Source organism: Roseibium sp. (assembly GCF_051016195.1).
GTDB lineage: Bacteria > Pseudomonadota > Alphaproteobacteria > Rhizobiales > Stappiaceae > Roseibium.
Genome location: NZ_CP134616.1, coordinates 1,978,569 through 2,036,239, shown reverse-complemented (window position 1 = coordinate 2,036,239; position 57,671 = coordinate 1,978,569). Strand labels below are relative to the sequence as shown.

Sequence of the window (57,671 nt, the reverse complement as noted above, 5' to 3'; positions counted from 1 at the left end):
GTTGTCGACTTCCAGGCCCGCTTCTCCCGCGAGATGATCGTTAGGCTCGGCCCCAACAGCAATCAGAACGAGTTCGGCCGGAACGAGTTCTCCGTCCTTGAGCCTTACACCGGTGACAGTGTCCCCGCCTTCGAGACCCTCAACACCGGTCTCCAGCCGAAGGTCGATGCCGTTGTCGCGATGCAGTTTGGCGAAATAATCCGAAACAGCCTCGCTGACCACACGCTTCATCGGCCGGTCCTGCGCCTCGATCACGCTCACGGACTTGCCCAGCGCCTTGGCGACCGCGGCGACCTCCAGGCCGATATAGCCTGCTCCGATGATCGCGATGTTGCTGCTCGTCTTCATGCCCTCGCGGATCACGTCGACATCGGCAATCGAACGAAGGGTTGCGACGCCCTTCTTGTCGGCACCCGCAAGCGGCAGCGACCGCGCATTCGTGCCTGTCGCAAGAACCAGCTTCGCATAGGAAAGCGTGTCACCGTTCGCCAGATCAAGCCGCTTGGCCGCGCGATCGATGGCCACCACTTTCGTATTCGGAATGTGGTCGATCTTGTTCGTCTCGAAGAACGCCGGCGGACGAAGCCAAAGTCCCTCTGCACCAACGTCTCCTGACAGGTATTTCTTGGAGAGCGGCGGACGCTGATAGGGTGGATGCGGTTCGTCACCGATCAGCCGCAAGGGGCCTTCGAAACCGCCCTGCCGAAGGGAATGAGCAAGCTGTGAACCGGCCTGACCGGCACCGATGATGACGATTTCTTCCTGCATTCCGTTGCGCCTTCTCAATGCAAATTTTGCCGCCACTGGAGCGACCGGTGTTCACTTGCAATCGCTTGAACATCCAAATCTGATCGTTTCCAGAGTGATCAAGCATCCCCGTGCGTTCGATTGAACGCAGGATGCTCTAGCACGAAGATTATCGCTCCGCCAGAAGGGCGAAATGACGCGATGAATTTGCAGCCCGAAAGCGGCGTTGTACAAGTGTCTCTGCGTCCTCGGACCGGCCCGCATCAGACCGTTGCGGCGCCCGTTTCCAAATCTTCGTTGCACGCCGCGCAAAGGCGGCATATGTCACTGATCTGCCGCGCACTCTTTCGATCCTGCGGAAAACGGGACAACCTGTCGGCACTGATGGACATCCAATGGGCGCGCGTCGGCGTCGATCCCCGATTTTGAGGCCAAATTGAGCTATCTGACAAAAGCCGCACCGGTGATTTTCGTCCTGCTGTGGTCGACCGGCTTCATCGGATCGAAACTCGGCGCGCCTTACATCGACCCGATGGTGTTCCTCACGGTTCGGTTTTTCGCAGTTTTGCCGATCCTTCTGGCACTCGCGTTCTTTCTGACGAAGGCCTGGCCCGTTACGCCGGTGGCCATTCTTCATTGCCTTGTCACGGGCATGCTGGTCCACGGAATCTATCTGGGTGGCATTTTCTGGGCGATCAAGCAGGGCATGCCTGCCGGCGCTTCCTCGATCATCGTCGGGCTGCAACCGGTCCTGACCGCGTTGATCGCGGTTCTTCTGCTGGGCGAAACGATCTCCAGGAAGCACTGGATCAGCATGGCAATCGGCGGTGCCGGCCTGCTCCTGGTTCTCGGGCCGAAATTCGACATCAGCGGCACCGGAATCACGGCAATCACGGTTGTCGTCGCCCTTGTCTCCGTTGCCGCGATCAGCCTCGGCACGGTCTACCAGAAGCGCTTCGCCGTGAAGACGGATCTGCTGGCTGCAACGATCTGGCAATATGTCGGCGCACTGCTGGTCACAACGCCGCTCTCCATGTTCGAAAGCTGGCAGATTGTCTGGTCGGGTGAACTCGTTTTCGCGCTTGTCTGGCTGGTGTTCGTCCTCTCCGTGGGTGCGGTTCTGCTGTTGATGCTTCTCATCCGCGAGGGCGCCGTTTCCCAGGTCGCAAGTCTGTTCTATCTTGTACCGGTGGCAACGGCGGTCGAAAGCTACTTTCTCTTCAACGAAACTCTGACGCTGGTTCAGATAGCGGGCATGACCCTCATCATCGGCGCCGTCCTGGTCATCAGGCAGGCACCGGGAAAAGCCTGAGGCAGTCAGGCCTCCTTGGCGACAGCAGACGCGGCCCGCTCCTTCACGCGTTTGCGGAATCGGCGCTGCCGGGAGATCGCGGCATTGAGTTCGCCGCCCAGAATGAAAACCAGCGAACAGATATAAAGAAAAATCAGGGCGGTCATGATGCCGGCAAGGCCGCCATAGGTGGACACGTAGTTCGCAAATCTCGCCAGATAGGCACCAAAGGCACTGCCTGCGATAATCCACATGACCAGCGTTGCCAGAACGCCGGGCCACAGATCCCGGAACGACCGTTTGCCTGCCGGCAAAAGCCAGTGAGTCACGAACAGGCCGATGACAAGCAGCGAGCCGGCAAGCGAATAGCGCGCAACGTTGATCGAGAGCAGGAAGCTCTCGACCTGCGGAGCGTATGTCTCCAGGGCGTCCAGCGCCAGCGGTGCCAGAACGACGAGAAACGTATAGGCGAGCAGGATGATCGCGCCGAGCAGCACGAGCCCGAGCGATTGCAGCCGCAGAAAGAAGATCGAGCGATGCTCCATCTGCCTGTAGGCCCGGTTGAGCGCGGTTCTCAGCGCCTCGACGCCGTTTGAGGAAAACCAGAGCGCCGCGATGGCACCGAACGTCAGAAGGTCGCCGCGCGGAACGGTCAGGACATCGTGGATTTCGCGCACCACAGGTGCTGCAACCGATTCCGGCCAGGCGTCGAAAATCAGGTCCGAGGCCGTATCCGCTGCGCCCGTCATGCCGAAAAAGGCGGACAGGGACGCGATGAAGATCAGCATCGGGAAAATGGCAAGCAGGCCCGACAGCGCCACATGGCTTGCCATCGCGAAGCCGTCGTCGCGCGAGAAATGCCCGATTGCATCCTTGAGAACCGAATAAACGGCCAAAAAGCCCTGTTGCACGCCCATGACCCGATCTGGCCTTCGTCGCGCCCGTCAGTCAAGAGAAGACTGTGAATTTGCCCCCCTCCGAAAGAAGAACAAATTCCGGCTCGACAAATGAGTGTGTGCGACGCAACATAGCTTCAACAAAAAGCGCTTCAGCGCAACAAATGAAAACGGAGATCGCCCATGTCCACTGCAGCCCTGACGGCGGCAGAAACGCCAGAGAGCCTTGCCGAACAGACCGCCACGGCGGTCGACACCCTCGACCGTTTGCTTGATCTTGCAGCGCAGCGTGTGCGCGCACTCGTCACGGTGGACGGGCGCGTATCCTCACGCCTGATGGAGCAGGAGCAACGCGCGACGCACGGTCTGGCATGGCTGGCGACCTATGTGGAATCGCTGCGCCAGCTCGACGCTTACGCGCAGCGCCTGAGTGAACAGGGAAAGTACGGCACCCTCGAAGAACGGATCGTGCAGCTCGGATTTTCCGAGTATCTGGCGCAGATATTCGGCGGCATTCCGATGAACCAGGGCGAATTCGTCCGTCTCGCGGATCTCGGCATCAGCGCCGGTGAAGCGCTCGACCACCGCACGCCGGATATTGACGCGCTGATCGAAACCGGCAACACGCCGGCAATCCGAAACGAAATCGCAGCTCTGATCCGTGATCAGGCGGGCCACTCCACATTCGGCGACCCCGGACTGGACGAGACGATGGAGCAGATCCGCAACGAAATGCGGAAATTTGCCGAAGACACGGTCACACCGCATGCGCACGAATGGCATCTCAAGAACGAATACATTCCGCTTGCGGTGGTCGAACAGATGTCCGAACTCGGCGTCTTCGGGCTGACCATTCCCGAAGAATATGGCGGGCTCGGGCTCGGCAAAGAGGCGATGTGCGTCGTCTCCGAAGAACTTTCGCGCGCCTATATCGGTGTCGGTTCCCTGGGCACCCGTTCTGAAATCGCAGCCGAGCTGATCCTGTGCGGGGGAACGGAAGAACAGAAACAGCATTGGCTGCCCAAGATTGCCTCCGGTGAAATCCTGCCGACCGCGGTTTTCACTGAGCCCAACACCGGATCGGATCTGGCATCCCTGAAAACCCGCGCGGTCAAGGATGGCGACACTTGGAAGATCTCGGGCAACAAGACCTGGATCACCCATCCCGTGCGCGCGGATATCATGACGCTTCTGGCCCGCACCAATCCGGATGAGCCCGGTTACAAGGGCCTGTCGATGTTCATCGCGGAAAAGCCGCGCGGCACGGACGAGAACCCGTTCCCTGCCGATGGTATGAGCGGTGGTGAGATCGAGGTGCTCGGTTATCGCGGCATGAAGGAATACGAGATCGCGTTCGACGGGTTTGAAGTCGCGGGCAGCAATCTTCTCGGCCAGGTCGAGGGCGAAGGCTTCAAGCAGCTCATGCAGACCTTCGAAGGCGCGCGCATCCAGACCGCCGCAAGAGCACTAGGCGTTGCCCAGAGCGCCCTTGATCTCGGCCTGCGTTACGCCGAAGAACGTGTCCAGTTCGGCAAGTCCCTGATCCAGTTCCCCCGTGTCGCCGACAAACTGGCGCTGATGACCGCCGAGTTGATGATTGCTCGTCAGCTGACCTATTTCTCGTCCTGGCAGAAGGATTCCGGCAAGCGCTGCGACCTGGAAGCCGGCATGGCCAAACTGCTGGGCGCGCGTGTTGCCTGGGCGGTGGCCGACAACGCGCTTCAGATCCACGGCGGCAACGGCTTTGCACTGGAATATGCGGTCTCTCGCGTGCTGTGCGACGCCCGCATCCTCAACATCTTCGAGGGCGCTGCGGAAATCCAGGCCCAGGTGATTGCGAGGCGGCTGCTCGAGACCCGCGGGAACCAGTGAATTTGAACCGGAAACGGGCGGCCGAACCGCCCGTTTCTTGGCCCGGAGTTCGCGCAGCAACGTCGTGGGGATTTGCGCAAAGCCTGCTTTTCTGTTGAATTCTTGACCAGATTCACCACATGTATAGCTGGCAGAAGACGGGAGACCTCACCAATGACATCCTCTTTTTCATTTGAGGATCTTGGGTTCGAACCCGAGTATCTTGGTCCGGAAGAAGAGCAGAAAAGCAACGTTCGGCAGAAACTGCTCGCAACGGCGAAGAAGGCCGCCCGCCAGGTTCCTTTCATGGAAGACGTGGTTGCCGGCTACTATTGCGCCCTGGATCCGGCAACGCCGACCAAGGTACGCGCAACCCTGCTTGCCGCTCTCGCCTATTTTGTGCTGCCGCTCGACACGATCCCGGATTTCCTGATCGGCGTCGGCTTCGGCGATGACGCGACGGTGCTGATGGCGGCGATCGCGATGATCCGCGGGCATATGCGCGACGACCATTATCACGCCGCCCGCGAAGCCCTCAAGGACGACGAACTTTAGCCGTTTGTCAGAGTGCAATGTGACCTAACGCCAGCATCCGGATGTTCGCCCGGCGATGACCCAGTAGACGAGACCTGCGAAAAAGCCGGCTGCAAGGGCGACGACGCTGCCCGGCCTGACGCCGCCCGCTTCAGCCTCCGGCCCAAGCGTCCAGATCACGAACGCAATGGCTCCGCCGGCGGCAAGGTGAAACACGATCCCCCTGAGACGCGCGAGTTCGGCAATCACGATCACGATACCCGCCGGCACCATCGCCGCCGCTCCGGCGACACTGGCCGCGACGAGCCCGGTCCCGACCACGGCGCCGAGGGCGACCGGGTTTTCACCGGGATGGGCCGCCTGAAAGAAGCCCCAGGCCAGAAATAGGCCGCTGACAACAAGTGCAAGCACGAACCCGACCACGATCTTGAGGAGTTGAAGCAGGAATTTTCCGCCGTCCAAGTCTGTTGTCTCCGTTAAGTGTTCCGGCAAACACCTACTTGTGGCATTGTCTTGCGAATTACAACAATCAGTTCACGCGCCCCTGCATGAAGAGACGTGCGTCAATGACTGCCGGAAGTGACCCCTGGGGCAGGCCCCGCAAATGAGGCCGTACCCTGGACCGGCAAAACCGCCGATTTTGGTTGACTTCCAGCCGGTTTCGCAGGATTTTAGGGCCAGCGCTAGGACATATGCAGCAGAAACCTTGGTACATGAGTCCCGAGGTTTTTTGTGCATGATAAAGAGCCATGACCTGGCGCTCAGTTGAAACGTTAGAGGAGTTAGCGACCATTCGCCGTCCGTTCCGCGCCCCGCCTCCTACAAAGGAAGGCCCGCGCACAAACCAAGAAATTCGCGTTCGCGAAGTCCAGTTGATTGATCATGAAGGCGCCAACCGTGGCGTGATACCGACCGAGGAAGCGATGGGTATCGCTCTTGACGCTGGTCTGGATCTCGTTGAAATACAGCCGAACGCAAATCCCCCCGTCTGCAAGATTCTGGACTATGGCCGGTACAAGTACCAGGCCCAGAAGAAAGCAGCGGAGGCCCGAAAGAAGCAGAAGACCGTCGAGATCAAGGAGATCAAGATGCGTCCGAACATCGACACGCACGACTATGACGTGAAGATGAAGAACATGCTCCGCTTCTTCAATGACGGCGACAAGGTGAAGGTGACACTTCGGTTCCGCGGCCGCGAAATGGCACACCAGGATCTGGGCATGAACCTTTTGAACAAGGTCCGCGAAGAAACCTCCGAGATTGCCAAGGTCGAGTCCGCCCCCAAGCTGGAAGGCCGCCAGATGGTCATGGTTCTGGCCCCGATCAAATAGGGCATATCCTTTTCTGGAATCAAAAAACCCCGCAGATTGCGGGGTTTTTTATTGGCAAAGCCGCTGAACAACGACTGATGCCCGGGACGGCGCTACGTTCTGGGGCATTGCTTACGTGACATCCACCCACGCGCCGCGCTCGGCGGAGGCGAAGATGGCGTCGATGATCTTCATGTTCTGAATGGCGTCCGCGATGCCGTAGGTCAGCGCTTTATCACCCAGAATCGCACGCCCGAACAGGTCGGCAAGCTCGGCGTACTGGTCGCAGGGCGGAATGGTCTCGGGTGCAAGCGCGCCGTCTCCGAGTTTGGACCCGTCATCCAGCCGCAGCTCCACGGCTTCACCTTGCGGCGCGTTGAAGGGGATCAGGATTTCAAGACGCTTTTTCGAGCCGACCAGCTGCAGCCTCTGGAACGGGGTCAGCTGGGTCGACACGGTGAAGGTAAGCTGGCGGCCCGCCCCGAAATCCATCATCGCGCTGGTGATCCGGTCCGTACCGAAATCGGGGTCCCGGTCGACGAGCGAAACCACGCGTTCCGGTTCCGCCTCGAAAAAATAGCGTCCGGCCAGCATGGTGTAGCAGCCGATATCCATCAGCGCGCCCCCGCCCATGTCCGCCCTGTTGCGGATATTGTCGGGATCGGCATTGAAGAAGCTGAAGAAACCCTGGATGGCATGAAGCTCGCCCAGTTCGCCTGAGCGGACAATGTCCCGCGCCCGGATCCATTGCGGATGCGCCCGGACCATGAAACCCTCGGCAACCAGCCTGTCTCTCGGGAGATCAAGAAGGGTGGCGGCCTCATCGGCGCTCAATGCCATCGGTTTTTCGCACAACACGTGCTTGCCGGCTTCGACAGCCTGAGCCGTGACCGGAACATGCATGTGGTTGGGAAGCGGATTGTAGATTGCGTCGATATCCGGGTCGGCGAAAAGGTCTTCGTAGGAGCCGTATGCCTTTTCAATCCCGAGATCGGAGGCAACCTGTTTCGCACGCTCCAGATCGCGCGAGGCAATCGCGGCGGCGACCCCCGTCTGGGATGCCTTTATTCCGGGAATGACCTTCTCTCTGCCGATCTTTGCTGTCGAGATGATTCCCCACCGGACCCTGTTGCCGTCCATTTTGTTTTTCTCCGAAAAAAGCGGTGCAATCGCCAGTTGGCACGAAAAAATCCCGGCCTGCAAGGCCGGGAAAAAGATCAAAGTAACGTAACGTACCGATCAGATCAGAATTTTTCCGGAACATAAAGATGTTCCGGCAGGACCTTGCGTTCATAGTCCGGATTGGACCGGCGCTCCGGCAGGCTGACCGGGTCGTGGGGAACCTCCTCGTAAGGCAGTTGCGACAGAAGGTGGCTGATGCAGTTCAACCGCGCCTGCTTCTTGTCGTTGCCTTCAACGATGAACCAGGGCGCTTCGGGTATGTTGGTGCGCTCGAAGGTTTCTTCCTTGGCCTTGGTGTAGTCCTCCCAGCGAACGCGCGACTCCAGGTCCATCGGCGAGAGTTTCCACTGCTTGAGCGGGTCATGAATGCGCATCAGGAAGCGCAGTTGCTGCTCCTCGTCGGTGATGGAGAACCAGTATTTGATCAGCCGGACGCCCGACCGGACGATCATGCGCTCGAACTCCGGGACGTCATTGAAGAACTGCTCGACCTGGTCCTCGCTGGCAAACCCCATCACCCGCTCGACTCCGGACCGGTTGTACCAGGAGCGGTCGAACATGACGATTTCACCCGCCGCCGGCAAATGCGGAACGTAGCGCTGAAAATACCATTGGGATTTCTCGCGTTCGGTCGGTGCCGGCAGTGCAACAACACGGGCAACGCGGGGGTTGAGACGTTGGGTGATACGCTTGATGACGCCACCTTTTCCGGCTGCATCGCGGCCCTCGAAAACGACGACGATCTTTTCGCCGGTATGCTGCACCCAGTCCTGCAGCTTCACCAGTTCGGCCTGCAACCTGAGAAGTTCGTGGAAATAGGTGTTCCGGTCGATCGGCGATTTGTGCTTCTTGTCCGAAATAAACTGCAGATCCCTGGCGATCAGATTGTCGTCGATCTCCATTTCCAGTTCTTCATCGAGAGAATCCGCCCATTCGGCTTCGACCCAGCTTCTCGCACTTTCGTCACTCATCAACCAGTCCTCTGCAAAATCCCGACCTTCACAACTCATCAAGAGTGTGAACAGCCTAAGCATGTAAGTTTTTTGACAGTCTGACCAGTTCGGTCGTCAGAAGTCCCTGACATGCATCAACGGCCGTATTCTTTGCTTGTAAATGAATGAACGTTCATTTATTGAATTGATGCGGAGGACGAGATGGCGACACATGCCGCAAAGACAACGAGCCGGCCAAAAGGCCTGGAGACAGCAAGACGCGTGCGCAAGGCAGCACTGAAGCGTTTCGCCAATGCCGGCTATGCGGCCGTATCCATGCGGGAAATCGCGGCCGACGTCGGCGTCAGGCCGGGCGCGCTCTACAACCATTTCCCGACCAAGCAGGACATCCTGAAGGACCTGATGCTGACCCACATGTCCGAATTGCTGGCCGCGTGGGAAACGGCGGAGTTCCCCGAAGACATGGATCCGCTGGAGTGCTTCGTCCGCTTTCACATCGGCTATCACCTGGAACGCGCCGACGAAGTGTTCATTTCCTACATGGAACTGCGCAATCTTGAGCCGGACAACTTCGAAACGATCGAAAGCGAGCGCCGCCGCTACGAAGCCATCCTGACATCGATCCTGGAAGAAGGATCGGCCGCCGGCCGTTACGCAGCGGACAACGCCAGGGTCGCAACCCGGGCGATCATCGCCATGCTGACCGGCATTCCGACCTGGTACCGGGAAGGCGGCCGGATCGGCAAGGGCGAGCTTGAAGACCTCTATCTCGCAATGGTGCGCAAAGCCGTTTCTCCTGAAAGAACAGACCGCCAAACGGAGGCCGGATGACATGAGCATCCTGAAATCGAGCCTGTCACCGAAAAGCAGTGACTTCGACACCAACAGGTCCGCAAACGAGGCGGCAATGGAAACCGTCAGGACAGCGGCAAGAGCCGCTCTCGACGGCGGCGGCGAAAACGCGCGCCAGCGCCACGTTTCCAGGGGCAAGATCCTGCCGAGAGAGCGGGTTTCCCGCCTGCTCGATCCAGGCTCTCCCTTCCTCGAGGTCGGCATGCTCGCGGCATACGACATGTATGACGGGGCGGCTCCGTCTGCCGGAATGATCGCGGGCATCGGACGGGTCGAGGGACAGGAAGTGATGATCCTGGCCAACGATGCGACCGTGAAGGGCGGCACTTACTACCCCATGTCGGTCAAGAAGCATCTCCGCGCCCAGGAAATCGCCGAGCAGAACAACCTGCCCTGCATCTATCTCGTGGACTCAGGCGGCGCCAACCTGCCCAATCAGGACGAGGTGTTCCCGGACAGGGACCACTTCGGCCGCATCTTCTTCAATCAGGCGAACATGTCCGCCAAGGGCATCGCCCAGATCGCCGTCGTCATGGGGAGTTGCACGGCCGGAGGGGCGTATGTGCCGGCGATGTCCGACGAGACAATTATCGTCAAGAACCAGGGAACGATCTTTCTTGCGGGCCCGCCGCTGGTGAAGGCGGCGACCGGAGAGGAAGTCACGGCGGAAGACCTCGGCGGCGGTGACGTGCACACGCGCCTTTCCGGTGTTGCAGACCATCTGGCACGCGACGATGCCCATGCACTCGCGCTCGCCCGCCGTGCCGTCGCCAGTCTGAACCGCACCAAGGCGGACCAGCTGGCGCTGCAAACACCGGAAGATCCCCTCTACGATCCGGAAGAAATCCTGGGCGTGGTCCCCGCCGATCTCAAGACACCCTATGACATTCGCGAAGTGATTGCCCGCGTCGTCGACGGATCGCGTTTCGATGAGTTCAAGGCGCGCTACGGCACCACGCTCGTCTGCGGGTTTGCGCATATTCACGGCATGCCGGTCGGCATCGTCGCGAACAACGGCGTGCTCTTTTCCGAAAGCGCGGTCAAGGGCGCGCATTTTGTCGAACTCTGCTCCCAGCGCAAGGTGCCGCTTGTGTTCCTGCAGAACATCACCGGTTTCATGGTCGGGCAGAAATATGAGAGCGGCGGCATTGCCAAGGACGGTGCCAAACTGGTCACGGCGGTTGCAACCACGTCCGTGCCCAAGATCACGATGCTCGTGGGTGGCTCGTTCGGAGCCGGCAATTACGGCATGTGCGGCCGGGCCTATTCGCCCCGCTTCATGTGGACATGGCCGAACTCGCGCATTTCGGTCATGGGCGGCGAGCAGGCAGCCGGCGTTCTGGCGACTGTCCGCCGCGACGGCATCGAGCGCAAGGGCGGCAGCTGGACTGCAGACGAGGAACTTTCCTTCAAGCAGCCCATCATCGACCAGTTCGAGGAACAGGGGCATCCGCTTTATGCCACTTCCCGTCTTTGGGACGACGGCATCGTCGATCCGCGCAAGACCCGGGACATATTGGGGCTCTCCCTCTCGGCGGCGCTCAACGCACCGATCGACGACACCCGTTTCGGCCTCTTCAGGATGTAGCGTGATGAGCCGGATAAGGACACATATCGGTGACATCACCCGGCTGGAAGTCGACGCGATCGTCAACGCAGCCAACACCTCGCTGCTCGGCGGCGGCGGGGTCGATGGCGCCATCCACCGGGCGGCCGGACCGGATCTTGTGCAGGAATGCCGTCTTCTGAATGGCTGCAAGACCGGAGAGGCCAAGATCACCGCCGGATACAGGTTGCCGGCAAAGCACGTCATTCACACGGTTGGCCCGGTCTGGCACGGTGGCATGGAAGGTGAACCCGGGCTGCTCGCCGGCTGCTACGAAACCAGCCTCCGGCTTGCTGCGGCCAATGTCTGCAAAACCATTGCTTTTCCGGCAATTTCAACCGGGATCTACGGCTATCCCGCAGAACTGGCAGCCGAAACAGCCGTTGCCACCATCCGGAACACTCTGCAAGACCTCCCGGAGATCGACACGGTCACGCTGGTCGCATTCGATGACGTGGCCCACGCCCACCTGCTCAAAGCGCTGAAGAGGAACGAAGACTGATGTTCAAGAAAATCCTCATCGCCAATCGCGGCGAGATCGCGTGCCGGGTTATAGATACGGCGAAGCGTCTCGGCATCCGCACCGTCGCCGTCTTTTCGGACGCCGACGCAAACGCCAAACATGTCGCCCTGGCCGACGAAGCTTTTCGGATCGGTCCGGCCCCGGTGGGTGAGAGTTACCTGAAGATCGAAAAAATTATTGAAGCCTGCCACAAGAGCGGTGCGGAAGCGGTTCACCCGGGCTACGGTTTCCTGTCGGAAAATCCGGAATTCGTCGTGGCACTCGATCAGGCGGGCGTTGCCTTCATCGGTCCGAGCGCCGCATCCATCCGCGCGATGGGTCTGAAGGATGCGGCAAAGGCCTTGATGGAAAAGGCGGGCGTTCCCGTCGTCCCCGGCTATCACGGCGACATTCAGGACCCGGACTTCCTGAAGGCCCGCGCGGATGAAATCGGCTACCCCGTTCTCATCAAGGCACGCGCAGGCGGTGGCGGCAAGGGCATGCGCCGCGTAGACGATCCGCAGGACTTTCAGAACGCCCTTACCGGTGCCCGGCGCGAGGGAGAGGCGAGTTTTGGTGACGGCCGCGTCCTGATCGAGAAATACCTGACCAAGCCGCGTCATATCGAGATCCAGGTCTTCGGAGACACGCACGGCAATGCGGTGCATCTGTTCGAGCGCGACTGTTCCCTGCAAAGGCGGCACCAGAAAGTGATCGAGGAAGCCCCGGCCCCTGACATGCCGGAAGAGATGCGCGCGGCCATGGGAGAGGCTGCGGTCCGGGCCGCAAAGGCAATTGACTATTCCGGCGCGGGTACAATCGAGTTCATTGCCGATGTTTCGGACGGATTGCAGTCCGACCGGTTCTTCTTCATGGAAATGAATACCCGGCTTCAGGTGGAGCACCCGGTAACGGAACTGATCACCGGGGAAGATCTCGTTGAGTGGCAACTGCGTGTCGCCGCAGGCGGGGTTTTGCCCAAAACGCAGGAAAAACTCTCCTTTTCCGGCTGGGCATTCGAAGCCCGGCTCTATGCGGAAGATGCACCGAAAGGTTTTTTGCCCGCCATCGGCACGCTGGAGCACCTCTCCCTTCCCGAGAGACTTGCGCGCGTCGACAGCGGCGTCCGGTCGGGCGACGAGATCACTCCCTTCTACGACCCGATGATCGCGAAGGTCATTGTTCACGGCCCGACACGGGACGCGGCCCTTGGAAAACTGCTCGCAGCCCTTGAAGCAACGGAGGTCGCCGGATGCGTCACCAACGCCGCCTTCCTTTCAGCGCTCTGCCGCCACGCCGGTTTTGCCAATGGCGATGTCGACACGGGGCTGATCGACCGTGACCTTGCGGAACTCATCGATGAGCCCGACACCCCCGAAGACGCCGTCGCGCTCGCGGCGCTTGCCGCGCTCGGCCTCACCCGTCCGGCCAAGGGCAACGACCCCTTCGAAACGCTTGCCGGTTGGCGCATCTGGAGCGCCTCGCGGCAGTTCGCCCTTCTGGAGATTGGCGGTGAACGGCGGGAAATCGAAGTCCGCGCGCTCGGCAACCGCCGCTTCGCCGTTCACCTCGACACCCACGTCAAGACATACGAGATTGTTCGGGTCGACGGTCACGCATTGACCTATGACTGCGACGGCCACAGGGCGCGCGCAAAGGTGATAGTCGGCGGCCACGACCTCACGGTCTTCCAGAACGGGTACGCGTTTTCAATCGGCCTGCCCGACCGGTTGAGCGGCGACGAGGATGCGGCCGGTGCAGGCGATCAGCTGATCGCACCGATGCCGGGCCTAGTAAAGGTCGTCTTCGCGCAGGCAGGCGAGGCGGTAACGAAGGATCAGCCATTGCTGATCCTTGAAGCAATGAAGATGGAACACACGCTGAAGGCCCCGCGCGATGGCATAGTCGGCGACCTGCTTGTCGCGGAAGGTGAGCAGGTGACGGACGGCACCGTTCTTCTTGCCCTGAAGGAGGAAGCCGATGCTGCCGCATGACGCGTCGGACTACGCGGACCTTTGCGCGCGTTTCTCCTGGGACATTCCCGAACGTTTCAACATCGGAACAGCGATCTGTGATGCCTGGGCCGACCGGGAACCGTCGCGCGATGCGCTGATCTACGTGGAGGAAGGCGGCGATACCGCCACCTACACCTATGCGGATCTGAAACGGCTGTCCAACCAGCTTGCCAATCTTCTGGTCAGTTCCGGTGTGCAACCTGGTGACCGTGTCGGTGTTCTTCTGCCGCAACGGCCGGAAACCGCTTATGCGCACATCGCCACCTTGAAAACCGGCGCAATTTCGATCCCGCTCTTCACGCTTTTCGGCGAAGAGGCGCTCGAATACCGTTTGCGGGATTCGGGCGCGAAAGTCGTGATCACGGACAAGAGCGGCGCCGCGAAACTGGAACCGCTGAGAGACCGTCTGCCGCATCTGAGCGCAGTCTTCTGCGTCGACGGCGAGGACAGCGGCGCTGACGATCTGGCGAGCCACATGGCCGGGCACATGACCGAGTTCAACCCCTTCGACACCGGCCCCGACGATCCGGCGATCATCATCTACACATCCGGAACCACCGGGCAGCCGAAGGGTGCCCTCCATGGTCACAAGGTTCTGCTCGGTCACCTGCCCGGCGTCGAGATGAGCCACGATCTCCTTGGCCAGCCGGGAGACCGCATTTGGACTCCCGCTGACTGGGCCTGGATCGGCGGCCTGCTGGATGTTCTGATGCCGGCCCTCTATCTTGGCGTTCCCGTGGTCGCCTGCAGGTTCAGAAAATTCACCGCGGAAGGCGCTTTCCAGCTTCTTGCAGACCAGAAGATCCGCAACAGTTTCCTCCCGCCCACAGCGCTGAAGATGATGCGGCAGGTGCCGGATGCGCAAAAGCGCTGGCAGCTAGACCTGCGGTCGGTGGCATCGGGGGGCGAAACGCTTGGCGCGGAGCTGATCGACTGGGGCCGGCAGACCTTCGGACTGACCATCAACGAGTTTTACGGCCAGACCGAATGCAACATGATCGTTTCCAGCTGCAGCGCACTGATGTCCGCGCGTCCGGGTATCATGGGGCGCGCAGTCCCCGGGCATCGGGTCGCGATCGTTGACGATCGCGGACACCCCCTGCCGGCAAACACCCTTGGCAACATTGCCGTGCAACGGCCTGATCCGGTGATGTTCCTGAAATACTGGAACAACGAGACGGCGACTGCGGAAAAATTCGCAGGCGACTGGATGCTGACCGGAGATTCGGGTGAGGAGGATGACGACGGATGGCTGCATTTCGTCGGCCGGGACGATGATGTCATTACGTCGTCCGGCTATCGGATCGGCCCCGGCGAGATCGAGGACTGCCTTCTCCGTCACCCGGCCGTCGCCATGGCAGGCGTTGTCGGCAAGCCGGACCCCCGGCGCACCGAGATCGTCAAGGCTTTCATCGTGCTGAAGGAAGATGTCGAGCCAACCGACGCGCTGGCCGGAAACATCGCCGATTTCGTCAAGACCCGCCTCGCGGCGCATGAATACCCGCGCGAAGTCGAATTTGTAGACACCCTGCCCATGACCACGACCGGAAAAGTCATCCGGCGCGAGTTGAGGGCGCGCGCCGGGCTGAAAGGGTGAAGAAGTGGAGCAACGTCCAAACAACCTTCAATTGTCATTCCTGCCCAGGCAGGGATCCAGTACTCGCTGCGCCTCGCAACCCGCGGAAAAGCCAGGGGGGGGTACAGGTTCCCGGCTCTCGCTGCACTTGGCCGGGATGACAAGCCTGGCAAGACAATCTGCCAAAGTTCTTTCTCCGAAATGAGCGCCAACATGCCCGAATTCGTCACAATCTTCGAGATGGGTCCGCGCGACGGACTTCAGAATGAAAAGCAGTTCGTCCCGACCGAACAGAAGATCGGACTGGTCGACCGCCTCTCGGACTGCGGTTTCCGCAAGATCGAGGTCACCAGCTTCGTCAGTCCCAAATGGGTGCCGCAAATGGCCGACGCTCAGGACGTCATGGACGGGATCTACCGGCATCCGGCGGTTGTCTACGCCGCCCTGACCCCCAACGTGAAGGGCTACACCGCTGCCCGCAAGGCATCCGCCGACGAGGTTGCGATCTTCGGATCGGCGTCGGAGGGCTTTTCAAGAAAAAACATCAACTGCTCCGTTGCTGAAAGCATCGAACGGTTCAAACCGCTGCTGAAGAAGGCCGAGCATGACGAGATGCCCGTGCGCGGCTATGTCTCCTGCGTCACCGACTGTCCCTATGACGGACCGACACCGCCGGAGAAAGTTGCGGACGTTGCCGGCCAGTTGCTCGAACTCGGCTGCTACGAGATTTCCCTCGGCGATACGATCGGTGCCGGGACCCCGGAGACGATCGGCAAGATGCTGGACGCCGTCCTGGCGGTCATGCCTGCCGACAGGCTGGCGGGCCACTACCACGACACCAAAGACCTCGCCCTCGCGAACATCGAAGTCAGCCTGGAGCGCGGATTGCGCGTTTTCGACAGTGCCATAGCAGGTCTCGGCGGCTGTCCCTATGCGCCGGGCGCCAGGGGCAATGTCGCAACCGAAGCCGTGATCGCGCTTGTCGAAGGCAAGGGCTTTGAAACGGGTATCAAATCCGATCGTTTGGAGGCCGTCGCCGATTATGCGCGCAGCCTGAGGAGGGCAGAGCCGTGACCCATGAAACCATCTCGATCGCGCAGGACGAGCGGGGCGTCGCGACATTGATGCTCAACCGCCCGGACAAGCACAATTCCATGTCGGCACTGATGATCGCGGAACTCACCGAGGCCGCCCGTCAGCTTGCTGCGGCAGATGACGTTCGAGCCGTCATACTGACTGGTGCGGGCGACAGCTTCTGTGCCGGTGGGGATCTCTCCTGGATGCGGGAGCAGTTCGAAGCGGACAGGACAACGCGCATGGCCGAAGCGCGCAAGCTCGCCATGATGCTGAAGGCTCTGAATGAATTGCCCAAACCCCTGATCGGCCGCGTCCAGGGACAGGCATACGGTGGCGGTATCGGTCTGATGAGCGTCTGCGACACGGTTGTTGCTGTCGACACGGCGCGCTTTGGCCTGACTGAGGTGCGTCTGGGTCTGATACCGGCCACGATCAGTCCCTACGTGCTCGCCCGCATGGGCGAAGGCAAGGCCCGGCGCGTCTTCATGTCGGCGCGGATCTTCTCGGCGGAAGAAGCAAAGGATCTGGATCTGGTCGCAAAGGTGACCGACGATGCCGGACTTCAGGCCGCCGTCGAAACGGAAATCAAGCCGTATCTAGGGGCTGCCCCGGCAGCGGTCGCTGCCTCGAAGGCTCTTGCAAGATCACTCGGACCGGCGATCACGGATGAAGTTATCGAGGACACGATCCGGCGTCTCGCCGATACCTGGGAAACTCCGGCCGCCCACGAGGGGATCTCCGCGTTTTTCGAAAAAAGAAAACCGGACTGGGTCACAGCGAGTCGCTAATCGGGTTACGGGAGACCCTGACGCAGTCAGGGCGTCGCCTGCCGCCGCGCGTGCTCGATCAGGGCGGCGATGCGAGCGACCTCAACCTGCTCGCTCTTCGGCGCTTCACGCTCGGGTCCGCCATACATGCGCTCGCGCCGCCTGCGGATCTTCTTGCGTTGCCACTCACTGATCCCCTCCGGCAGTTCGATGCCGGCCCGGTCCATGCCGATCAGGATCCTCTGCAGATCGGGAATGAGTTCGGATGAAATCGTGAAAGTGCCGCTCACCGGATGGTTGAACACCAGCGTCTTGGTGCTCTCCGTTCCGTTCAGGAGAACGGCTTTCTTGTGCCCGATCGAGCCGATGGTCGACTGGAACCAGGCGACCCAGCCGGATGCCTCCCACAGCCGGACCTCGATCTTTTTGAGCTCCTCGTAGGGCACACGCGCCCGCCGGCCGAACTGGGTGAATTCGAAACCGTTTCCGAAAAAGCGGACCCAGGAGGTTTCCTGGCGAACGGCCACGGCAAAGAACAGGAAGGCCATTCCGGCGGGAAGAAGTGCTGCCATGGAAACAAGCGCAAGCGCGCCCGACGTGTTGGCCATCCCGAGAATTGCAATCGGGAAGAACACGATCCCGATCCCGAAACCGATGGCATCGAGGGCCTGTATCGATGGCCTCGAGACAGGTCTGATCGCCCCGGAAGGCGCAGTCGGACGCGGCAGGGCAGCGTAGATACCGGCGGAAGCAAGCAGGCAGACCAGACAACTGATTGGCGACATGAAGTAGAAGCCACCAACGATGGCCAGTACACCAAGGCTTAAAGGTAACACACGTCGTAAAAATTCAATTTTGGCCGTTTTGCCCAAACCGCTCTCCATGCTTTCGAACAGCGAAACCGAAACAAACTGGGGAGACTTACTGATTCTCTCATTGAATCAACTGTACCAACCGAAATCAACAAAGAGATCGAGCTATCCAGAAACAATGTAACCGTATCTGTGAAGATCCATGGAAAAACTCGACTAAATTTAAACCTAAATTGGATCTCAATCCGCACTGAACGCCTCCAGGCAATTGAAAGGCTTGGCTTTTCATTCTGCTAGAAAAAGGCCGCGCCGCTTCAACCCTTGCTTTGCTGAAACTCAGCGTTGATCCACTCCAGGAAAGCTTCGGAAGCAGGCGTGACCGCGTGTGATGCCGGCGCAAACAGGAAATAGGCTTCAGCGAGCGGTGCCGAATGCCGAAACGGTTTCACCAGAACCCCGGCTTCAAGCAGGTCTCCGGCAAGCGTGTTGTGCGCCATGGAAAGCCCTCCGCCCTGGATCGCAGCGGTTATCGCGATCACATAAGTCGATGACAGGTTGACGTCCCCGTCCCGATGGAAATCCCACCCCTGTGTTTTGAACCAGGTACTCCAGGTCGCCGTCGTACCGGCACAATCGAAGAGCGTTGCCGTGGCAAGGTCGGGCCGCCCGTCCCGATAATCCGGTGAACAGACCGGAAAGCAGCGGTCGGTTGCAAGGCACTCGGCGGAAGCTGACATTTCCTCCGGCCGGCCAAAGCGGATCTCGACTGTTGCCGAGGCAGCATGCCGTTCAGGGTCCCAGATCGGCGTCACGATGTTCAGGACTAGCCAGGGGTGCTTCGCGTAGAGACGCTTCAGCCGCGGCGCCAGCCAGAACACCGAAAACGCCATGTTGCACTGAAGGGTCAGGTTCGTTCCCCGGTCGGCACCGACGAAGGCCTGCGTGCTGGTGGCGATCAGATCGAAGGCCTCGCGCAGACTGGGCAGGTAGTTCGCACCGTCTTCCGTCAGTTCGAGCGCACGCGTCTTGCGCAGAAACAGGTCCCGCCCCAGAATTGCTTCAAGGCTGCGCACATGCTGGCTGACCGCCGACTGCGTGAGGTTGAGTTCTGCAGCGGCCCGCGTAAAGCTGAGGTGCCGCGCGGAGGATTCAAACGCGCGCAGCCAGGTCAGGGGAGGCAAATTCGACTGCGACATGAGATGCATAACCCATGCATTAATTTTGTTAATGTCATAGCCTTGAATTGTTTGTTTGTCAGCACCCGTCCGTCTTGCGAGGATTGGGGTCAGGAAGGAGAGGTTGAATGTTGAAGCTTGCAGAAAACGCAAACATGAGCCACTGGCAGGAACGGGTCGACATGGCGGCCGCGTTTCGCTGGACCGCCCGGCTGAATATGCACGAAGCGGTGGCAAATCACTTCAGCCTTGCCGTCAATGACGACGGCACGCAGTTTCTCATGAACGCCAACCAGCAGCATTTCAGCCGTATCAAGGCGTCCGACCTCCTGTTTCTGGATGCGAATGATCCTGCGACGATGGACGCGCCGAATGCGCCTGACCCGACCGCCTGGGGTCTGCACGGTTCCATTCACAGGCTTTGCCCGCATGCGCGCTGCGTCATGCATGTCCACTCGATCCACGCAACCGTTCTCGCTTGCCTGAAAGACAGCACGCTGCCCCCTCTCGACCAGAACGCGGCGACATTTTATGGCCGGCAGGTGGTTGACAAAGGCTATGGCGGTCTTGCCTTCGAAGATGAGGGCGCGCGCTGTGCTTCCCTGCTGACCGACCCCAAGGTCAAGACCATGATCATGGGCAATCACGGTGTGCTGGTCATCGGCGACACGGTCGCCGACACATTCAACCGGCTCTACTATTTCGAACGCGCAGCGGAAACCTATGTCCGCGCCCTTCAAACGGGTCAGCCGCTGCGCATCATGCCGCATGATGTGGCCGAAAAGACCGCGCAGGAGCTCGAAGACTATCCCGGACAGGCCGACCAGCACCTCAACGAGCTGAAGGCCATCCTTGACGACGAGAAGTCCGACTACGCGAGCTGAAGAATGCCAGACTACGTGCCGACAAACGCTGCCTCGTCAGGTGTGAAACTCGACAAGAAGGCACTCAAAGCCATTGCTGCCCGGTCCGACCGGCCAGGTCTCAATTATCTGGCGCAATGGATCGTCGGCCTGTCGATCACCGGCACGCTTGTCTGGTGGTCGGTCGGGACACTCTGGATGTGGCCAGCCATGCTGCTGCACGGGATTCTGTTAAGCGTTCCGAGCTACGCCATGAGCCACGAAACCGCGCATGGCACCGCGTTCCGCACCCGGTGGCTGAACGAGGCGGTGCTGTGGGTCACGTCGCTGATCTACATGGAAGAGCCGCTGCACCGGCGCTACACGCACACCAACCACCACACCCACACATGGCATGTCGGCAAGGACAGCCAGATGCCCTTCGACACGCCCATGGGGTTTGGCGGCTGGGTGGCGGAAATCACCGGCTGCGCGCTGTTGCGCTTTCACCTGTCGGTGTTTTTAAATCTCGCCATCAGGCGGTCCACGCCGACAATGCGCTCGGTCGCGCCGGAAAGCGAACTGCCGAAGATGACCCGCAACGCGCGGATCATGCTGACGATCTATGTTGCAATTGCTGCCGCGCCGTTTTTCGGCATCTGGTGGCCCGTCTGGCTTCTGGTTGTTCCGCGCGTTCTCGGCGCGCCCGTCATGCTTTTGTTCACGCTCATTCAACATGTCGAACTTCAGGAAAACGCGCCCTCGATCCTGGAAAGCACGCGCTCGTTCCGCGGCAATCCGGTCGTGAACTTCCTCTACATGAACATGAACAATCACGTCGAGCATCACCTTTATCCGCAGGTTCCCTTCCACGGCCTGCCGGCACTCTCCGAGGCCGTCAGGGAGCAATTGCCGGAACCGGATCCGGGCTTCTTCCGAACGAACTGGGAAGTGCTGCTGGTAACGCTGCGCCGGTCCATGGGCCTGTCGACCAGGGCCCTCAGCATTCGCCAGGCGCCGCACATGATTACCAATGGTGGACCGGTGCGCCGTATTGCCGGACGCACGATGTAAAGGCCTCCTTCCAGAAAACAGTGATGCGTTCTTTCCCCAGCGGATAACGAAAACACCCCCCACATGCCAGATGAGACAAGGAGCCGCCATGACAACCTGGGTAGACGCCTGCGCGACGGACGAGATCGACGATGAGGATCTCATCGCCTGGCATCATGACGGGCACCGCTACGCGATCTACAACACGGACAAGGGCTTCTTCGCGACCGACCTGATGTGCACCCATGAGGACGAGAGCCTTGAGCAAGGGCTTGTGATGGACTGCATCATCGAGTGCCCGCTTCACGGCGGCCGGTTCGACATCCGGACCGGCGAAGCGCTGTCCGCGCCTGTCAGCATTGATCTGAAAACCTATCCGGTGAAGGTTGAAGGCGGGCGGGTATTCGTGGCCCTCGGCTAGTGCGGTGAATTTGAAGTTCGTTCGAAGCCCGCTGCAAAATGAGTCGAACTTCAGATTCGGGTGACTGGGTGATGGACCCATAAGTGAGACTGAAATGGCATGCGAAATGGCGAAATCCCGTTAGGAAGGGCGCGCGGAGCGGGCTTCCTGCCCGCTCGAGACCATAAACCAGTCGCCGCACAAGCCTACTCAATCCGGAGATCAGCAGGATCAGGCGGACACGGCGATCTTCGAGATCGGCCAGGACAGCCAGGTCACGTTCGACAATTATGCCTTCTTTTGATTGCGCAACGGGACGTCAGATCCCCATACTGTCCGCCTCCGATCAGGACCGGGAGGCCAGCATGCCGTCAATCGAAATCCAGGTAATGGAAGGCGTCTTTTCCGACGAGGAGAAAGGACAGATCATCGAACGCGTGACGGACGCCTTTGCAAGCGTTGCCGGCCAGACCATCAGGGCAGGCACCTCCGTGCGCATTCAGGAAATCCGCAGTGGCTCCTGGGGCTACGCCGGCAAGCAGATCACGACCGAGATCGCCCTGCAAATGAAGAAGGAGGGCTGACCTCTTCTTGCGCGGGAAGTGACGCGCCCGCTTTCCGGCGCGCCTGAGCTTTCCGTTCAAAAGATCCATTGTTTGGGACCGTCTTCGCGCATCCAGGCAGTGATGTGCCTCTGAAGCCGATCATCCGTTCCGGCTTCACATCATTGCGTTTGTTGCGGAAGGCAGCCTGTGTCAGTCTGTTTTCAGCCAAACGGAGCCAGACGTCATGCCGGATGAAAAGTTGAAGGGATGGAACTATCTGCCTTACGTTCCGCTGAAGACCTCGCCCTTTTTCACCTGGCCCTTGAACCCGGTCGAGATGGCGAAGTGGTTCTGGAATTCCTGGTTTCTGATCACCGAAAAGCTGATCATCGTCGGCATCGCCTTTGCGTGTTATCTCTGGTTTCAGCCGCCTCTTGCAGACCTGAAGACCTTTGAATTCGGCTGGATCGCGCAGATGTACTTGCGCAACATCGTGCTGACCGTGATTGTCGCCGGGTCCCTGCATCTCTGGTTCTATACCTTTTCGGCGCAGGGCCGGAACCTGAAGTTCGACCCCCGCCCGCTCATGATCAACGGCAAGCAGTTCACCCTGGGCGGGCAGGTCCGGGACAACATGGTCTGGACTCTCGGAACGGGTGTTCTGATCTGGACGGCCTTTGAAGCGATCTGTTTCTGGGCGCTCGCCAACGGCTACATGAGGCTGATCACGTTCGAGGCCGATCCGATCTGGTTCGTTGCGATCTTCTTCCTGATCCCCGTCTGGGAGAGCTTCTATTTCTATCTCATCCACCGACTGCTCCACGTGCCGTTTCTCTATCGGCACGTCCATTCCCTGCACCACCGCAATATCAATGTCGGCCCATGGTCCGGCATGTCCATGCACCCGGTCGAGCAGGCCATCTTTCTCGGTTCGGTTTTCATCCACTTCCTGATCGGCGCCCATCCGGTGCATATCCTGTTCCACCTGCAATACTACTTCCTGACCGCGATCACGACGCACACCGGTTTCCAGGGTCTCCTGATCAACGACAAGAACCGTCTGTCGCTCGGCACATTTCATCACCAGATGCATCACCGCTATTTCGAGTGCAATTACGGCAGTCTCGAAATCCCCTGGGACAAGTGGTTCGGCTCCTTCCACGACGGCACGGTGGAAGCCAACGAACGCATGCAGGCCCGCCGCAGGAAAATGATGGAGTAACGGGGCAGGCCGCACATTTGCGGCAAGCAGCGACGCCGCAATTCGAATTGGTGCTCCGCCGGCTCAAACGCCCGTCGACCGACAAAAAACGCCCCTTCCGGCAGCGCGACACCAGGCTTTTCGAAAATGCACGCCGGTTCGCATTATGAAACGCGGATTTTGCATATTCGTACGATTTCCGCCGGCATCCCCCCGCCAAACCACGCTTTGAACTGGCATCGTTGTTGCCACTGAACGTTGGCAACCACTTGTTTCCTCAAGTGTACCCGCGCTTCAGGGGTCGTTTGCACCATGGCTCTGAGCGCACATGTGACAGCGTTTGATTGGTGCGCGAAAAGGATATTTTAGATGTTCAAGAAAATCGTCGGAGCCGCACTTTTGGCGGTATTCCTGGGCGGGCCGGCTCACGCCCTTACCATAGGTTACACAGAAGGGTCCCGTGACCGAGTGAATGGCACGCAAAAACTGGGTGATGCGTCCTCCAATGGCCTGGGCTCGAGCCTCGGAGTCTTGGGTTTCGGCGCTTCGGAGTACAGGCAGATCAACCTTCACGGACGGATCGTCAGCGCAACCGACTTTTTCTCCTTCAGCGCCACCTCGAATTTCATTGTCGAATTCATTTTCGGTCCGATTTCCGTCAAGAACGGCACGAAGACAATCGACGGCGGCTTTGTTCAGGAAGGCAACACCGGAAACAAGTCCGAGTTCGTGCTGGAGTTGATGGACATGTCGGACAGCAAACTGTTGCAGACCAATATTTTGTCCGAAGCGGACAACATGGGTACGTCGCTCCTGTTCAAGGCGGTGGCCGGAACGCCTTACACGTTCTCGATCCAGAACGGACCCGGCAATAACCCGAGCGGTGCCGCCACATACGACATCCGTTTGACCGCAGTTCCGATACCGGCGGCCTTGCCGCTCCTCGCAGGCGGTCTTGGAATTCTTGGCTTCATGGGTTGGCGCAGGAAGAACGTTGCTTGAGTCAGATCAGAAACAAAAGGTGTTAGGAGGCGGCCTTCGGGCCGTCTTTTCTTTGGCAGCCAAACGCCGGAGGCCTGCCAGACAAACTTCGGCTCACCCCGGAAGAGCAAAATAGACAATCAAATCAGAGTTTGGGAGTGGTGCCGCTGATAGGACTCGAACCTACGACCCCATCATTACGAATGACGTGCTCTACCAACTGAACGGCCTGAGGGCCTGCATAGAAGACTGAATGAATTCAGCTGCTTAAGGCAGTCTACGATCTTCAACGCGCTACAGCAAGCCCTGAATTTATCGTGCCATCTGTGCTCTTACTGTGCCAAGAGTGTGCCAGAGCCCTTGGGGTGTACACGCTCGCCCCACGCTCACGATTCACAGAATTGCATACTCCAGAGGAAGGGGCGGGGGATGCTGCCATGTGGGGGGGTATGAGGATATTGAACATGACCGCTCGATATTTTTTGCTGACGGGGTTTGTCTATTCCGCAATAGAAGACGGAACTGCTTCCATACACCAATCAGAGTGTAGGCAATCATTTAGCGGATTATTGTTTGGGAACTAAATCTGTTGAGCTTTTGTTATCGATCTTGGTCGCAGTGGCTATTGGAAGCTAAGGTTTGTGCGGGAGTGCATCGTGGTCCGTAAACAAAGGCCGAACAGGCGCCACATTGAGTAACAACATACTCCGCGCAGGGATAACATGAACAACGCCGGGACTCTTTTTTCAGCAAGATCTATAGACTTAAACGGTCCACCGATGCTTTTGGATTCTGCGGATATTCGGCGTATTGAGGCGAACCGGCAACTGAACCCAAAGACCAAGTCTTCGTTGGGGCAGTTTATGACACCTTCCACAATATGTGAATTTATGGCGTCTCTGTTCGATGAGATTTCCGGGGATGTGCGTGTCTTGGACCCGGGGTGCGGTGTCGGATCTTTAACGGCAGCATTCTGCGATGAGGCGATTTCTCGCGGACATTCAATGGTACGGGCGACAGCCTACGATATCGAGCCAGTGATGCAGCCATTTCTGCAAGAGACCTTAAATGATTGTAGCGAACGGATTGGAGAAGACTTTAAGTTCGACATTCGAAACGCCGATTTTATCCATGCTGCGGCGGAAATGCTGTCGGCGGATCTTTTTGGGTCTACGGGAGAGCAATTCACGCATGTCATAATGAACCCGCCGTACAAAAAAATAGCGACAGCTGGTGATCACAGAAAGTCACTGAGGCGTGCGGGAATAGAAACAGTCAACCTCTATTCTGGGTTCGTGGCACTGGCTGTCAAGTTGTTGCAGGACGGCGGCGAATTGGTAGCGATCGTTCCGAGGTCTTTTTGCAATGGGCCTTATTACCAGCCTTTTCGAGAATGTTTGCTCGGCGAAACGGCGATAACCCGTATTCACATTTTTGATAAGCGGAACACGGCATTCTCCGATGATGAGGTTCTTCAAGAGAACGTCATTTTCCATTGTAAGAAAGGAGCAGAGCAGCGGTCTGTGACGGTCACATCAAGTCCGACATCAGATTTTCACTTTGACACGCATTCTGAGCAAATGACGGCAACCGATATGACAGTGCGTGAGATGGCGTTCGATCGGCTTGTGAATCCAAACGATCCTCAAAAATTCATTCACATAGCTGCCACCCCCCGTGATCAGGCTGTCATTGACCGATTGTCCGGCTTCAACTCCACACTGGAGGACCTCGAAGTGCAGGTCAGCACAGGACCGGTTGTCAATTTCCGGCTACGTGATGATTTGCGAGACAAACAGTGCGAAGGCTCTGTTCCGCTACTCTTTCCTCAACACTTGAACGGAGGCGTGAAGTGGCCGCTCACTGACTCCAACAAGCCAAATGCCATCATGGTGTCCAATGAGTCAAAACCCTGGCTGTGGGAGAACAAAGGTCACTTTCTGATTACGAAGAGATTCAGCGCAAAAGAAGAAAGAAGGAGAATAGTTGCGACGCTCTATGATTCTTCTTTACCGGGAAAACTAATTGGTTTCGAGAACAAAACAAATGTTTTCCATTGGAAAAAAGTTGGTTTAAATGACGATATATCTAAAGGCCTATTTGTCTATTTAAACTCAACGCTGCTCGATAAATACTATAGGCAATTTGGCGGGCATACTCAAGTCAACGCCGCCGATTTGAGATCACTTCATTATCCAGACCGCGAAACACTAATTCGGATGGGGAGGAAAGTTCAGAGTCAAGATATCACACAGCAAGAAATAGACGGTATTCTGGGAAGTGAGATTAAGTCGATGGCCGATGATAATATTGTAGACCCGATTAGGGCGAAAGCAAAAATTGAGCAGGCACTTGAAGTCCTGAAGCTTCTCGGCATGCCTAGGGCTCAACAGAATGAGAGATCGGCTTTAACGCTACTAGCTTTGCTAAACTTACGACCCGAAGGCGAGTGGTCGCAAATCGAAAGACCAATGATTGGTGTCACGCCTATTATGGATTGGTGCAGAGATGTGTATGGGACTGAATATGCTCCAAACACCCGCGAAACATTTAGGCGGCAAACTCTGCATCAGTTCAATGATGGCGGAATAACGCTTTACAACCCTGATAAGCCAGATCGGCCTGTAAACTCACCCAAAGCTTGCTATCAAATCACTGAAGAGCTGCATAAAGTCCTTGCTTTGTGCGGTACAGCTGAATTTGCAGGTGCGTTGAAAGCTCATCTCGAACATGTAAAGACGTTGGCAGAACAATATGCGAAAGCCAGAGAAATGGCGATGGTGCCCGTTGTGTTGGAGGATGGGACCGAAATTCGCCTGAGCCCCGGTGCACACAGTCAACTAATTGGTGACATTGTAGCTGAATTTGCACCGCGTTTTGCCCCCGGCAGCGAAGTTATATATCTGGGTGATACTGGGGCGAAAGAGGACTTTTTCAGAAAGAATCGCCTTGAAGAGCTCGGCGTGATCGTCGATCGAAAGGGCAAATTGCCAGACGTGGTTCTTTATTGGGAAGAAAAGGACTGGCTGTTGCTCATCGAGTCCGTAACAAGTCATGGACCCGTCGATGGAAAACGACATGGGGAGTTGTCAAGACTATTCGAGCAAGCCTCCCCCGGACTTGTCTATGTCACGGCCTTTCCGGACCGCCGGATAATGACAAAGTACCTATCTGAAATATCTTGGGAAACGGAAGTGTGGATCGCCGACGCACCAACACATATGATCCATTTCAACGGTGATCGCTTTCTAGGCCCACACGACTGATTCTTTTAGGGGATCCTGCAAATCCCTCGTTTCCAAACCTCCTACGAAAGAACCCAATCCGTGTAGCATTGGAACGTCGTTTGTTGCTTAAGTGCTGCATTTTGTAGTCGTTTGCTTGTCTCAGCCGACACGGGGGTGATCATGTATCCTGACATGAGATCTCCTATCATCGCGCATTGGGCGCACTTCTCTCGCCACATGAAGCCAATGAGGGCACAGATCGAGGCGTCGAGTCTGTCCTGATCTGATTTTGTCGGAGTGTTTAGGACAAGCATCTTCCCTGCCCAATCTTCAAGCTCAGCGAGTGCAAGCTTTCGCGCCGTAGCTTGAACGGTAGCAGCGACTTCTTTCCAATCACGCAGCTTAAATTTCTTCCTGTTTGCGGGGTTGTATTTCGGGGCTGACATCCTCACCGCAAACTTTGAGTTTAGTGAAGGAAGCGCGAGCGCTGGAAACACCTCAATAAGATAATTCCCTTCGTTGCTGGTTTGCGCTTCTGTTGGGTCTTGAACAGCGTCAACATTTGCCAAGAATTTCCAAATCGGGGCCCCGTCGCCGAACATCTTTGCCTTGCTCCGATTGGCAGGCTGCACACCTCCACCAACGTAAGAGACCAAAGCTGCTGCAACCTTATCGACCGGACGACTACCTGTTTCGTTTGGAACAACGGTGGGCTGATCGATAGCCACGAGGCCAAATTCATGCCCTGAGCGCTCGGAGAGGATGAATTCAAGGGCACTAGAAAACGAAACCAAACGGGGTTCGATAAATCTGAAGCCAAGTTCGCTCGAACAGGAAATGGCGCAAATGGCTCCTGGTGCTCTCGGATTGTCAGTCCAAGCCGAGTCAAACCCAAAAACAATCGTACTGGCTCCTGACATCGCACCGACTCCAAGCTCTTTTGCTGACGGCTCTGAGCATCGATCAACAATTCAAGGTTGCTCCCTCGATAACTCTCAGGAAACCCTCAATTGCCTTCCGCTGACCGTTGTCATGCAGGTCGTAATGCACACCCATAATCTCAATTCCTGGATCATCAGCGGTTATCTATTTCACGTTTGCCTCTCCAACTTGGGCAGCGTCGATTAGCAACCGATTGATACGATTATTCGTATATTTAGGCGGCTTATCATCTCGTTATCGACGGTAGTTATTCCACCGTCCGTTCAATCCGTTTGCTTCTGCTGTTTCCCCCACATAAGCCTAATCATTCAAAAGCAAACAATAGACGCCAGGAGTCTTTGTAGGCACCACAGGGAATCGAATTTTCCCTCTGTCACACAGCTCAACCCTGCCTTCATGCGGCCAAATAAATTTGGATTTGATTTTGAACACTGGTCCTACTCACCGACCACCCGTTTGCAGCAATATTTCAATCGAAGGGGCGATAACTCAATAGATTCATATAATTAGCCGTACACTTCGTTTCGCCTCTTGGACTGCAGTTCCCACCCAGTTTCTGGGAATGTCTCTCAGTGGGCGTTTATTTGAATCCTAGACCCTATCCAACAAAGACGCCTGGTCTTTGCCCCCATTCTTCCCCTTTTTTCTCAAGAAATTCCTTCCTACGATTGTTGAATCGGGCATAGTCCGGATGATTTACAAGATTGGCATATGTGTCTGACATATCGATCACTCCATGGTTGTGCAGGTCGATGTCCATTGGGCCGATTATCTCGTGCAACCAGTTTGAAGCTGTTTTCAGGCCAATGGAAGTTCCCATGCGCGAGGCGTACGCATCTAACATCACCTCCTTCAAACGATCTTCGTGACCAGAGCGAATGATGAAACTGTCGTGGACTGGTAGGACAAGCTCATCGTCTTCATCCATCAACCTCAGCATCACAGCCTCAGCGATTTCTGAGTCAGTTTTCTGGAGTTTGACGCCAATTCCTGACTTCAAATAGTGGGCTATTGGTTGATGCTTCTGTTCCAATGTCTCTTGCAAACGTTGAAAGTCCCAATCGTCAGGAAGGAGGTCCGTGACGTCATCTTGCATTCGATCGGTGGCGTTTATCATCTTGAGGAAGGTGACCTTCGCTAGTTTCTCGCACTCTTCTGGAAGACCATCCAGCAGATAAGGGTCTTCTGGCATTTCTAAGCCCTCCCAAGCGTAGAGCATGGTGGGATGCATTCCGGAGTAGTCGATTTCCGAGGTTGAATGCCAATTGATCGTCAAGAACTTCCGGTATCCGCTTCGGACCTGCTGCCACCACCCACCGTAGAACCGACCGCCATCCTCGAAGGTCCCATTGTTAAAGACCCTGTGAAGTCGTCTGCCGTGGTCAAGGTCTGCGACACGCGTCTCTTGGTCCCTTTCCAAATACTCGGTATCGGCAGTGTTCTGGTTTTCGAAGGCCAGACGGAAATCGGCATCAGGGACACATAGATCGATCCAATGGTCATCGAGGAAATTGTTGAATCGAGTCAGTCGGTTTGCCATTTCAATGGCTTCATCAGTATCGGGTGTGGGAATGCTCTTCTTCTTTCCCTCGATTTTCTTTTCTCTCATTCGAATCAAAGGGATAGGTGCTACTACGAAGAAGGAACCTATGGTGATTCCAAGTGGATCAAGATTCTCTAAAGTGGTCCTAGTAATGGGCGGGGTGGGTGCTTGTGGTTTCTTGCTACCACTGGCACTTTCACTCACTATGTCTTCCCTCGTAATCCAATCCTCTAACTCATTAATGAGACGTTCTGTTGGTAGACACCGGGTAGAAACACCTGAGATTGCCCCACTTTGTCGAGCTATATTCCCACCGTCAGTCTCGATATAAGGAGGGTCATTGTCCCTGAGGAAATGGATAAGTCCTCGAAGAGAGTTTCTAGCTAGACCAATAGGATTGTATTCACTAGAGTCATTAGCCCTATTCGATAGGGGGATCGCTGTATAGAGGTTAGGGTCTATAAGGTGGTTCTTGTAGAGGTTCCCAAATACGATTGCCACGGCGAACTTTGCTCGACTGATGTTGTCCTTCCTCTGCGTCATTCCCGCTGCTTCCAGAAATTCTGAAGCCATGTCATTTACGAAGGGGTAGAACCTACTCGCATCGAGCATCAATTCCCTCCGGATCCACTTGCAGTGGTTCAGTGAGAGAACTGTGGGAGGTGCATAAGGCATGACGGGCACACTAAGTTGCTGATTTGTTTTTCAGAAGACCATAATTCGTTCTGTGGTGGAAGAGGGGAATTGCTCCTGTCATTTCCGCGGTTCAAGAGTATTTTTTTAAGCACGCTGGAGAAATCAAAGATGTCCGACCCTAGATTGGCACTGCTTTCCAAGCCTCACATGGCTCCCTTGATGGAACTGATCTCCAAGTGGCGTAACGTTGGATACGATGTTCCAAATCCAGACCCCAATGACGGTGGAGTAAATGCCAAAGCCCTCTTCCTTCTTGAGTCTCCCGGTCCGAAGGCTGTAGGAACCAGATTTATCTCCTGTGACAACCCTGATCCATCTGCAAGGAATATGAAGAGGTCCTTAGCGGAGGCTGGTCTTGATCGATCAGAAGTGATGCTCTGGAATGTCGTTCCCTACTGCGTGTCCAGCACAACCAAGAACAAGAACGCTTCTTCAGACGACATAATGAAATCAGCACCTTTGACACAGGAGTTCATTGAGCTGTTCCCGAATTTGCAGGTCGTGGTGTTATGCGGGGACAAGGCGCTCAAGGCACTAAGGTTTCTGAGTGTTCCTTGCAGGGTACTGGCGACATATCATACCGGTGGAATGGCCTATAATCAGCAAGTGATGAGACAGAACACTCAAGCGACGTTTGCAGAGGTTCGACGGCTGATCAGGTAGTATGTTGATTGCATCGGACCAAGAGCCTATTGCTGCGCTCCTGCAGCCGTCCATGCCGTCCTTAGTGTTCCATTATTCTGCTGCTTCAAGCTTCTTTGCCAACATTGTTGTGTCAGCGTGTGCATATCCGGCTGACGTCGGAGGGTACTTGGAGCCCCGTTCGGCGAGGCCGTGTTCATGGGCGACACTTGAATGCAGCAATTCTCGCCGTTATTTGACCGAACTCTGCCCCAGCTACAAACTCAGGCATCCATTCACCTGGTCTCCGATCGTCGACTAAATCAGTGCACGATTGTGCCACAAATAAAGAGAAAATCTTTGACCCATCACTTGGCTTCCCCTTGAAAACGTAGTTCGTTGAGCGGCCGTTGATGCTTTTAGCTTCAACATCAAAGTCAACCCTTCCTTCAGTATCAAAAAAGGGCATTGATTGGATTATAACATCGAAATTATTGTCTCCTAACCAGACTGAGAAATTATTTATTATTAATTCTTCTTGCTCCCATGTCAAATCTCCATCAATTTTACTTAAAAAACCCATCCTGAATACTTCTCGACTTTCGTCCCAAGCGGGCTCTGAAGCAAGAGTAACTTCATCATCTCTCGTGCTCATACTTGCATCCTTGAATGTGTCTTCTCGAATGAGCTGAGACGGCACAACGAAAAACTTGAGTTCCTGCAAAGGATCCCGAATTGGCTCCTCCACCGGAGGTTCTGAGAATTGAGGTGCACCATGCGATTCAAGCGCCGCCGAAGGGTGTTCGCTTGAGTTACTCGCCCCGGAGCCCCCATCTTCAAGAGCCTGGTCGTTCGACACAGGAACCTCGTTTCGGCCTACGTCAGTGCGTCCGATCTTTTCATAGTACCAAGTGAATGCAACCCACGCTCCACCCACGACTGTTACGACAATAGATCCGAAAATACCGGTAAGGAAAACTATTGCCCTGAAAGAATTTTCTTCATTCAGCAGCGTCCAAAACTTATGCCAGATCCGTTTCAACATCGGTACGAAACTCTCCGTGCCTTGAAAAGGTCAACACATTGGCGACCGCAAATCTGCGGCTGCCTAGAAAAATATCACCCACCCTAAAACCAAGATAGGAAAATTCCAATGCTTACAAATAAAGACCGGGTCGAGGATATCCGTCGCATCGGCGAGGGGAAGTCCGAAAAAGAAATTACAGACTTTATCAGAAAACACCTATGGTCTCGTCTTGTTGACTGCCGACGAAACGAAACGCATTGTGGACAGATTCTACGCTTGAACGGTCCGGATCAGGGGGCTGGGTCAAACTAAAAAAGTTGGAAGCATTGCTCAAAAACTAGATAACCACTACACTGCAATCATTGGTCGCTGTTGGGGGAGTTTTTTATCTTGCTCAGAAGCTTTGTTTGTTTTTTTCTCCTGTTTTTTTGTACTGTGGACTCAAGAAGTGAAGATCAGGATTTTTGGTTGATCGAACAAGTATATGCAGAGTGCATCCAGAAAAATATAGACAATTACGTTCAGCAACCACACGACCCTGTCGTGATAATTGTCGGAAATTGCCCCGACGAAGATATTGCGGCGGGGATCTCTGCGACAACTAAGGCAACAGGCATCAATACAGTAGGAAAAGGCAACAGCGTCCTAATCTTCAATAAGTCTGAGTTGCCTTGCCTTGCCACAGTCTCGCTAAATCCAGATGAATCTGGTTTAGTGAAAATACCGCGGAAGCTATCTTGTGACTAAATTGCATAATGCGGCTGCAGCCGCTGAAATTGTATCAGCTGTTGTTATTTCTATGTCAGTTTCTTTGGCGGTTATTGCTTATCTCAACGAAACAACAAAGCAACAACGGCAATTCACTATGGAATTGGCATTAAACTACTTTTCTGAGGGACTGCACGAGCCAAAGAAGAATTTGTATAGAGCAATTAGGTCATATCAAGAAGAAGTTAAGCCTGCAAAACTTGGTTCAACAGATCTTGCGACCTACATCGGCAAAGCTAAAGTCCCAGATAGTATTTCCGAACAAGAATTGGATTCTGCGCTATTAACCGTGGCAAGCTTCTTCAACTCCGCCCATCGCTGCGTTAAGTCGGAGCTTTGTGATGAGAATTTGATGCGTGAACTAATATCCGAGGACGCTACTGCCATTCACTGCGTCTTCTCGCAGTACTTTCTCGACCTCATTGAAGAAGCCAACGTTCCACAACTTGCATCAGGTTTGAAGTTCTTCAAAGAAGAGGACTGTGACTGATGCTTCATGAATACAATAGTTGCAATACAAAGCTGATTTTTCTTATTGGCTACGTGCTGTTCTTTTCCATTGTATTACGACCGGCGACTGGACTATCCGCAGAGTTCATTGAACTATCAAATGTTGCGCTTCATTCGGATAAACTGAAGAGCGGACAGTGCACCCATATAATGCGAGGTGAAATCGTTCCTGGCGACTCGCGAAAGCTTTCTGAACTAATTGACAGAATTCCAAAGCAAAATCACGATGAACTCAATTTTTTATTTTGCTTAGATAGTGAAGGTGGAAACCTGAGGGAAGGTTTGAAGATAGGCGCGCTTTTTCGTTCGAATTTTTTCGGCACATTTGTCCCAGAAAATGCAAGATGTCTTTCGGCGTGTGCCATTGCTTTTATGCACGGCACGATCGGTGAATGGGAATACATTCAAACCTTTCGAATGCTTCACCCCTTAGGGCGGCTTGGATTTCACGCTCCGAGCCTCGGCATAGAATTAGATGGTACACAAAACGTGCCTTTTGCTTTTGTCGAAGCCGCACATTCTGCGACGCTACAAGATATTGCCGATATAGTCTCGGGATCAGCATATCCAGTATCTAGCTTCGCATATCCTATAATTCCCACCAGCCTAATCGCCCAAATGCTAAAAACTGAACCCGATCAATTCTTTTACATTGATGATTTACACAAGTCATTTCTTTGGGGCATATATATATATCCACATAACCTGACTGCGCCTGATGGTTTTGATTTAGATTTAGCATACTATCAACTTTGTGAAAACATTAGCTACATTTTGGAGCCACATTCTTACAGCGCTGAAAACTATGCAAGAACAGTCACTGAATCGCTTATTGAGTCAGTTAAGAATCACTGGACAACGCCATTGCCACAAAACCATAAGCTGGTGGAAGTAACAAACACTTGGAATCGTGAGTGCTCATACACCTATCGAAAGGACGTAGAACTCTTTACGGTAAGGAGGTATGAGGCTGGTGATTTTACTGATGAAGTACAAGTCAGTCCTGTATTTTTATTCCCCCCAAGAACAAAAATCGTTCAAATTGCGCCCAAGTAAAAGCTTCACAATTACGCTATTCTGCTTTGTGCTATTGCGATTTTATCTTAGTCAGTTCGTATTCGATTGCGGGGTTCAGTCTGCAATTTGATTTGTTCAAACTTTAAGTCTCTCGAAATCCGCGCCTGTTACCAACCCAAGTGAGCCACTCTACCATTGACAGCTAGAAGCAAAGACTTGAAGCGGTGCCGACTTCGCGCTTTTTTAGACGCCGGTTTACTACCGATGGAAGCGTCCGGTGATAGCCCAAGAATTTTTTGTCCAATCCGTCTAACCTGCAAAAACTTGGTAAACAAAGCTGTGCTTCGAGAGCCTAGTGTCTGAAACCGTCCATGCCGTCCTACGTGCCCATCATTCCGCAGCTTCCAGCTTCTTTGCTAACCTTGTGTTGTCAGCGTGGGCATACCGCATTAGCATCTTCATGTCCCGGTGATCTGAAATCGAAGCCACTTCCGGAACTGTTAGGCCCATTTCAAAGAACCTGCTAATCGCCTCATGTCTCAGATCATGGAAGTGAAGGTCTTCAATATCTGTCCTCACCAACATTCTCTCCCAAGCCATCCTTAAAGCATTGGCGGTAAGCGGGAAAACCTTCTCTACCTCGCTATCCATTCCTTGCAGGAGTGCAAGAGCTCCCGGTGTAAGGGGAATGGTCCGTGAATAGCCGTTCTTTGACTCTATAATGGTTACTGAACGCCGTTTAAGGTCCACTTGGTCCCGATACAGCCCAAGGATCTCACCCCTTCTCATACCCGTTTCTATTGCGAATATGACGACTTTCTCGATCAGGGGATTCTGCCTTGTTCTGGCTGCCTGGAGAAGCTTTTCGTATTCTCCTTCCTTTAGCCTGCGTTCCCGCCTGTTGTCCCGAGCCTTCAGTCTCAACTTTTCGACAGGGTTCTCTTGGATCGGAATACCCCACTCTGTTTTAGCGATTTCAAAGGCGTGACTGATGGGAGCCAGTTGTCGCTTTAGACTGATAGGAGCAATCGATCTCAACCGTTCGTCACGGTAGGCAGCAAAGTCAGCTGAAGTCAGTTGATCAAGACGTTTGGAACAGATTGGGTGCCTCAGAAACGCACTCAGGAAATAGGTTTCAACTGACTGCTTTTTGAGTGGGACTACTTCATCTAAATACCGAGACACAATATCAACTAAGGTATATTTCCTTAGGTCTGACTTTGAGCTTTTCAGTTCTCCTCGGTCTGCTTCAAGCTCCCTCTGTCGAGCCCATTCCTTTGCGTCCTTATGCTGGAGAAAGCTCTTTGTCCTTGTCGGAAATCCTTGCCGCCTGACCTGAACGTGATATTTGCCAGAGCGTTTCCTGATCGATGCCATGATTTAACCTGCTGTGCCAAGAGTGTGCCAAGCAGCTTTGTACAATCGGAATTCTATGGTGCAGGGAGAGTAAAATAGACAATTAAATCAATGTCTAAGAGTGGTGCCGCTGATAGGACTCGAACCTACGACCCCATCATTACGAATGACGTGCTCTACCAACTGAGCTACAGCGGCGATTCCCCGGTGCCGGGGCTGGCGCGCGCGGTGCGCGCGGACCCGATGAAGATCGGGTGGGCCGCTAATTACCGGAGCTTGAGGCCAGATGCAAGAGGCATCTGGCAGGTTCTTGGCACGACATCCGATATTGTCAGCAAAGGTTGCCGTTCGTGCCGCGTGAGGACAGGGAACAACGGCAACCTCAGTTGAAGAAACGCGGACGCGCAGCCTTGCCGGTGGTGTCCTTGTCGTTATCATCCGTACCCGGGTCGTCGGGCATGCGCTTCAGCGGAAACTGGATCGGCCCGTTCGTTTCCTCCGGCGTTTCCGCTGCGCCGGCCTCCGCCTTTTTCTCGCCGTCAGGCTTCGCGTTTCCGGCGTCCGCTTCTGCCGTCGCTTCCGTCTTGTCCGTGTCCTTGCCGGCATCACCGCCATCCGAATCCGCCTTGGCGGTATCAGCGCCATCGACGGCTTTCGGCGGCGATTCGGATTTGGACACAGCTTCGTCCGGCTTTGCCGGTTCTGCCGCCTCCGGTTTTCCGGCGTCAGCCTTCGGCGCTGCGTCCGGCAGATTGCTCATCGATGGACTGTAGCGAACATCGTCCGTTGTGCCTTCGAAGCCATGCTTTGCGTTGGCATCCACGGCTGCTGCTGCGGGCGCCGTTTTGGCGGCTTCGGCAACTGCCGGATCCGGCGATGACGGCTCGGCTGCGGGTTCCGCCTTGAGCTCCACGGTCTTGGGCGCGTCGGCGGCCGGCGTTTCACCGGCTTCTGCATCATTTTCTGCCACGGCCGGTTCGGCCGGCTGTGCAGGAGCAGCCTCGGCTGCAGGTGCGACCGCCGGAAGAGCCGGCGCTTCGAAGAGACTGTCTTCGATAAGCTCACCCTCTTCCTCGATCGCGCCGCCGGGCGACGTCCATTGGAAAGCGTCCAGTTTGCCGGTCACCGGTGAAACCGGCTGCCAGTCCGCAGAAACAATTCCGTCGGCGACCCAGGCCTTGTCCTGAGGCGCTTTGAGCGCGCGTGCCAGCCAGTCCCGCATGCGGCCCCGGTCACCATGTTCGGCCTCTTCAACCTCAGCCATGAGCAGGAAGGCCGACCGTGTCGGTTCGGACTGCAGGACTTTTTTCAGCTGCGCCCGCGCGTCCTCGAATTCCCGTGCCTCGATGGCGGCGCGCGCAATCGCCAAAGCGCCTTCCGGCGTATTGGTGCGCTGCGCCGACAGGGACTTCACGCGTTTCAGCCTGTCGACGGCCGAATCGCCCGTGCGCACATGCGCGTATGTCTCTGCAAGCTCCGGGTGAGGCGACAAACGCCAGGTCGCTTCCAGCACCTTCGCTGCCTTGCGGATATCACCCCGGCGCGTCGCAAGACGCGACGTCAAAACGGCGGCGGGCACGAGATCGAGCGCCAGGCCATGGGCCTCCTTTGCCAGCGAGAACGCCCGCTCCGGTTCGCCGCCTTCGAGCTTCTGCGCCAGCGCCGTCAGGATAACGGCCCGCTGACGGCGATAACTCTTCTTGTCGACAAGCTTGGCAGCGTAGTTGCTTTCCAGCGTTTTGAGAGCTTCATCCCAGTGATGGGAAACAGCCTGATAGCCGAGAACGGCCTTGCCGGCCCACTCCAGGCCCGGCGAGGTTTTAGCCGCTTCTTCCGCGTAATGGCGGGCGGCGACCGGCTCCCCTTGACGTTCCGCCTCTACGAACAGGCCGTGAAGTCCGAGTGCCTTGGTTTCCGGTTCATCCAGCATCGCCTCGAAACGCTGGCGCGCCTCGTCATCCTTGCCGGCAAGCTGTGCAGTCTGGGCAAGAAGTAGCTTGGCCGCAGGTTCTTCGGGCAACAGCTTGTCTGCGTCCAGTCCGTAACGCCTTGCAAGCTTTGCGTTGCCGGTGCCAAGCGCGATCAGGCCGTGGGACAGCGCCGTGTAGCCCTTGTCCTTGCGGCGCCGGCGGAAGAACCTGCCTGCGATCTGCGGCGACTGAAGGATCGTCCGGATCACCAAGACGACCAGAAGAAAAGCAACCAGCGCGACACCGGCAACAAGCGCAACGACGACCGGCGGCTGTTCCCAGACATATCCGTTCCAACTGATTGAGATGGTCCCGGGCAGGTCCGCCATCCAGGCGAAACCGGCTGCCAGGCCGAACAGCAGGAGGAAGAACAAAAACACGCGGATCATATAGTTCGCTCCCAAGCGTCGCCGGGCGAATCCGGCTCAAAACAACACCTGTACGGACGGCCGGCCAGCGGTCGCCGCTTAACTGTCTTTCGCAGCAAGCGCATTCAGCACTTCCTGTGAAGCCTTTTCCGTCAGCCCGTCCACCTGGACACGGGCCTCGGCACGGGCGACCCACTCGCTACCGGCCGCCTTGGCGGCATCGGGAAGGTCCTGGTAGGCCGCGATCGCCCCTGAAAGGTCGCCATTGGAAACAGCATTTTCCATCCGCCGCAAGGCCGCTTCCGGCCCTGTACCGTCCGCGTCGCCGGGACCGCGCACGGCGACGATCGATCTGGCACTTGCCAAAAGGCTGTCGAGAACGTCGTCCGAGTGATCCGGTTCAGCGAAGGTCTTATAGATGTTTCGGGCAACCGGCGGGAATTGGGCAATCAGAACGGATACGGGCTCAACGCCGGTCTTGGCGTGCGACTCGAGCGCCTTCACGTCGATATCTGCAGGCAGTCCGGCCTTGACCGCCGCGAGTTCGGTTTCATAGGGCCGGCCGGAATCGACCGCCGACTTGAGCGCAGAGACCGACAGGGCCCGGGCGGCCACTTCACGTGCTGTCGCGTCACCCATGGTCCCTTCGACCTGCTGCAGCCGCTTCGAAAGAGCGTCCAGCTCCGCCCGGATTGTCTCCAGCGCGGCCGTGTTTGCCGCTCCGACCGAACTGATGTCCGATGACAGGCTGGACAGCGTCTCGGTCGCGCGCGCCTGGCTGTCGGCGAGTGTCTTGAGAGACACGTCCGACGTGGAGACGGCGGTCTGCGCTGCCTTGGCGGTCGCCTCCGCGTTCTGAAGACGGTTTTCGACATCCGCAAACTGCGTCTTCAGGCCGCCAATCTCCGTTTCGAGCCCGGAGACCGAACCCGTCAGCTTGTCGGCTTCCCCCGTTGTTGCCGCTGCTTCGGTCTCAAGTTTGGAAAGGCGGTCTTGCAACGGGCTCAGATCGACGGACGCCTGCTGCCCCGATGCACTTTCAAGTGCGTCCAACCTGCTTTCCAGCGGTTTCAGATCCACGGAAGCACTTCCCGCCGCTGCACCACCGGCAGACGCAACTTCGCTGCGCAGGCTCTCAAAGTCCTGTTTCAGGGCGTCGAGCGCCGGCGTCACGTCCGAAGAAGCAGAAGCAGCGGCACTTTCCACTGTGCTTTCCAGAGCAGACACCTTGGTCTCAAGGGCAGCAAGCGCCTGGCCAGCCGATTGCTCTGTCGCGCTTGTGCTGAGATCGCCGAGTTGCTGCTCAAGATCCGCAATCTTTTTCTCTGCAGCTGACAGGGCGTTGGTAACTTGCTGATCCTGTTCCGGCGTGAGCTTCAGGATCCCGGCCTGATGAAGACCAAATCCGCCGCCAAGCACGATGATCCCGCCGATCACAGCCGCGATCAGAACACCGAACGCACCCACGCCGCCACTCGCCTCGGGCGCTGGCGGGTTCGAGAACGACGACCCGGAGGGTTTTGCGGTAGAAGACGGTGCCGTCGACCTTGCCGAGGTGCTGGAACCCGAAGCCGTTGACGCGGAGCCACCCGGTCCTGGTTTCGCCGTGCGTGACGCAGCTGAAGTGGAAGAAGAGGCCGATGGAGACGGCTTGCCTGTTCCGGTTGGCGCGGAGGCGCCGGCACTCGAGGTCCTGGCTGCTGAAGATGGTCCGGTGGAAGATGCCGACGCGGCGGAGGAGGCAGCCGTGCCGGTTCCCGATTTCCCTGCTGTCGAGGCGGTTGCGCCCGCTGCACCCGGCTTTGCGCCGGTGGTCTTTGAACTCTCGGGTTTCGTGTCGGCCGGCTTTGTGCCTGCCGATGCGGCAGCGCCGGTCTTGGGAACGCCGGAAGTCGACGACCCGGTGCCCGTGCTTCCGGATTTTTCGTTCACTTTTTCAGCCTTGAGGTCGATCGTTACCGGCCGCTTCGCGCCGGCTCCCGAGCCTGTCGATGGCTTGTCGCCAGTGCCGGGCTTGTCGGCGGAACCGGATCCGCTTCCGCCTGATGAGGATGCACCGCCAGAAGATTTGTTGTCCGTCGCCATCCGCTCTCCTCCTGAACCTTCCGGTCACACTATACACACCTGATGACGAAGCGGAACTGCCTCGGCACAGACTTTTTCGCGCTGCAAAACAACGACTCGACCGGATCTGGTTAACACGCTCCTAAAACCAGTTCCAATAATGCCTTTTCACTCGGCGCGTCAGCCGCTTCAACGCTCATATACCCAGATAAGGGCTCCGCCGCCTGTTGCGAGATCGCATAGACGCGCAACCCGGAAAAAATATGATCGGGACAGCTCGATTTAAGCAGCTGCAGCAGCGTCTCCGCCGTCCGACGGGAGTAGATGAGAACGCCATCGTAGCCCCTGCGGCAAAGTGTATCGCGGACATCGTCCGCAAACGATCCGACAGCTGCCATCCGGTAAACAGTGACAGTTTCACCGCCAATGCCGTTTTCACGCAGAAGAGCCTCAATGTCTCCGCTCCTGTCCCGCGCGGCAAGATAAAGGGCGTTGCCACGGTCGAACATCCCGCGTTTTGAAACCAGCAATTGGCCGAGCACAGAGACATCGCCGGATGCCGAAAGGACGTCGCTGAAACCGGCTTCACGGCATGCGGCCGCCGTCGCATCGCCAACCGTGAAAACCGGACAGGCGCGCAATTGCTCCAGCTGCTGATGCCCGGCAAGCGCATCCACCGCCCGGCGGCTGGTGAAGACCAACGCGGAAACAGCCTTCAGATCCAGCTGTGCCGGCGTCTCGGCCCTGAACTCCAGAAGGGGCGCTTCGTCGGCGATGTGGCCGGCCGCCCTGATCAGATCAGCTGTCCGTCTGCACTCGGGCTGCGGCCGTGTCACCAGGAAGTGCATTTGTTCAGTGACCTGATAGGAAACCGGGCCCCATACGCTCTTTGAGCGCTTCGCCGGCCGAAATCCCTATGGAGGCCGCATCTGCCACCGGCCCGCTTTCTTCCGCCTCGTGGAATGCACTGCCGTCCGGCTTGAGCACGATGCCCCTGAACTGGAGACTTCCGGCCGAAGTCGTTGCAAGACCGCCGATCGGCGTCCGGCAGGACCCGTCCAGAACACCGAGAAAGGCGCGTTCGGCATCAAGCCGGACTTGCGTTTCCGGATCATGGATCGGAGCCAGCTTCTCAAGTGTTGCCGCGTCGTTTTCCCGGCTCTCGATGCAGATGGCCCCCTGCCCGACCGCTGGCAGGAAATCGTCGATGTCAAGCATGCTGGTGATTTCAGCCTCCAGCCCCAGCCGCTTCAAACCGGCCGCTGCGAGAAGCGTTGCATCGACCGCGCCATCGGCGAGTTTCTTAAGGCGGGTTTGCAGATTTCCGCGATACATCACCACGTCGATGTCGGGTCTCAGCCGCTTGATCATGGCCTGACGGCGCAGCGAGCTCGACCCGACGACCGCGCCATGCGGCAGGTCTTGGAGCGATTTCGCTTTCGGCGATAGAAAGGCATCCCTCACATCCTCGCGCGGCAGGAAAGCGGTCAGGGCGAGGCCGTCCGGAAGCACTGTCGGCATATCCTTGGAGGAATGCACGGCGATGTCGATGCGTTGATCGAGCAAGGCCTCTTCGATCTCCTTTGTGAACAGCCCCTTGCCGCCCACTTCAGAGAGCGGCCTGTCCTGAATCCGGTCGCCGGATGTCTTGATCACAACGATTTCGAAAGCATATTCCCCTAGCCCGTGCACGGCCATGAGCCGGTCTCGGGTTTCATGGGCCTGTGCCAGTGCGAGCGCACTGCCCCGGGTTCCGATTCGCAAAGGATTTGATTGCAAGTTTAACCGTCCAGATGTTACGCCCGGCAGAATTCAGCTGGACGCGGGATGAATTTTTCCGCCCCTGTCCTAGCACAGGCCGTGAACACTAAACCAATGACTTCAGTCAATTCAAATAGCAATGCGACGAATCTGACCGTCCTGGGCATCGAAACCAGCTGTGACGAAACGGCCGCAGCCGTTGTCCGCGGTCCGCTGCCCAGGGAGATCCTGTCCAACACCATTCGCTCGCAGATCGACGAACACACGGAGTTCGGCGGTGTCGTACCCGAAATTGCGGCGCGCGCGCACATCGAGATTCTCGACCGGATCGTCGCGGAAGCCATGCGTGAGGCCGGCTGCACCTGGGACGACATAGACGCGGTCGCGGCCACGGCGGGACCTGGTCTCATCGGCGGTGTGATCGTCGGCTTCATGACCGCCAAGGCCATCGCAATGGCGGCGGGAAAGACCCTCATCGGCGTCAACCATCTGGAAGGGCACGCGCTCACGGCACGGCTCACGGACGACCTGGATTTCCCGTTTCTGTTGTTGCTGGTCTCCGGCGGCCACAGCCAGTTTCTGCTTGTGCGCGGTGTCGGAGACTATGAACGGCTCGGCACGACGATCGACGATGCCATCGGCGAGGCCTTCGACAAGACCGCAAAACTGCTCGGCCTTCCCTATCCGGGCGGTCCGCATGTCGAAAAAATGGCCGCGAAAGGCGATCCTGACCGTTTCCGCATGCCGCGCCCGCTGCTCGACAGACCCGGTCTGGACATGTCCTTTGCCGGTTTGAAGACCGCGCTGCGAACCCGGGCCAAGAAGCTCGAACCGGTGGACGACCAGACGGTTGCAGATCTGTGTGCAGCGTTCCAGCTTGCAGTCGCGGATGTCCTTGCCGCGCGGACGAAAGCGGCACTCGATCTCTTCCGCGCCCGTCACCCCGGCGTGGCTCCGGTCATCGTTGTCGCCGGCGGCGTTGCTGCCAACAAGGAAATCCGGAAGGCCCTCACCGTTGCCTCCGAACAAGCGGGAGCAAGATGTGTCGCGCCGCCCATGCGGCTGTGCACCGACAATGCCGCAATGATTGCCTGGGCGGGCATAGAGCGGCTGCAAACCGGACCTGTCGACGACATGAAACTGTCTCCCCGTCCCCGCTGGCCGCTGGATTCAGAAAGAGCCGGCGTTCTGGGTGCCGGCAAAAAAGGCGCAAAGGCTTGATCGTTTCGGCTTCGCCGCGAATTCTTGCCCGGAACACAAACTTGCCCTTTTGCACGTGCAGGGAGCCTGTTAGATCAACGGATGCCCGGCCGCTACCGGTCGAACATTCAAAAACTGACCAGTCTTGAAGAAGTTCCGCAGAGCACTTTCATCGCAAAAGGATTCCGGCGGCATGCACGTCTACCACAAGGCATACGTTTACCTGACTTGCGGCACGGACTTGCTCGTCTTTTCAGAGCCCGATTTTCCGCATGTCGGTTTGCAGGTCCCCGGCGGGACCCTCGATCCCAGGGAAAGCTATTTGCAGGCGGCCCGCAGGGAGTTTTGCGAAGAAACCGGACTTTCGTTGGATATCGCGCTCGAATCGTTCGCCGACCAGGATCGTATCCTTAAGAATGTTCCCGATTGCCTCGATGGATTGCATCGGCGGCGGCATTTTCACGGCATAGTCCGGGAAAAGGCTGCCGAAGAGTGGGAACATTTCGAATCCTCTCCGAGCGCAGGCGGACCGCCGATCCGGTTTCGCCTGTTCTGGATCGACCTGTTCGCAAGTGATGTGACTCACGAGGCCCGTTTCTTCGAAGGCTTTGGAGCACAGCTTGAGACATTACGGTCGCGCATGGAAAGGCAGAGCAATGGGCGCCATTAAGACAGTCGGCGTCATCGGTGGTGGCGCATGGGGCACGGCCCTCGCCCTGACAGCGGCTCGCGCCGGCCGCGACGTCCGGCTTTGGGCCAGGGATCCGGAGACGGTGTCCACGATCCGGTCGCGGCGGCAAAACGCACGCTACCTTCCCGGCATCACCTTTGACGAGGATCTCAATGCGACGGAGTCCCTGGAGGACGTCGCGGGCGCAGACGCCATCCTGCTTGTCACGCCGGCGCAGACGACACGCGGCGTGCTGGCGGCCCTGAAGAAAACAGGCACCGTCAACGGTCCTGTCGTCCTGTGCGCCAAGGGCATCGAGCAGACGTCGGGCAAGCTTCTGTCCCGGGTCATGAACGAGGAACTGCCGGGTGTGGAACCCGGCGTCCTTTCCGGACCGAGCTTTGCAGACGATGTCGCCCGCGGCTTGCCGACCGCCGTCACGGTGGCGGCGAACTCGGCCAAGACCGCCCTGAGCCTTTGCGAAGCGCTTCAGTCCGCATGTTTCCGGCCCTATGCCTCGATCGACATCCTGGGTGCCCAGATCGGCGGATCGCTGAAGAACGTTCTGGCCATTGCCTGCGGAGCTGTCGTTGGCAGGAAGCTGGGAGCAAGCGCCCAGGCTGCACTGACCGCACGGGGCTTTGCCGAACTGACACGCCTTGGCACCGCCATGGGTGCGCAGGGCGAGACCCTGACCGGCCTGTCCGGTCTCGGCGATCTCGTGCTGACCTGCTCGTCGACCCAGTCCCGGAACTTTTCATTCGGACTGAGATTGGGCGAGGGCTTCATGGCATCGGAGTTGATCGCCGCCGGCGGCAAACTCGCGGAAGGTGCCTATTCGGCAAGGGTTGCGGTGAAGCTGGCGCAGAAACACGAGATCGATGTCCCGATCTGTGAAACGGTCGCGCGGATGATAGATGAAGACCTCTCAATAGACGATGCGCTCAACACCCTGATGGCGCGCCCGCTCAAGGCGGAAACGGAAAGCCTTTGACACGCGTGATCCGGCATTGAGTTTATGCCGGCCCGGCCCTAGGGTACGGACCCCAGGTTCGCAAAAAACCTCTTCAACCAGGAACTTCAGCTATGCTCTATGCCCTGATATGCACCGACAAGCCCGGTGCCCTGCAAACACGTCTCGACAACCGCGACAACCATATCGCCTTTCTCAAGGGTCTCGGCGATGGCCTCAAGGCAGCCGGCCCGTTCCTCGACGACGACGGCAACATGTCCGGTTCCCTGGTGGTGATCGAGGCAGCGAACAGGGATGAAGCCCTCGCCATCTCACAGGAAGACCCCTATGCCGTCGCGGGCCTTTTCGAAAGCGTCGAAATCCGCCCGTGGAACTGGGTGATCAAGAATCCGGAGGTCCGTTAAGTGCAGTACTGGTTGATCAAGTCCGAACCCGACAAATGGTCATGGGATCAGCAGAAAGCCAAGGGCGACGCCGGAGAGCAATGGGACGGCATCAGGAACTACCAGGCACGCAACAACATGCGCGCGATGGAGATCGGCGACAAGGCGTTTTTCTATCACTCCAACATCGGCAAGGAAGTTGTCGGTGTTGTTGAGGTCTGCAGCGACATTCATCCGGACACCACGACCGACGATCCTCGTTGGGAATGCGTGGATTTCAAGGCAGTCTCCGGCATGCCGAAACCGGTCACCCTTGCCGATGTGAAAGCTGAACCACGTCTTGAAAAAATGGCGCTCGTCGCCAACACGCGCCTGTCCGTGCAGCCGGTCACCGAAGACGAATGGAAAATTGTCTGCGAGATGGGCGGGCTGAAGAATCCGGCCTGAGCGAACGCGCACACGGTCGATACGCGCGGCTTGGTCGGCTCTCCCCGTGGGAGAGGGTTGGGTGAGACAAAGTTGACGCAAAACTGAAACGGTAACATCCATGCCGCCCATTGATGACCCAGCCGATTTCATACGCCGGGAGACCACGGTCAAACCGGTTCCGCATGCGGAGGAAATCAGGCTGCACGTTGCGGACGAGGCCATGGAGCTCTGGCAGAAGACGGAGGAGGATCTCGGCGAACTCGGCCTCGATCCGCCGTTCTGGGCCTTCGCCTGGGCGGGCGGTCAGGGCCTGGCGCGCTACATTCTGGATACACCTGCGCTCGTGGCCGGAAAGGACGTGCTCGATTTCGCCTGCGGTTCCGGACTGGTTGGAATAGCCGCGATGATGGCAGGTGCGAACTCCTGCCGCGGGGTCGATATCGACCCTTTCGCCATCGCGGCTGCCCGTCTCAACGCCGAGCTGAACGGTGTCCGGCTCGACCTCGAGATTGCCGACTTGACAAGTCAGGCCACGCCTTCGGCAGATGTCGTCTTTTGCGGAGATGTTTTCTATGACCGGCAGATGGCAGGTGCCGTTGTTTGCTTTCTGGACCGTCTGCTCGATGCCGGCATCGACGTCCTGGTCGGCGACCCGGGAAGATCCTATCTGCCGACCGGCCGTCTCACGGAACTCAGCGTTTACAAAGTCCCTGTCGTAGGTGCCCTGGAAGACAATGAAATAAAGAAAACATCCGTCTTTCGAGTTGGAAAAAGCTGACGGCCGTGCGGGTGGTTTCAACGTGAGAACCCTTTTCCCACAGCGATCTACAGAAGTTTTTGCCGTCCGACCCTTCCCCTTTGCGGTTCTTGCGATAGGTTAGCTCCACGAAGAGTTCAAAGCAGTCCTCCCAGGAGCCCCTCATGCCCATCGTTAACCGACTTGCCGACCTCGCTGACGAGATCACGGCCTGGCGCCGCGACTTCCACGAGAATCCGGAAATTCTCTATGAAACCGTGCGCACCGCCGGCAAGGTCGCCGAACTTCTGGAAAGTTTTGGAGTGGACGAGGTCACGACCGGCATCGGCAAGACCGGCGTTGTCGGCGTGATCAAGGGCCGCAATGGCGGCGCCGGCAGGACCGTCGGACTGCGCGCAGACATGGACGCCCTGCCGATCGAAGAGGAAACCGGGAAGCCTTACGCCTCGAAGGCTGCGGGAAAGATGCACGCCTGCGGCCATGACGGCCACACGGCCATGCTGCTCGGCGCGGCGAAGTACCTCTCCGAGACACGGAATTTCGACGGCACCGTCGTGGTGATCTTCCAGCCCGCCGAGGAAGGTGGCGCTGGAGCCAAGGCCATGATCGACGATGGCCTGATGACCCGCTGGCCGATGGACGAGGTCTACGGTATGCACAATTATCCGGGAATGCCGGTAGGCGAATTCGCGATCTGCAAGGGCCCGATCATGGCCGCAACCGACGAATTCCGGATCACTGTCACAGGCAAGGGCGGCCATGCCGCGAAGCCGCACCAGACGGTGGATCCGGTGGTTGTCGGCTCCAAGATCGTGTCTGCCTTGCAGACCATCGCCAGCCGGAACGCCAACCCGCTCGATTCCGTCGTGGTTTCGGTCACCGTTTTCAACGCCGGCAGTGCGTTCAACGTGATCCCGCAGGACGCGGTTCTGCGCGGAACGGTCCGCAGCCTGAACGCAGACATGAGAGACCTCGCGGAAAAGCGCATGGGCGACATCGTCACATCGATCGCCGCGGCCTTTGACGCCACGGCAAAGCTGGAGTTCCGGCGTGGCTATCCCGTGACACGGAACCATGACGACCAGACCGATTTCGCGGCGGAGATCGCAGAAGGCATTGCCGGTGACGGCAAGGTCAACCGGAGCATCGAACCGATGATGGGCGGCGAGGACTTTTCCTACATGCTCGAGGAACGGCCTGGCGCGTTCATCTTTGCCGGCAACGGCGACACTGCCGGCCTGCATCATCCCGAATATGACTTCAACGACGACCTCATTCCGGTCGGCTGTTCCTACTGGGTCAAACTCGTGGAAACGGCCCTCCCTGCAAAGGCTGCCTGACCGTTTTCCCGTTGTACTTTGCCCGCGCGTGCATGCAATGCGCGGGGCATCCGGGCCAGTTTCCCTCTCCCGGTCATTGCAGGGCTTGACCCTGCAATCCATCCCATGGCCTCTCCTCAACAGTCGGGCCCCGTATCGGCATGGATGCCATGATCAAGTCATGGCATGACAATCCGTTAGAATTTCCGCAGTGCCAGTTTCTCTCGCGTGGTCATTGCAGCGCTCGACCCTGCAATCCATGCCGTGGCCTCTCCTCAACGACAAGCCCGGCATCTGAATGGATTTCATGATCAGGACATCGCATGACAATTCGCTAGAATTTCCGCAGGGCCAGTTTCCCCCTCCCGGTCATTGCAGGGCTTGACCCTGCAATCCATGCCATGGCCTTTCCTAAGCAGCCGGGCCCGGATCGGCATGGATGCCATGATCAAGTCATGGCATGACAATTCGCTAGAATTCCCGCAGGGCCAGTTTCCCCCTCCCGGTCATCGCAGGGCTTGAACCTGCAATCCATGCCGTGACCGGTCTTCCATGTCAGAAACAGAAGGGACCGCAGCAAACGGATCCCTTTGCGCAGACTTGTTGCGATCATTAATCTGCGGGATGACGGCAGCCGGGATTCGCTATATGACTGACGCCGGTTCCGGCCGGCGTTTTCTTTTGGGCATTTCGACATGACACCACAACAATTCAGGCTTCCCTTCCTCGCGTCCTACGTGCTGGTCGGTGCGGTTGTTGGTGTTCTTGTCATCCATCCGCTCAACCTGGTGGTTGTCTGGTGGGAGCTTGCGCGCTTTTCCGAGACGGCCCCCGATCTGCTTGAATTCCTGTCTGCGCGGCTCTGGCTGCTGTTGTTGCCACGCCACCTCGATGTCACCTTCGCCTACACGCTGCTCGGCGGGGTCGTCGGGCTTGCCTTCGGCATCTTCAGCCGCAACTACATGCGCACGTCCCAGGCCTACCGGTCCCTGCGGCAGGAGCAGACGGCGCACATTCCGAGCATCATGCAAAAGGGCGAGACGGACGGCGTCGAATTCAAATCCTCGCTGCGTTGGGACATGAGGGAAAACCGCATCAATCGCGGGCTCGAAAAGGTCATCGCCAAGACCATCGCCGGTTTCTTCAACGCCGATGGCGGCTATCTTCTGGTCGGCGTGGATGATGACGGAAAAGCGCTTGGGCTTGAAAAGGACCTCTCCACCCTCAAGAGCGCGGATCTCGACGCCTTTGAGCGCACCGTCAACGATATTGTCTCGAAGAACCTTGGCGGCGACCTCTGCCCCTCCATTCACACGGTTTTCGCGAGCGTCGACGGCAAGGATGTCGCGATGATCATCATTCGTCCCGCCCCCCGCGCCGTTTACATGGAAGACGGCAAATCCTCGGTCTTCTACGTTCGAAGCGGGAACTCCACCCGCCAACTGGATGTGCGCGAGGCTCTGAACTACGCAAGATCGAGGTGGTCCTGACCCCATGGAATTCCTGGCAGCGCTGCTCCCCGACGAGCTTGGTTCCCTTTCAATCGCCACACTGATTCTCGCAAGCTTCTTCACATCGGGCCTCACCGCCGCCGTCGGCCTGGGAGGCGGCATCGCCCTTATCGCGATCATGGCGAACCTGATGCCCGCGAGCGCGCTGGTGCCGGTCCATGGCGCTGTTCAGATCGGCTCCAACGGCGGACGCGCGCTCGTCCAACTGAAGCATGTCGACTGGTCGATTTTCGCCTGGTTCACGATCGGCGCTCTCTTTGGAGCCGCGCTCGGCGGCGCGATCGCGGTCGAATTGCCGTCATCCATTCTAAGAGCCGGGATCGGCTGTTTCGTGCTCTGGGTGATCTGGGTCAAACCGCCGAAATTCGACAAGGTCCAGAAACGCGCCATGGCGGCTGCCGGATTCGCGTCGACGTTTCTGTCCATGTTCTTCGGCGCGGCGGGCCCGATCGGGGGCGCGGTGCTGTCCACGCTCGGCCTGACCCGCCACGGTTATGTCGCCAACCAGGCCGTCACGGCCCTTGTCATGCACGTCTTCAAGATCCTAGCTTTCGGGGCATTGGGCTTTGCCTTCGCGCCCTGGGCCGGCTTGATTGCGCTGATGATCTTCAGCGGATTTCTTGGGACACTGGCGGGTTCCCGTCTCCTCGGCAAGATGGATGAGAAGACATTCAAGACCGGTTTCAAATGGGTCATGACCGCCCTCGCGCTCAACCTCTTCTGGCAGGCAGCCCGCGGCCTGGTCTGACGGCAGCTGACCGAATTCGGCGACGCTTGACCGTTCGCGCGCCCTCGCTTGAGTTATTCGCAACTGGCCATGCCTTGAAAGACGGGGCTCGACGCGGTAACTGAGCGCAACTGTTTTCAACAATGCGGGATGGAACGTCCATGGCTTCTCACAGTCTTCTGCTTCTGCCGGGTGACGGCATTGGTGCCGAAATCATGAAGGAAGTGGAAAAGGTAATCGACTGGTTCAACACCAACACCGACATGACTTTCGACACAACCGAGGGCCATGTGGGCGGTGCTGCCTACGACAAGCACGGTCAGGCAATTTCAGATGAGGACATGGCCAAGGCGCTTGCAGCCGATGCCGTGATCTTCGGGGCCGTCGGCGGTCCGAAATGGGACAAGGTTCCTTATGACGTACGTCCGGAAGCCGGCCTTCTCCGCCTGCGCAAGGAAATGGAACTCTTCGCCAACCTGCGCCCGGCGATCTGCTATCCCGCGCTCGCCGACGCCTCTTCTTTGAAGCCCGAAGTGGTCGAAGGTCTCGATATCCTGATCGTTCGCGAACTGACCGGCGGTGTCTATTTCGGCGAGCCGAAGGAAATCACCGACCTCGGCAACGGCCAGAAGCGCGGCGTGGATACCCAGGTTTACGACACCTACGAGATCGAGCGCATTTCCAAGGTTGCGTTTGAGCTTGCCCGCACGCGCAACAACAAGGTCACGTCCATGGAAAAGCGGAACGTGATGAAATCCGGCGTCCTGTGGAACGAGGTTGTCACCGACACCCACAAGAACGGCTACGAGGATGTCGAACTGGACCACATGCTGGCCGATGCCGGCGGCATGCAGCTCGTCCGCTGGCCGAAGCAGTTCGACGTGATCGTCACCGACAACCTGTTCGGTGACATGCTCTCAGACGTGGCCGCCATGCTGACCGGTTCGCTCGGCATGCTGCCGTCGGCCTCTCTCGGCGCACCCGATTCGGTCACCGGCAAGCGCAAGGCGCTTTATGAACCGGTCCACGGCTCTGCGCCCGACATCGCCGGCACCGGCGCTGCCAACCCGATCGCCATGATCGCCAGCTTCGCGATGGCGCTGCGCTATTCCTTCGAGGAAGTGGAAGCCGCGAACAAGGTCGAAAAGGCAATCGAGGCCGCACTCGAAAAGGGCATTCGCACCAAGGACATTGCCAAGGACGGCGACACGGTCGTCACCACCTCCGAAATGGGCGATATCATTGTTGCGGAACTGAACGCGCTCAGCGCCTGATCCGACGACGAGATTGCAATGAGGACCGCCTGCGGGTATCCCGTGGGCGGTCGAAGTGCTGGAAACGCCTCTCTTTGTCATCCCGGCCAAGTGAAACGCGAGCCGGGATCGGGGCGCCCGGTGTGTTCAGCTCTCCGGTCCCGGATCTCCGCTATGCTGCGTCCGGGAAGACGATGGTAAGTTTGCACCGGAAAAAACATCACCGACGCTCATTCACTCACGGCCAAGAACGCTCACATGATCGACGACAAAATCGCACCATTCCTCGGCACCTGGATCCTGGACGCGGACGAAAGCGAATACGACCAGGGCGAACCGCCGCAAAGCGCCACGCTCCGGATCGAGGACAATTTCGGCATGGTGTCCTTCACCATGAACCAGATTTCCGCTGAAGGTGAGGAAAGCAGCGACACGTTCGAAGCCGTCCCCGATGGCCCGGAAGTCAAGCTCGGCAAGAGCGGGCTTGTCGATGCGATGCGGCTTGTGTTCCAGGGCGACAAAAATCTGGTGTCAGAAGCCCGGCGCGGCGGCCTGACGATCATGAAAGCGGACAGGGAACTCTCCGAGGACGGACGCACCCTGACGGTGACGCAGACCGTTCACCTTGTCGATGTCGCCAGCTTCACCAACACGTCCGTCTATCGCAAGGCACAGTAAGCAGATGCAGCAGACCATCGGCGCGATTGCCCTTCTTGTTCCGGACTACGATGACGCCATTGCCTTTTATGTCGACAAGCTCGGATTTGACCTGATCGAGGACACGCACCTGTCGGAAACCAGGCGTTGGGTGCTCGTTGCCCCGAAAGGCAGCGACGAAACCCGTCTCTTGCTTGCGCAGGCAGACGATGAACATCAGGCGAACGCCATCGGCAACCAGACCGGTGGACGGGTGTTCCTGTTCCTGCATACCGATGATTTCGACCGCGACCACAAACGCATGCTGGCCAACAGCGTCGACTTCCTGGAAAACCCGCGCGAAGAGGTTTACGGCAAGGTCGCCGTCTTCCGCGACCCCTTCGGCAACAAGTGGGACCTGATCGAACGCCGCTGAGGCCGGGCTGCACGATGTCTCAAGCCGAAGCGACCTAACCGCGTTTCACGATCAGCAACGAGAGACCGATCGTGACGATACCGATCCCGATCCATTCCTGAAGCCCAGGCGTTTCACCGAGAACGGGGATCGCCAGAACGGCCGCGGAGGCCGGAACGGCGGCCGAAAAACCCGCCGTCGCCGTCGGCCCGAGATGCGTTGCTGCCAGCGCGAACAGGATCACAGCCACGAAACCGGGCCCGAGGCCCTGATACGCAGCTTGGAAAACGATGTTCGAAAGACTTGCATCGGCGAGACCGGATGGCAGAAACAGCAGCCAGATCGGGACGAACAGAAGCGCGTTCGGAACATTGACCAGCACCAGGGCCTGCCGCGGTGTGATCTGCCAGTGGCGCACTCCGAAAATATAGATCGAAAGCACCGCTGAAGCGGACAGGAACAGGCCAATACCGACGGCAACGTTCTTCCCGCCCTGAAGAAGCCCGGCACTCCCCAGAAGCGCGGCCCCGGCAACGATCACAGCGATGCCGATCACTTGCAACCGGTCCGGAAGACTCGCCGCGAAGACTGCGACCAGCGCCGCCGTGAATACGGGAAGCGCACCATTGGCGAACACGCCCGCATAGGCCACGGACGCCTCGCTCAGTCCCGCGTACATCAGCATCGAATAGATGGCGCCCGGCCCGCAGAGCGACATCAACGCAATCGCATGTATCGGCAGATTGCACGACCACCATTTGAACGCAAAGGGAAGCGTGATCGATCCGGCCACAAGGAACCGGAGACCGGTTATATCCGCAGGCGTGAGGCTCGTCGTGACCCCTGCGCGCGAAAACACGATGAAGCCCGACCAGATGAAAAGCACCCCGACGGCGCTCGCGATCCCGAGATTGCGATTCTGAACAACAGCAGATTGACTATTCAATTCCGGGTTCACCTTTCGGGGAGGAACGGCAAGTGGGAGGCGCATGCCCTGAAAGGCAGCGATGGCAAAGCTTCAGCTGGTTGAAAAATCGGCTTCCGGTCCCTTCAATAAAGCCATTGCGAACGATTGCAACAGCGGCATCACCGGACATTCCGATCAAAAGCTCCAACGAGAAAATTCCAGCGTCAGGAACAGGGCGTGGCGGGCGCATCGGCTGCTCCCGTTTTCAAGCCAGAAAAAGTCCGAAAAGCTGTTTGTTTTCATATTTTTCCGCCTCTTCATGAAATCTCCAGATTTTCCTCACGAGAGCCTCAAGCAAACGCTTCGGCGCTGATCTACGTTTTGCTGGATCGCCCCGCAGGACACAAAGGGAGAGAGAATGATCCGGACGGGAATGCTCTTCCGCGCGATCAAGGCCAACAATCCCGCGAAGCGCGGACAAAAGGAAACAAAGATGCACCCTCATCCTGGAGCCCGTCTCACCTTCGACAAACCCGGACGGGGCCGCGTCTACGGCAGCATACTGGAGACCATCGGCAACACGCCGCTTGTGCGGATCGGTCGGATGGCGGCCGATGCCGGTTGCAAAGCCGAAGTACTGGCCAAGCTGGAATTCTTCAACCCTGTCGCCAGCGTCAAGGACCGGATTGCGGTCGCCTTGCTGGAGGCAATGGAAGCCGACGGCACCATCGGGCCCGGCAGTGTCATTGTCGAACCGACATCCGGCAACACCGGCATCGGGCTTGCGTTCGCCTGCGCTGCCAAGGGCTACCGCTGCATTCTGACCATGCCCGACGGTTTTTCTCTTGAACGGCGCAAGATGATCAGGGTCTTCGGCGCGGAGCTTGTCCTGACGCCTCGTGAAGGCGGAATGAACGCCGCCATCAAGAAGGCAAACGAGATCGCATCGCAGACCGAAGGCGCCGTCATGCCCGGGCAATTCGTCAATCCGGCGAACCCGGGCGTTCACCGCAGGACAACCGCAGAAGAGATATGGAATGACACAAACGGTGTGGTCGACGCCATTGTGATGGGGGTCGGCACCGGCGGCACGCTGACGGGGGTCGCGGACATACTCAAGACGCGCAATTCCGAGATCCGGATCATCGCCGTGGAACCGGAAGACAGTCCGGTTCTCTCCGGCGGGACGCACGCGCCACATCGGATACAGGGGATCGGAGCCGGCTTTGTTCCCGATGTGCTCGAGACCGGTCTGATCGACGAGATCATGACGGTCAGCAACGAGAGCGCCATGGAAACAGCCCGGTCCCTGGCGCTTTACGAGGGCATCCCCGCAGGCATCTCGTCCGGCGCCGCCATCTGTTGCGCTCTGAAGGTCGCCCGGCGCGAGCAGATGAAGGGCAGAACGATTGTCACCATTCTGCCGAGTGGCGCGGAACGGTACTTGTCGACGGGACTTTTCGAAAATGTGAGCGAATAGGGCGGATGCGGGCCCGGTGCGCATCGAAACGAGACATCGTTTGACTTAACGTAATATCACGTGGAAGTCTTGCCCCTGTCACAATCGACACGGGGTCAGTTTATTTGCATTTGGCGAAATCGCACGGCGTGGCTGGAGACCATCCGAACACGAAAAGACCACGGCCGATGGCCTGCCACTGAGAGCACGGAACATGGAACGAAAGCTGATAACAATCGTTGCGATGGATGTGGTTGGCTACAGCCGCATGATGGAGCGCGACGAGGAACAGACGCTGCGCCAGTTGAACCAGATCCGTGGCTCCGTGGTCGAGCCATCGGTTGGCCGCCACTCCGGCCGCACCGTCAAGACGATGGGGGACGGTGCACTCCTGGAATTCTCAAGTGTCGTCAGCGCACTCCAATGCGCCATCGAGATCCAAAAGGATCTTGCGGAAAAAAACACTGGCTCCGGCGGCCGGACCCAGCTCCTGTACCGGATCGGCATTCATCTGGGTGATGTTATCGCCGAGGGCGAGGATATCTATGGCGACGGCGTCAACGTTGCCGCGCGACTTGAGAGCCTGGCGCAGCCCGGCGGCATCGTGCTTTCCAAGCAGGTTTTCGATCACATCGGGGGGCGCGTTCCTGCCGAGTTCACCCCGCTCGGGGAGCAGCACGTGAAGAATATCAGCAGGCCGATCGAAGCTTACAGTGTCGATTTGTCGGACAGGCAAACGTCGCCGGGCGCTATCCGTTTCGGAGCGTTTGAGCTGGATCCGGACCGGTTCGAACTGCGATGCAACGGAACACCGGTCGCCGTCGAACCGCAGGTGTTCGACCTCGTTTCCTATCTGGTCCGGAACAGCGAACGCACCGTCACGAAGGAAGAGATCTTTTCCAGGCTTTGGGGTGAGCGGTTCGTATCCGATTCCGCGCTCAGCAGCCAGATCAAGATGGCCCGGAAGGTTCTGGGCGATGACGGTACCGCGCAGCACACCATTCGCACGATCCACGGACGTGGTTTCCGCTTTGTCGCTCAGCTCGAGCGGCCTGAGGAAAAACCGGCTCGAAACGGAATGCAGGTGCCCGAAGCGATGACCTACCAGATGGCGACGATGAAGCCGTCTGTTGCCATCCTGCCCTTCAGCAATCTGAACACCGAACCCTCCGAAGACTATCTCGCCGACGGCATCACCGAGGACATCACGACAGCGCTTTCCAAGAACCGCTGGCTCACGGTGATCGCCCGCAATTCCACATTTTCCTTCCGCAACTCCGCGGACGGGATCCGGGTGATCGGCGAAAAGCTCGGTGCCAGCTACATCGTCACCGGCAGTGTCCGCAAGGCAGGACAGCGTGTCCGCATCACTGTTCAGCTGGTCGATGCCGGCACGGAGAACAGCGTCTGGTCGGAGCGTTTTGACCGCGACTTGAAGGACATTTTCGACCTGCAGGACGAGATCACCGAACTGGTTGCCTCGCGCATCGAATCCGAACTCGGCATGACGGAGCAGCGCAAGGCGGAGCGCCGCCCCAGAAAGAACCTTGGGGCCTGGGATCTCTATCAGCTGGGTGTGGCCGAATTCTACAAGTTCACACCGGAGGCCAATCAGCGCTCTCAGGAGCTGCTTCGCCAGTCGCTTCAGCTCGACCCGGATTTCGCGAGCGCCCATTCCAGGCTTGCCTATGCGATCGTGCTCAGCATGGTCTACTTCGATGCTGCGCCCGATGACGAGCGGATGGACGAGGCTCTGATTGCCGCCAGGAGGGCGTTGGAGCTGGACGATCAGGACGCCAACAGCTTCTTCACCATCGGCCGGGTGTACCTTGCGCGCCGCGAATATGATCTTGCCATCGACGCGCTGGAACACGCGGTTGAACTCAACCCGTACCTGGCCGTTACCTATTGCGGTCTTGGGGATTCGCTCGCCTACGAGGGGCGTCTGGACGAAGCCATCGAACAATTCGAGATCGCCATTCGCCTGAGCCCGCACGATCCGTTCCGGTGGGCGTTCTATTCCTACCGCTCGCTGGCCCATCTGTTCCGGGGAGAATACGAGGACGCCGTCAGCTGGGCGCGCAAGTCTGTCCAGATCCCGAATGCGCAATACTGGGCCAAGGCCCATCTTGTCGCCGCACTCGGCCTGCTTGGTGAAACGGACCAGGCGGCACGCGCCATACGCGAGCTGACCAAACTCAAGCCGGAATTCTCAATCGACTTTGCCAGGGAGCATCTGTTCTACCTGAAGAAGGAAGACCAGATCGAGACTTACATGGACGGCCTGCGCAAGGCAGGCTTGCGGGAACATTCCTGATCGATGTCACTCGAAGAACTAAATTAAACAGGATCGGACGGACGTTTTACTCTGCCGGAACCACCGATCTGTCGCGCAAATGCGGACTTCTTGATCTGAAGATCGGTGAAAGGTTGTTTAAGTGACACGTGTGACCTCCGTTCACATGTGCCGGACTGTCCCAGGTGGCGCATTGCCGGCAGCTCCCCGGTTGATCGCCAGGCCGTTCAGGTGAGAAGGGCTTCTATCTTTGCGAGCGTTGCGGCATTCACGGCAACGCCGTCCCCCCGAGCCGCCAATCGCTTGGACCGCCGCCCGTCGCCGGGCAGGTGTGCGCCCTCCTGAAACCGGATCGCTTCAACCAGTTCGCAAACGATTGCGTTGAAACCGCCTCCGGACGTCACGCCCGGGTCGATTGCGATGAAGCACTGCCCCGTCCGCGGCGGACCGCCGGCGGTGCCCGAAAACGGCGATGCATTTATCCCGAGCGTTGCCCCTGTGAGCGCGGCGGCCATAATTTCCGTCAAAAGTGCTATGCCGACGCCCTTGTACCCGCCCGACGGTGCCATCGATCCCTTGAGCCCGACCTCAGGATCGGTGGTTGGATTTCCGTCGCCGTCCAGCGCCCAGCCGATCGGGATCGGCTTGCCCTCGCGCGCATGTTTCATGACTTCGCTCTTGGCGATCGTGCTGGCACT

General features: G+C 57.8%; 53 protein-coding genes and 2 tRNA genes (2 of these 55 cut by a window edge). 36 read left to right on the top strand and 19 right to left on the bottom strand.

Annotated features, from left to right (window positions below; genetic code table 11):
* Positions 1-768, bottom strand: the 5' portion of a protein-coding gene (locus tag RDA78_RS09460; RefSeq protein ID WP_434055069.1) for an NAD(P)/FAD-dependent oxidoreductase. The gene continues 417 nt to the left of window position 1, outside the view; the window shows 768 of its 1,185 coding nt (coding positions 1-768); the start codon lies at positions 766-768; its stop codon lies beyond the left edge, outside the window.
* A gap of 415 nt (positions 769-1,183) precedes the next feature.
* Here RDA78_RS09460 and RDA78_RS09455 point away from each other — a divergent pair, with 415 nt between their 5' ends.
* Positions 1,184-2,059, top strand: coding sequence for a DMT family transporter (locus RDA78_RS09455; protein ID WP_434055068.1), 876 nt, complete (start codon positions 1,184-1,186; stop codon positions 2,057-2,059).
* A gap of 5 nt (positions 2,060-2,064) precedes the next feature.
* Here RDA78_RS09455 and RDA78_RS09450 read toward each other — a convergent pair whose 3' ends face one another.
* Entirely contained in the window at positions 2,065-2,955 is an 891-nt protein-coding gene (locus RDA78_RS09450) for a YihY/virulence factor BrkB family protein (RefSeq protein ID WP_434055067.1), read from the bottom strand.
* 162 nt (positions 2,956-3,117) lie between these two features.
* Here RDA78_RS09450 and RDA78_RS09445 point away from each other — a divergent pair, with 162 nt between their 5' ends.
* Entirely contained in the window at positions 3,118-4,806 is a 1,689-nt protein-coding gene (locus tag RDA78_RS09445; RefSeq protein ID WP_434055066.1) for an acyl-CoA dehydrogenase family protein, read from the top strand.
* Between the two features lie 153 nt (positions 4,807-4,959).
* Positions 4,960-5,340: a YkvA family protein gene (locus RDA78_RS09440; RefSeq protein WP_434055065.1), complete on the top strand. Its 381-nt coding sequence runs from the start codon at positions 4,960-4,962 to the stop codon at positions 5,338-5,340.
* A 24-nt stretch (positions 5,341-5,364) separates the two neighbouring features.
* Here the strand turns inward: RDA78_RS09440 and RDA78_RS09435 are convergent, their stop codons facing one another.
* The gene (locus tag RDA78_RS09435; protein WP_434055064.1) at positions 5,365-5,781 is read right to left on the bottom strand and encodes a translation initiation factor IF-3; all 417 of its coding nucleotides are present in this window, start codon (positions 5,779-5,781) and stop codon (positions 5,365-5,367) included.
* 329 nt (positions 5,782-6,110) lie between these two features.
* Here RDA78_RS09435 and infC point away from each other — a divergent pair, with 329 nt between their 5' ends.
* Positions 6,111-6,650, top strand: a complete 540-nt coding sequence (gene infC / locus RDA78_RS09430; protein ID WP_434056128.1) for a translation initiation factor IF-3 — start codon at positions 6,111-6,113, stop codon at positions 6,648-6,650.
* 111 nt (positions 6,651-6,761) lie between these two features.
* On the opposite strand, the gene RDA78_RS09425 is transcribed toward infC, so the two are convergent.
* Both RDA78_RS09425 and ppk2 read right to left on the bottom strand, forming a co-directional pair.
* Complete coding sequence (locus tag RDA78_RS09425; RefSeq protein WP_434055063.1) at positions 6,762-7,769, bottom strand: Gfo/Idh/MocA family protein; 1,008 nt, start codon at positions 7,767-7,769, stop codon at positions 6,762-6,764.
* A 104-nt stretch (positions 7,770-7,873) separates the two neighbouring features.
* Complete coding sequence (gene ppk2, locus RDA78_RS09420; protein ID WP_434055062.1) at positions 7,874-8,782, bottom strand: polyphosphate kinase 2; 909 nt, start codon at positions 8,780-8,782, stop codon at positions 7,874-7,876.
* A gap of 183 nt (positions 8,783-8,965) precedes the next feature.
* Between ppk2 and RDA78_RS09415 the strand changes: the two genes are divergently transcribed.
* The 7 genes from RDA78_RS09415 to RDA78_RS09385 all read left to right on the top strand — a co-directional run bounded on the left by RDA78_RS09415 (position 8,966) and on the right by RDA78_RS09385 (position 17,180).
* Entirely contained in the window at positions 8,966-9,595 is a 630-nt protein-coding gene (locus RDA78_RS09415; RefSeq protein WP_434055061.1) for a TetR/AcrR family transcriptional regulator, read from the top strand.
* A 1-nt stretch (position 9,596) separates the two neighbouring features.
* Entirely contained in the window at positions 9,597-11,204 is a 1,608-nt protein-coding gene (locus tag RDA78_RS09410) for a carboxyl transferase domain-containing protein (protein WP_434055060.1), read from the top strand.
* A 4-nt stretch (positions 11,205-11,208) separates the two neighbouring features.
* A complete protein-coding gene (locus RDA78_RS09405; protein ID WP_434055059.1) occupies positions 11,209-11,724 on the top strand; it encodes an O-acetyl-ADP-ribose deacetylase in 516 nt (171 codons plus the stop codon).
* Positions 11,724-13,718: a biotin carboxylase N-terminal domain-containing protein gene (locus RDA78_RS09400; protein ID WP_434055058.1), complete on the top strand. Its 1,995-nt coding sequence runs from the start codon at positions 11,724-11,726 to the stop codon at positions 13,716-13,718. The genes RDA78_RS09405 and RDA78_RS09400 overlap by 1 nt, the downstream gene beginning before the upstream one ends.
* Positions 13,705-15,336 (top strand): acyl-CoA synthetase, encoded by a 1,632-nt coding sequence (locus tag RDA78_RS09395; protein WP_434055057.1) that lies wholly within the window; start codon positions 13,705-13,707, stop codon positions 15,334-15,336. The genes RDA78_RS09400 and RDA78_RS09395 overlap by 14 nt, the downstream gene beginning before the upstream one ends.
* A gap of 192 nt (positions 15,337-15,528) precedes the next feature.
* On the top strand, positions 15,529-16,389 hold the full coding sequence (locus tag RDA78_RS09390; RefSeq protein WP_434055056.1) for a hydroxymethylglutaryl-CoA lyase: 861 nt from the start codon (positions 15,529-15,531) through the stop codon (positions 16,387-16,389).
* Positions 16,386-17,180 carry a crotonase/enoyl-CoA hydratase family protein gene (locus RDA78_RS09385; protein ID WP_434055055.1) on the top strand — a complete coding sequence of 265 codons (795 nt, stop codon included), beginning with the start codon at positions 16,386-16,388 and terminating at the stop codon, positions 17,178-17,180. Before RDA78_RS09390 ends, RDA78_RS09385 begins: the two co-directional genes overlap by 4 nt.
* Positions 17,181-17,206: 26 nt before the next feature.
* Here RDA78_RS09385 and RDA78_RS09380 read toward each other — a convergent pair whose 3' ends face one another.
* Both RDA78_RS09380 and RDA78_RS09375 read right to left on the bottom strand, forming a co-directional pair.
* Positions 17,207-17,944, bottom strand: a complete 738-nt coding sequence (locus tag RDA78_RS09380; RefSeq protein ID WP_434055054.1) for a hypothetical protein — start codon at positions 17,942-17,944, stop codon at positions 17,207-17,209.
* 341 nt (positions 17,945-18,285) lie between these two features.
* Positions 18,286-19,167 carry a LysR family transcriptional regulator gene (locus RDA78_RS09375; protein WP_434055053.1) on the bottom strand — a complete coding sequence of 294 codons (882 nt, stop codon included), beginning with the start codon at positions 19,165-19,167 and terminating at the stop codon, positions 18,286-18,288.
* Between the two features lie 107 nt (positions 19,168-19,274).
* On the opposite strand from RDA78_RS09375, the gene RDA78_RS09370 reads away from it, so the two are divergent.
* The 6 genes from RDA78_RS09370 (at position 19,275) to RDA78_RS09345 (ending at position 24,189) form a co-directional block, all read left to right on the top strand.
* On the top strand, positions 19,275-20,030 hold the full coding sequence (locus RDA78_RS09370) for a class II aldolase and adducin N-terminal domain-containing protein (RefSeq protein WP_434055052.1): 756 nt from the start codon (positions 19,275-19,277) through the stop codon (positions 20,028-20,030).
* 3 nt (positions 20,031-20,033) lie between these two features.
* On the top strand, positions 20,034-21,062 hold the full coding sequence (locus RDA78_RS09365; RefSeq protein ID WP_434055051.1) for a fatty acid desaturase: 1,029 nt from the start codon (positions 20,034-20,036) through the stop codon (positions 21,060-21,062).
* 88 nt (positions 21,063-21,150) lie between these two features.
* Complete coding sequence (locus RDA78_RS09360) at positions 21,151-21,462, top strand: non-heme iron oxygenase ferredoxin subunit (protein WP_434055050.1); 312 nt, start codon at positions 21,151-21,153, stop codon at positions 21,460-21,462.
* Between the two features lie 344 nt (positions 21,463-21,806).
* Positions 21,807-22,025 (top strand): tautomerase family protein, encoded by a 219-nt coding sequence (locus RDA78_RS09355; RefSeq protein WP_434055049.1) that lies wholly within the window; start codon positions 21,807-21,809, stop codon positions 22,023-22,025.
* A 205-nt stretch (positions 22,026-22,230) separates the two neighbouring features.
* On the top strand, positions 22,231-23,208 hold the full coding sequence (locus RDA78_RS09350; protein ID WP_434055048.1) for a sterol desaturase family protein: 978 nt from the start codon (positions 22,231-22,233) through the stop codon (positions 23,206-23,208).
* A 348-nt stretch (positions 23,209-23,556) separates the two neighbouring features.
* Complete coding sequence (locus RDA78_RS09345) at positions 23,557-24,189, top strand: hypothetical protein (protein WP_434055047.1); 633 nt, start codon at positions 23,557-23,559, stop codon at positions 24,187-24,189.
* Positions 24,190-24,327: 138 nt separating this feature from the next.
* On the opposite strand, the gene RDA78_RS09340 is transcribed toward RDA78_RS09345, so the two are convergent.
* Positions 24,328-24,397: transfer RNA gene (locus RDA78_RS09340), tRNA-Thr, on the bottom strand.
* Positions 24,398-24,890: 493 nt separating this feature from the next.
* On the opposite strand from RDA78_RS09340, the gene RDA78_RS09335 reads away from it, so the two are divergent.
* The gene (locus RDA78_RS09335; RefSeq protein ID WP_434055046.1) at positions 24,891-27,434 is read left to right on the top strand and encodes a BsuBI/PstI family type II restriction endonuclease; all 2,544 of its coding nucleotides are present in this window, start codon (positions 24,891-24,893) and stop codon (positions 27,432-27,434) included.
* 41 nt (positions 27,435-27,475) lie between these two features.
* Here RDA78_RS09335 and RDA78_RS09330 read toward each other — a convergent pair whose 3' ends face one another.
* Positions 27,476-28,315 carry a DUF429 domain-containing protein gene (locus RDA78_RS09330; protein WP_434055045.1) on the bottom strand — a complete coding sequence of 280 codons (840 nt, stop codon included), beginning with the start codon at positions 28,313-28,315 and terminating at the stop codon, positions 27,476-27,478.
* 620 nt (positions 28,316-28,935) lie between these two features.
* On the bottom strand, positions 28,936-30,084 hold the full coding sequence (locus RDA78_RS09325; RefSeq protein ID WP_434055044.1) for a hypothetical protein: 1,149 nt from the start codon (positions 30,082-30,084) through the stop codon (positions 28,936-28,938).
* Positions 30,085-30,684: 600 nt separating this feature from the next.
* Here RDA78_RS09325 and RDA78_RS09320 point away from each other — a divergent pair.
* Entirely contained in the window at positions 30,685-31,239 is a 555-nt protein-coding gene (locus RDA78_RS09320; protein ID WP_434055043.1) for a uracil-DNA glycosylase, read from the top strand.
* Between the two features lie 175 nt (positions 31,240-31,414).
* On the opposite strand, the gene RDA78_RS09315 is transcribed toward RDA78_RS09320, so the two are convergent.
* Positions 31,415-32,242 carry a hypothetical protein gene (locus RDA78_RS09315; RefSeq protein ID WP_434055042.1) on the bottom strand — a complete coding sequence of 276 codons (828 nt, stop codon included), beginning with the start codon at positions 32,240-32,242 and terminating at the stop codon, positions 31,415-31,417.
* Between the two features lie 721 nt (positions 32,243-32,963).
* Here RDA78_RS09315 and RDA78_RS09310 point away from each other — a divergent pair.
* Both RDA78_RS09310 and RDA78_RS09305 read left to right on the top strand, forming a co-directional pair.
* Positions 32,964-33,482 (top strand): hypothetical protein, encoded by a 519-nt coding sequence (locus RDA78_RS09310; RefSeq protein ID WP_434055041.1) that lies wholly within the window; start codon positions 32,964-32,966, stop codon positions 33,480-33,482.
* Positions 33,482-34,558 carry a hypothetical protein gene (locus RDA78_RS09305; protein ID WP_434055040.1) on the top strand — a complete coding sequence of 359 codons (1,077 nt, stop codon included), beginning with the start codon at positions 33,482-33,484 and terminating at the stop codon, positions 34,556-34,558. Before RDA78_RS09310 ends, RDA78_RS09305 begins: the two co-directional genes overlap by 1 nt.
* A gap of 351 nt (positions 34,559-34,909) precedes the next feature.
* Here the strand turns inward: RDA78_RS09305 and RDA78_RS09300 are convergent, their stop codons facing one another.
* The 4 genes from RDA78_RS09300 to RDA78_RS09285 all read right to left on the bottom strand — a co-directional run bounded on the left by RDA78_RS09300 (position 34,910) and on the right by RDA78_RS09285 (position 39,680).
* Positions 34,910-35,896: a site-specific integrase gene (locus tag RDA78_RS09300; protein WP_434055039.1), complete on the bottom strand. Its 987-nt coding sequence runs from the start codon at positions 35,894-35,896 to the stop codon at positions 34,910-34,912.
* A gap of 101 nt (positions 35,897-35,997) precedes the next feature.
* Positions 35,998-36,073, bottom strand: a tRNA-Thr gene (locus tag RDA78_RS09295).
* 184 nt (positions 36,074-36,257) lie between these two features.
* Positions 36,258-38,234: a heme biosynthesis protein HemY gene (locus RDA78_RS09290; RefSeq protein ID WP_434055038.1), complete on the bottom strand. Its 1,977-nt coding sequence runs from the start codon at positions 38,232-38,234 to the stop codon at positions 36,258-36,260.
* A gap of 78 nt (positions 38,235-38,312) precedes the next feature.
* Complete coding sequence (locus tag RDA78_RS09285) at positions 38,313-39,680, bottom strand: COG4223 family protein (RefSeq protein WP_434055037.1); 1,368 nt, start codon at positions 39,678-39,680, stop codon at positions 38,313-38,315.
* Here RDA78_RS09285 and RDA78_RS09280 point away from each other — a divergent pair.
* Positions 39,634-40,341, top strand: coding sequence for a hypothetical protein (locus RDA78_RS09280; RefSeq protein ID WP_434055036.1), 708 nt, complete (start codon positions 39,634-39,636; stop codon positions 40,339-40,341). The two genes, RDA78_RS09285 and RDA78_RS09280, sit on opposite strands and share 47 nt — an antisense overlap.
* 67 nt (positions 40,342-40,408) lie before the next feature.
* Here RDA78_RS09280 and RDA78_RS09275 read toward each other — a convergent pair whose 3' ends face one another.
* Both RDA78_RS09275 and hemC read right to left on the bottom strand, forming a co-directional pair.
* The gene (locus tag RDA78_RS09275; protein ID WP_434055035.1) at positions 40,409-41,125 is read right to left on the bottom strand and encodes a uroporphyrinogen-III synthase; all 717 of its coding nucleotides are present in this window, start codon (positions 41,123-41,125) and stop codon (positions 40,409-40,411) included.
* A 4-nt stretch (positions 41,126-41,129) separates the two neighbouring features.
* Positions 41,130-42,056 carry a hydroxymethylbilane synthase gene (gene hemC / locus RDA78_RS09270; RefSeq protein WP_434055034.1) on the bottom strand — a complete coding sequence of 309 codons (927 nt, stop codon included), beginning with the start codon at positions 42,054-42,056 and terminating at the stop codon, positions 41,130-41,132.
* Positions 42,057-42,188: 132 nt separating this feature from the next.
* Between hemC and tsaD the strand changes: the two genes are divergently transcribed.
* The 12 genes from tsaD to RDA78_RS09210 all read left to right on the top strand — a co-directional run bounded on the left by tsaD (position 42,189) and on the right by RDA78_RS09210 (position 52,332).
* Positions 42,189-43,259: a tRNA (adenosine(37)-N6)-threonylcarbamoyltransferase complex transferase subunit TsaD gene (gene tsaD / locus RDA78_RS09265; protein ID WP_434056127.1), complete on the top strand. Its 1,071-nt coding sequence runs from the start codon at positions 42,189-42,191 to the stop codon at positions 43,257-43,259.
* A 172-nt stretch (positions 43,260-43,431) separates the two neighbouring features.
* Complete coding sequence (locus RDA78_RS09260) at positions 43,432-43,908, top strand: NUDIX hydrolase (protein ID WP_434055033.1); 477 nt, start codon at positions 43,432-43,434, stop codon at positions 43,906-43,908.
* A complete protein-coding gene (locus RDA78_RS09255) occupies positions 43,895-44,902 on the top strand; it encodes an NAD(P)H-dependent glycerol-3-phosphate dehydrogenase (protein WP_434055032.1) in 1,008 nt (335 codons plus the stop codon). Before RDA78_RS09260 ends, RDA78_RS09255 begins: the two co-directional genes overlap by 14 nt.
* Before the next feature lie 92 nt (positions 44,903-44,994).
* Positions 44,995-45,285 (top strand): YciI-like protein, encoded by a 291-nt coding sequence (locus RDA78_RS09250; protein ID WP_434055031.1) that lies wholly within the window; start codon positions 44,995-44,997, stop codon positions 45,283-45,285.
* Positions 45,286-45,711 (top strand): EVE domain-containing protein, encoded by a 426-nt coding sequence (locus RDA78_RS09245; RefSeq protein ID WP_434055030.1) that lies wholly within the window; start codon positions 45,286-45,288, stop codon positions 45,709-45,711.
* 100 nt (positions 45,712-45,811) lie between these two features.
* Positions 45,812-46,471, top strand: a complete 660-nt coding sequence (locus RDA78_RS09240; protein WP_434055029.1) for a class I SAM-dependent methyltransferase — start codon at positions 45,812-45,814, stop codon at positions 46,469-46,471.
* Between the two features lie 143 nt (positions 46,472-46,614).
* Positions 46,615-47,790: a M20 aminoacylase family protein gene (locus tag RDA78_RS09235; RefSeq protein WP_434055028.1), complete on the top strand. Its 1,176-nt coding sequence runs from the start codon at positions 46,615-46,617 to the stop codon at positions 47,788-47,790.
* Between the two features lie 674 nt (positions 47,791-48,464).
* Positions 48,465-49,259, top strand: coding sequence for an AlbA family DNA-binding domain-containing protein (locus RDA78_RS09230; protein ID WP_434055027.1), 795 nt, complete (start codon positions 48,465-48,467; stop codon positions 49,257-49,259).
* A gap of 4 nt (positions 49,260-49,263) precedes the next feature.
* Positions 49,264-50,028: a sulfite exporter TauE/SafE family protein gene (locus RDA78_RS09225; protein ID WP_434055026.1), complete on the top strand. Its 765-nt coding sequence runs from the start codon at positions 49,264-49,266 to the stop codon at positions 50,026-50,028.
* Positions 50,029-50,168: 140 nt separating this feature from the next.
* Positions 50,169-51,281, top strand: a complete 1,113-nt coding sequence (gene leuB, locus RDA78_RS09220) for a 3-isopropylmalate dehydrogenase (RefSeq protein ID WP_434055025.1) — start codon at positions 50,169-50,171, stop codon at positions 51,279-51,281.
* Positions 51,282-51,518: 237 nt separating this feature from the next.
* Positions 51,519-51,938, top strand: a complete 420-nt coding sequence (locus RDA78_RS09215) for a hypothetical protein (protein ID WP_434055024.1) — start codon at positions 51,519-51,521, stop codon at positions 51,936-51,938.
* A 4-nt stretch (positions 51,939-51,942) separates the two neighbouring features.
* Positions 51,943-52,332, top strand: coding sequence for a VOC family protein (locus RDA78_RS09210; protein WP_434055023.1), 390 nt, complete (start codon positions 51,943-51,945; stop codon positions 52,330-52,332).
* A gap of 34 nt (positions 52,333-52,366) precedes the next feature.
* Here RDA78_RS09210 and RDA78_RS09205 read toward each other — a convergent pair whose 3' ends face one another.
* Positions 52,367-53,257, bottom strand: coding sequence for a DMT family transporter (locus RDA78_RS09205; protein ID WP_434055022.1), 891 nt, complete (start codon positions 53,255-53,257; stop codon positions 52,367-52,369).
* A gap of 454 nt (positions 53,258-53,711) precedes the next feature.
* On the opposite strand from RDA78_RS09205, the gene cysK reads away from it, so the two are divergent.
* Positions 53,712-54,698 carry a cysteine synthase A gene (gene cysK / locus RDA78_RS09200; RefSeq protein WP_434056126.1) on the top strand — a complete coding sequence of 329 codons (987 nt, stop codon included), beginning with the start codon at positions 53,712-53,714 and terminating at the stop codon, positions 54,696-54,698.
* A 193-nt stretch (positions 54,699-54,891) separates the two neighbouring features.
* Positions 54,892-56,994: a winged helix-turn-helix domain-containing protein gene (locus tag RDA78_RS09195; RefSeq protein ID WP_434055021.1), complete on the top strand. Its 2,103-nt coding sequence runs from the start codon at positions 54,892-54,894 to the stop codon at positions 56,992-56,994.
* 206 nt (positions 56,995-57,200) lie between these two features.
* Here RDA78_RS09195 and RDA78_RS09190 read toward each other — a convergent pair whose 3' ends face one another.
* Positions 57,201-57,671, bottom strand: the end of a protein-coding gene (locus RDA78_RS09190) for an Ldh family oxidoreductase (protein WP_434055020.1). The gene runs 540 nt beyond the window's last position; 471 of the gene's 1,011 nt are visible here — the last part of the coding sequence; the start codon falls outside the window, past its right edge; it ends in the stop codon at positions 57,201-57,203.

Coding starts and splice junctions, on each gene's coding strand:
- RDA78_RS09450 (WP_434055067.1), bottom strand. CDS start 2,955: ATGGGCGTGCAACAGGGCTTTTTGGCCGTTTATTCGGTTCTCAAGGAT.
- RDA78_RS09445 (WP_434055066.1), top strand. CDS start 3,118: ATGTCCACTGCAGCCCTGACGGCGGCAGAAACGCCAGAGAGCCTTGCC.
- RDA78_RS09440 (WP_434055065.1), top strand. CDS start 4,960: ATGACATCCTCTTTTTCATTTGAGGATCTTGGGTTCGAACCCGAGTAT.
- RDA78_RS09425 (WP_434055063.1), bottom strand. CDS start 7,769: ATGGACGGCAACAGGGTCCGGTGGGGAATCATCTCGACAGCAAAGATC.
- ppk2 (WP_434055062.1), bottom strand. CDS start 8,782: ATGAGTGACGAAAGTGCGAGAAGCTGGGTCGAAGCCGAATGGGCGGAT.
- RDA78_RS09415 (WP_434055061.1), top strand. CDS start 8,966: ATGGCGACACATGCCGCAAAGACAACGAGCCGGCCAAAAGGCCTGGAG.
- RDA78_RS09410 (WP_434055060.1), top strand. CDS start 9,597: ATGAGCATCCTGAAATCGAGCCTGTCACCGAAAAGCAGTGACTTCGAC.
- RDA78_RS09405 (WP_434055059.1), top strand. CDS start 11,209: ATGAGCCGGATAAGGACACATATCGGTGACATCACCCGGCTGGAAGTC.
- RDA78_RS09400 (WP_434055058.1), top strand. CDS start 11,724: ATGTTCAAGAAAATCCTCATCGCCAATCGCGGCGAGATCGCGTGCCGG.
- RDA78_RS09395 (WP_434055057.1), top strand. CDS start 13,705: ATGCTGCCGCATGACGCGTCGGACTACGCGGACCTTTGCGCGCGTTTC.
- RDA78_RS09390 (WP_434055056.1), top strand. CDS start 15,529: ATGCCCGAATTCGTCACAATCTTCGAGATGGGTCCGCGCGACGGACTT.
- RDA78_RS09380 (WP_434055054.1), bottom strand. CDS start 17,944: ATGTCGCCAATCAGTTGTCTGGTCTGCCTGCTTGCTTCCGCCGGTATC.
- RDA78_RS09375 (WP_434055053.1), bottom strand. CDS start 19,167: ATGTCGCAGTCGAATTTGCCTCCCCTGACCTGGCTGCGCGCGTTTGAA.
- RDA78_RS09370 (WP_434055052.1), top strand. CDS start 19,275: ATGTTGAAGCTTGCAGAAAACGCAAACATGAGCCACTGGCAGGAACGG.
- RDA78_RS09365 (WP_434055051.1), top strand. CDS start 20,034: ATGCCAGACTACGTGCCGACAAACGCTGCCTCGTCAGGTGTGAAACTC.
- RDA78_RS09360 (WP_434055050.1), top strand. CDS start 21,151: ATGACAACCTGGGTAGACGCCTGCGCGACGGACGAGATCGACGATGAG.
- RDA78_RS09355 (WP_434055049.1), top strand. CDS start 21,807: ATGCCGTCAATCGAAATCCAGGTAATGGAAGGCGTCTTTTCCGACGAG.
- RDA78_RS09350 (WP_434055048.1), top strand. CDS start 22,231: ATGCCGGATGAAAAGTTGAAGGGATGGAACTATCTGCCTTACGTTCCG.
- RDA78_RS09345 (WP_434055047.1), top strand. CDS start 23,557: ATGTTCAAGAAAATCGTCGGAGCCGCACTTTTGGCGGTATTCCTGGGC.
- RDA78_RS09335 (WP_434055046.1), top strand. CDS start 24,891: ATGAACAACGCCGGGACTCTTTTTTCAGCAAGATCTATAGACTTAAAC.
- RDA78_RS09330 (WP_434055045.1), bottom strand. CDS start 28,315: ATGTCAGGAGCCAGTACGATTGTTTTTGGGTTTGACTCGGCTTGGACT.
- RDA78_RS09320 (WP_434055043.1), top strand. CDS start 30,685: ATGTCCGACCCTAGATTGGCACTGCTTTCCAAGCCTCACATGGCTCCC.
- RDA78_RS09315 (WP_434055042.1), bottom strand. CDS start 32,242: ATGTTGAAACGGATCTGGCATAAGTTTTGGACGCTGCTGAATGAAGAA.
- RDA78_RS09305 (WP_434055040.1), top strand. CDS start 33,482: ATGCTTCATGAATACAATAGTTGCAATACAAAGCTGATTTTTCTTATT.
- RDA78_RS09300 (WP_434055039.1), bottom strand. CDS start 35,896: ATGGCATCGATCAGGAAACGCTCTGGCAAATATCACGTTCAGGTCAGG.
- RDA78_RS09290 (WP_434055038.1), bottom strand. CDS start 38,234: ATGATCCGCGTGTTTTTGTTCTTCCTCCTGCTGTTCGGCCTGGCAGCC.
- RDA78_RS09280 (WP_434055036.1), top strand. CDS start 39,634: ATGATCCCGCCGATCACAGCCGCGATCAGAACACCGAACGCACCCACG.
- RDA78_RS09275 (WP_434055035.1), bottom strand. CDS start 41,125: ATGCACTTCCTGGTGACACGGCCGCAGCCCGAGTGCAGACGGACAGCT.
- RDA78_RS09260 (WP_434055033.1), top strand. CDS start 43,432: ATGCACGTCTACCACAAGGCATACGTTTACCTGACTTGCGGCACGGAC.
- RDA78_RS09255 (WP_434055032.1), top strand. CDS start 43,895: ATGGGCGCCATTAAGACAGTCGGCGTCATCGGTGGTGGCGCATGGGGC.
- RDA78_RS09250 (WP_434055031.1), top strand. CDS start 44,995: ATGCTCTATGCCCTGATATGCACCGACAAGCCCGGTGCCCTGCAAACA.
- RDA78_RS09240 (WP_434055029.1), top strand. CDS start 45,812: ATGCCGCCCATTGATGACCCAGCCGATTTCATACGCCGGGAGACCACG.
- RDA78_RS09235 (WP_434055028.1), top strand. CDS start 46,615: ATGCCCATCGTTAACCGACTTGCCGACCTCGCTGACGAGATCACGGCC.
- RDA78_RS09230 (WP_434055027.1), top strand. CDS start 48,465: ATGACACCACAACAATTCAGGCTTCCCTTCCTCGCGTCCTACGTGCTG.
- RDA78_RS09225 (WP_434055026.1), top strand. CDS start 49,264: ATGGAATTCCTGGCAGCGCTGCTCCCCGACGAGCTTGGTTCCCTTTCA.
- leuB (WP_434055025.1), top strand. CDS start 50,169: ATGGCTTCTCACAGTCTTCTGCTTCTGCCGGGTGACGGCATTGGTGCC.
- RDA78_RS09215 (WP_434055024.1), top strand. CDS start 51,519: ATGATCGACGACAAAATCGCACCATTCCTCGGCACCTGGATCCTGGAC.
- RDA78_RS09210 (WP_434055023.1), top strand. CDS start 51,943: ATGCAGCAGACCATCGGCGCGATTGCCCTTCTTGTTCCGGACTACGAT.
- cysK (WP_434056126.1), top strand. CDS start 53,712: ATGCACCCTCATCCTGGAGCCCGTCTCACCTTCGACAAACCCGGACGG.
- RDA78_RS09195 (WP_434055021.1), top strand. CDS start 54,892: ATGGAACGAAAGCTGATAACAATCGTTGCGATGGATGTGGTTGGCTAC.